We start from the raw sequence: 55,396 nt of genomic DNA on the forward strand, positions 1-55,396 counted from the left end.
CCTGAAAAGGGGGAGGGACTGATCGCGTTTGCGGCGCAATCTCGCCAACAATACCGGACGGGTTCCTCCCCCTTTTCAGGGGGAGGCTAGGTGGGGGTACTCTTACTTTTGAGGAATGCCGATGACCGCCATGATTGCCAAATGGGACATGTTCGAGGCCAGTTTTTCGGGGCCGCGTGGGGGCAATCCGTTTGTCGAGGTGACGCTGGAGGCGGTGTTTCAGCAGAAGGAACGGCGGGTAAGGGTGCCCGGGTTCTATGATGGGGACGGGGTCTACAAGGTCCGCTTCATGCCCGACAATGAAGGGGAGTGGAGCTTTGTTACCGCTTCGAACGCGGTGGAGCTCGATGGGCAGGTTGGCGGGTTGAGCGTGACGGCGGCCAGGCAGCGCAATCATGGGCCGGTGCGGGTATCGGACCGGTTTCATTTTGCCCATGCCGATGGAACGCGGTTCCTGCCATTCGGCACGACCTGCTATGCCTGGACGCATCAGCCGCTGGCGATGCAGGCGCAGACGCTGGAAACGCTGAGCCAGACGCGGTTCAACAAGGTTCGCATGGGCGTCTTTCCCAAGGACTATCCCTATAATGTCAACGATCCGCTGCATGATGTCTATCAGCGCGGGGCTGATGGCGAACTGGATTTCGACCGGCCGAACCCCGAGGCTTTCCGGCATTTCGAGAGCCAGGTGTCGGCGCTGGGCAGGCTGGGCATCCAGGCTGATGTGATCCTGTTCCATCCCTATGACCGCTGGAATTATTCGGGGATGAGCGAGGCGCAGGATTATCGCTATGTGCAATATCTGGTGGCGCGGCTGGGTGCGCATGCCAATGTGTGGTGGGCGCTGGCCAATGAATATGACTTCATGCTCGACACCAAGCCGATGGCGCGCTGGGACCGATTCTTCCACATCATCGAGGAGAACGACCCCTACCGGCACCTGACGTCGATCCACAATGGCGACCCCAAGGCCAATTATGACCATCGCCTGCCATGGGTCAGCCATGTGTGCACCCAGCATTGGGACGTGAAGCGCACGCCAGAATGGCGGCTGGCCTATGGCAAGCCGGTGGTCAATGACGAGCCCGAATATGAGGGCAATATCGTCGAGGCCTGGGGCAATATCACCGCACAGGAACTGGTGCACCGCTTCTGGACCATGGCGCTGCGCGGCGCCTATGCCGGGCATGGCGAGACCTATCGGCACCCCGAAGACCTGATCTGGTGGGCCAAGGGCGGCCAGCTGCATGGCGAGGCGTGGAAGCGGATCGGCTTTCTGCGCGATATCCTGGAAGAGAGCGCGACTACGGGGTTCGAGCCGGTGGATGGATCGGTGCGGTTTTCATCGCGCGTGTCGGCGGCGGTGGATGGCGATACGACGATCATATATCTCGGCGAGCACCAGCCGGAGATCTGGCCCTATGGCTTGCCCCAAGTGGACGGGGACTATGAGGTGGAGGTGATCGACACCTGGAACATGACGGTGACGCCGGCGGAGATCGTGCCGGCACCGGAGAACCATCCGGTGCGGCATGGGGCGGTGGTGATTGCCAAGGCGCCGTCGGCGGCGTTTGCGGTGAAGTTGCCGGTCAAGCCGGGGTTGGCGATCCGGTGGCGGCCCAAGCGATAGGGATTATATCGCGTGTGCGGGCCGTCTGGGCCATTCGGCCATAGGCCTCATGGCCTTCTTGGCTTGAAAGGCTCCACTGGAGCCTTTCATCCGCTGCGCGGAACACCCGCGAAGTTACCTAAAATCGCTCCACTGGAGCGATTTTACCCTGCGGGCCGGTTCGAAGATCTCGAGATAGGCCCCGGCTCAAGGCCGGGGTGACATCGAGGGTGTGGGGGCTTACCTGCAGGACGATAAGTTCAATGCTGCCAGATGACGAGGCCGGCGGCGGTGGCCATCATGACGCCGGCGGTCTTGTTGAGGCGGGTGAGGGCGCGCTCGCTCTTGAACATTTCGCGGGCGGCCGAGGCGAGCCAGGCATAGCCGGAGGCGACGATCAGCAGGACCACGACGACGATGAAGGTCAGCTCGGCGAAGGCGAGGGGGTTCATCTGGTCGAGCGGGATGACCGTGGGCAGGATGGCCAGGTAGAAGACGATGGTTTTCGGATTGCCCATGGTCAGCGAGAAGCCGGCGAGGAAGGTCTTCCAAGGGTCCTCGTTTTTCGGCTTCATCTGTTCGGAGCCCGGGCGGGCGGTCCAGAATTTCCAGGCGATATAGAGCAGATAGGCCGCGCCGGCCCAGCGGATGAAGACGAAGACCGGGCCGAACCAAGTGGCGATGGCGGCAAGGCCGAAGACGGCGAAGACGAAATAGACCAGGTCACCCGCCAGAATGCCCAGCACCATGGGGAAGGCGCCCTTGAAGCCGCCGCCAAGGGCGCGTGCCACCACGGCGGCAACGCCGGGGCCGGGCACGAGCACGGCGATGGCATAGGCAATGGTGAAGGTGAGGAGGGTGAAGAGGTCCATGATGCCGGCTCCAGAATGGGTGGCGGACACTAAGCTTCGGGCCTGCGTGCGGCAAGGTGCGGCTTGCTCCCCCGTGAACGGAGAGGACGCCGCGGAGAGATGCTGCTTTGATGCGCTTCGCGGCGGCCTCGGGGGCCACCTGACGTCGGGTCGTCAATCCGAAGTGCAGGTGATCCCTTTGGGCGTGACAGAGCGCCGTTCGGCCCTCTGGCGTCGCGGTGACACGCTGCGTTGCGGCTTTCGCCCCTGAAAAAAGCAATAAAGTGAAGAGGCGAGAGCCGCTTCGCACGAGCCGGCCTTTCCGGTAGCTGCATGGCGCGGCGTTGCCAAAGCGCCGGCGGTCAGCTGCCGGTGCCGGGCGACCCCGGCTTCCGGTCATCCCCGCCCGATGCTTCGTCGGCATCGCGTGTGCTGGCGGGAACGGGAGGATTATGCGGGATGGTGGGAGGGCGGGGAAAAGTATTTTTGAGATGTCGGATAAGGCATTGACAATAAAGGATAAATTTCTCTTGTCAAGCTCTGCCTCGACAGTCGACACTTCATCATCCACCAGCACCCTCATGGTGAGGTGCGAGCCGTAGGCGAGCCTCGAACCACGAGGGAGGGTGGGCATGGACGTCTTCGTCTATATGCTGCGCTGTGCGGATGGTTCCTACTACGTCGGGCTGACGAAGCAGGATCCCGAGGCGAGGCTCTGGGAGCACAACAACAAGATCTATCCGGGCTATACCTCGACGCGGACGCCGGTCGAGATGGTCTTCATGGAGCACTACGAGCGCATCATCGATGCGATCGAGCGCGAGCGGCAGATCAAGAAATGGTCGCGCCGCAAGAAGGAGGCGCTGATCCGGGGAGATTATGAAGCGCTGCCGGATCTGGCAAGTCGGCCAAAGAGATAGGCACTGTGCCACGCCCCCGTGGTTCGAGGCTCGCGAAGGGCTCGCACCTCACCATGAGGGCTACTGTGAGATGAGTGGTTGCGCTCCGTGGATGAGGGGCCTTGGTGCCGCGCGCCAGTTCGACAGGCTCACTACGGTTCGAGGCTTTGCTGCTCAAAGCGCCTCACCATGCGGGCTACTGTTGGGGTGGGAGTTTGGCTGGATGTGTGGTCGCGCAAGTGGCTCCCCCCTCCACCACGCGAAGCGTGGTTCCCCTCCCCCGTAAACGGGGGAGGATGGGCTTCGTGGGTGGGCGTTACGGCAGCCGGGCCAGTCTCTCCGTCAGCAGCTGGTAGAAGCCTTCGGCGTTGGCGGTGCGGAGGTAGTTGACGTTTCGGACGCGGCCGGTGACGTGCCAGTAGTCGGTGACGGTCATGCCCATGGTCAGTTCGCTGTCGACTTCGACGGTGACGTTGCAGTGGCGGCCGGTGAAGAGATCGGGCTGCAGCAGGTACGCGATGACGGTGGGGTCGTGCAGGGGGGCGCCGGCCCAGCCGTATTTTTGGAGGTCGAAGCTTTCCGAGAAGGTCAGCATGGCGTGGACGGCGGCGCCGGACTGGTTGCCGAGGGCTTTGATGGCGGCAAGGCGCTCTGGGGTGGACTGGACCTGGTGGGTGACGTCGAGCGGCAGCATGGTGATGGGGGCGCCGGAGCGCAGGACCACGTCGGCGGCTTCGGGATCGACATAGATGTTGAATTCGGCGGCGGGCGTGATGTTGCCGACCTCGAAATAGGCGCCGCCCATCATGACGATTTCGGCGATGCGCTCGGCAATGGCGGGCTGCTTGATCAGGGCCATGGCGATATTGGTCAGCGGGCCGAGGGTGCAGAGGGTGACGGTGCCCGGCTCGTGGGCCATCAGCGTGTCGATGATGTAGTCGACGCCGTGCTGAGCCTCGAGGGGAATGGTTGGATCGGGCAGGTCGGGGCCGTTCATGCCGGTATCGCCATGGACATGTTCGGCGGTAACGAGCGGGCGGCGGATGGGGCGAGCGCAGCCGGCATGGACGGGAATATCGCGCCGGCCGGACAGCTCGACGACTTTGCGGGCATTGTTGGCATTGTGGTGCAGGCCGATGTTGCCGGCCACTGCGACAACGCCCAGCACGTCGAGCTCTTCGGGCGAGGCGAGGGCCAGCAGAATGGCGACCGCGTCGTCCTGGCCGGGGTCGGTGTCGATGATGATTTTGCGAGACATGGGAGGGCCTTGAGGGGAGAAACCGCGGGAAGGTAATGTGCTTTGCCGGCAAAAAGAAGCTGTTGCGGCGCGCTCTCGTGGTTCGAGGCTTCGCTTCGCGAAGCACCTCACCATGAGGGGTTAACGGAACGTTTGGAAGGGGGCGGCGTTACGGCAGCGCGGTGGGTTATCAGAGACGGAAAAGACATGGCACGCTCTGTTAGCAAGCTGGCGGCGCAGGAAGACATGAGCGAAAGCCAGTTCGAGCGCGTGCTGGGCAATGCTGCCCGCATCGCGCTGGTTTTTGTCGGTTTTTTTGCCCTGCTTTTCGCCCTCAAGGAGGGCCAGGTGTTTCTCGCGCCGGTGACCCTGGCCATTGTCATCGGGCTGATGTTCGGGCCGGTGGCGGACCGGGTGGAGCGCTTTGGCGTGCCGCCGGCGCTATCGGCGGGTGTCGTCGTCCTCATGCTGATCGGCATCATTGCGGCGGGGCTTACGCTGTTTGCGGTGCCGCTTAGCGAATGGGTGGCGCGGGCGCCGATGATCTGGAACAAGCTGCAGACGCAGCTGGCGGATCTGCAGGGACCGCTCGAGGCGGTATCATCCTTCCAGGCGCAGATCACCTCGCTGCTGGGCAGCGACAGCGCCATGGCGGTGACGGTGGAAGACGGCGGGCAGGTGATCGGGGTGGCCATGCTGGCGCCGGCGATCATGGCGCAGGTGCTGATCTTCCTCGCCAGTCTCTACTTTTTCCTCGCGACGCGCGACCATATCCGGATTTCGGTGCTGTCGCTGTGCGTGAGCCGCAAGATGCGCTGGCGGACGGCGCATGTGTTCCGCGACGTGGAAGCCAAGGTGTCGCGCTTTTTGCTGTCGATCACCTTCATCAATGCCTGCGTGGGCTGCGCGGTGTCGCTGGCCATGTGGGTGATCGGCATGCCCTCGCCAATCCTCTGGGGCGCGCTGGCGGCGGTGCTGAACTATATCCCCTATGTGGGGCAGGCGATGATGGTGGTGATCCTGCTCGCGGTGGGGCTGGGGACGCAGACGGGGCTGGAGAATATCCTCTTGCCGGTGGCGTGTTACGTCGGGATCAATTTCATCGAGGGGCAGATCGTTACGCCGCATTTCATCGGGCGGACGATGACGCTCAACCCGTTCATCATTTTCCTCTCGATCACCTTCTGGCTGTGGGCCTGGGGGCCGGTGGGGGGGCTGGTGGCGGTGCCGACGCTGCTCATCGCGACCTCGATCATGGCGCATGCGCTGCCGAGCAAGCCGATGGTGCCGAGCCGGCCGGTGCGGCGCACGGCGCGGATGACGGATCGCGAGGAGCTTTTGGCCAATACGGCACGGGCGATCCGCGAGCAGGCGGAGCTGCAGAAGGAGCCGAACGAGAAGCGGAAAGAGGAGCGGCTGCAACCGCCCGAGGGGACGGCGCCGTCTGGTGTCGAGCCGGTAGCGTAGCGGCCGATATTCAGCTGAGGCTAGCCTGCAAATGGCAAGGCCGTCCGCTTCCGGTGCTCACGTACCCAAACGTACGCTCCGCTCCGGTTCTCCGTCCTCACCATTTTCGACTCAGCCTGAGCTGAATCTCGACCACTCCGTGCATCGCGCCTGCCATGCCAATGGACGGCTTGACGGGCAAGCGGCGGAGCGAAAGAGTCCCTGCCTGATTTTGGTGCGGGGTTTTACGTGGCGGGTGACGTTGTTGGGCATGCGGCCGAGGCGGCTGCGCATGGGGTGGATCTGGTGCCGATCGTGGCGCTGCTGGGAGCGGCCGTCATCGGCGTGCCGCTGTTCAAGCGGCTGGGCCTCGGATCGGTGCTGGGGTATCTGGCGGCAGGGCTGCTGCTGGGGCCATCGGGCATTGCGCTGATCAGCGACCCGGAATCCATCCTCACCATCGCCGAGCTGGGCGTGGTGATGTTCCTCTTCATCATCGGGCTCGAAATGGAGCCGAGCAAGCTGTGGGCGCTGCGCAAGCAGATTTTCGGGCTGGGCATCATCCAGGTCGGGACCTGCGGGGCGCTGCTGACGGGCGTCGGCGTGCTGCTCGGCTTTGCGCCGGTGGTGGCCTTCATTTTTGGCATGGGCTTCGTTTTGACCTCGACGGCCATTGTCATGCAGATCCTGGGCGAGCGGGGGGAGCTGTCGAGTGACAGCGGGCAGCGGATGGTTTCGATCCTGCTGCTGGAAGACCTGGCCATCGTGCCGCTGCTGGCGATTGTGGCGTTCCTGGCGCCGTCTAGCGGGGGCGAGGATGTGAGCATGGTTGCGCGCCTCGTGGGGGTGCTGATCCCGATCGGGGCGGTGCTGCTGCTGATCTTTGTCGGCCGACGGATCATGAACCCGCTGTTTGCGCTGCTGGCATCGAGCAAGCTGCGCGAGGTGATGACGGCGGCGGCGTTGCTGGTGGTGCTTGGGGCGGCGCTGCTGTTCCAGGCGAGCGGGCTTTCCATGGCGATGGGGGCGTTTCTCGCCGGTGTGCTGCTGTCGACCTCGACCTTCCGGCATCAGCTGGAGGCGGATGTCGAGCCGTTCCGCGGGATCCTGCTGGGGCTGTTTTTCCTCGCCGTCGGGATGTCGCTGGACCTGGGGATTGTCGGGCAGAACTGGCGGATCATCGCGATGAGCGTCGTGGCCTATATGCTGGTCAAGGCGACGGCGATCTACATCATTGCGCGGGTGCTCAAGTCATCGCATGCGGTGGCGCTGGAGCGGGCGGTGCTGATGGGGCAGGGCGGTGAGTTTGCCTTCGTGCTCTATACGACGGCGGTGGCGGCCGGGATCATCGACGGGCCGACCAATGCGATCTTTACCGCCACGGTAATCGTTTCCATGGTGCTGACGCCATTCTTCATCATCGGGCTGCGCTATGTCATGCCCAAGAAAGCCGAGCAGTCGATGGACGGGGTGGAGGTGGCCGATGGGTTGTCAGGGCGGATCCTGATCATCGGCTTTGGCCGCTTCGGGCAGATCGCCAGCCAGCCGCTGCTGGCGATGCGGCATTCGGTGACGATCATCGACAATGACACGGACATGATCCGGGCAGCGGCGCAGATCGGCTTCAAGGTCTATTATGGCGACGGGACGCGGCTCGATATCCTGCATGCTGCAGGCGCGAGCAATGCCGACCTGATCCTGCTCTGCACCGATGACAAGCTGCAGACGACGCGGATTGCCGAACTGCTGCGCGACGAGTTCCCGCTGACGCGGGTGATGGCGCGGGCCTTTGATCGTCCGCATGGCATCGAGCTGATCCGGGCGGGGGTCGAGGTGCAAGTGCGCGAAGTGTTCGAATCGGCGCTGGTGTTTGGTGGACGGGCAATCGAATTGCTGGGGGCCTCGGAAGAGGAAACCCAGGAGGTGGTCGAGGGCGTCAGGGATCGGGACCGGCAGCGTTTCGAGCGGCAATTGGCCGGCGAGGACTGGCGCAATCTCAATACCCTCCTGATCAGTAATGCGCAGGAGCAGGCGCGTGAGAGCGGCGTCAACGTTTCCGAGGATGCTGCTGAAGACGCAGTAGAAAAGAGCGGAAGGCCGACCCAGCCAGCGTGATCGCCAGTCTGCTTTAGGGGGCTTCCGCATGCTCAAATTAAGTGCAAGACTGGCTCTGCAAGAGGGGAATACATCGTCATGAAATCTGGATTGCGACATGCCGCAACAGCCGATCGTTTACGACGCCCCTACGCCGGAGCCACGCGCCACCACCGTTGAGGCCATCCAGGCCGAAATCCTGGAAAGGCTGATCTATTCGGTCGGCAAGGACCCCATTGTTGCGCGCCAGCACGACTGGCTCGCCGCAACCATTCTTGCCGTGCGCGACCGCGTCATGGACCGCTGGATGGAGAGTTCACGCGAGACGTGGCGGACCTCCAAGAAGCGCGTCTATTACCTGAGCCTTGAATTCCTCATCGGGCGGCTGATGCGCGATGCGATGAGCAATGTCGGGCTGATGGAGCCGGTGCGCGAAGCGCTGAAGAATCTCAATGTCGACCTGGGTGACCTGATCAACCTCGAGCCGGATGCGGCGCTGGGTAATGGTGGCCTGGGACGTCTGGCGGCGTGTTTCCTTGAGTCCATGTCCTCGGTGCAGATACCGGCCTATGGCTATGGCATCCGCTATGTGCATGGCCTGTTCCGCCAGGAAATGAGCGAGGGCTGGCAGGTCGAACTGCCGGAAGAATGGCTCGCGCATGGCAATCCATGGGAATTCGAGCGGCGCGAAAGCGCATATGAGATCGGCTTTGGCGGGCATGTCGAGCCGGTCACCGACCCCGATGGCACGGTGCGGCAGGAATGGCGGCCCAATGATCACCTGCTGGCGGTGGCCTATGATACGCCGATCGTGGGCTGGCGCGGCAGCCGGGTGAACACGCTGCGCCTCTGGAGCGCGCAGCCGATCGATCCGATCCTGCTCGACAAATTCAATTCGGGTGACCATATCGGCGCGCTGGAAGAGAGCGCCAGGGCGGAAGCCATCACCCGCGTGCTCTACCCGGCCGATTCGACGGCGGCGGGACAGGAATTGCGCCTGCGGCAGGAGTTCTTCTTCTCCTCGGCCTCGCTGCAGGACATCGTGCGGCGGCATCTGCAGCAATATGGGGACCTTGGTTCGCTGCCCGATAAGGTGGCGATCCAGCTCAACGACACGCATCCGGCGATTTCGATTGCCGAGCTGATGCGCATCCTTGTCGATGATAATGGGCTTACCTGGACCGAAGCCTGGAAACTGGTGCGGGGCACGTTCGGCTATACCAACCATACGCTGTTGCCCGAGGCGCTGGAGAGCTGGCCGGTGTCACTGATGGAGCGGCTTTTGCCGCGCCACATGCAGATCATCTACCAGATCAATGCCGAAGTTCTGACCGAAGCGCGGACGCGGGCCAAGTTCACCGACGCGCAGATCGCCAATGTATCGCTGATCGACGAGAATGCCGGTCGCCGGGTGCGCATGGGGCAGTTGGCCTTTGTCGGATCGCATTCGATCAATGGCGTGTCGGCGCTGCATACCGAGCTGATGAAGCAGACGGTGTTCGCGGACCTGCACAAGCTCTATCCCGACCGCATCAACAACAAGACCAATGGCATCACGCCGCGGCGCTGGCTGATGCAGTGCAATCCGGAGCTGACCAAGCTGATCAGCGAGCGGATCGGGCCGGAATTTCTCGACGACATCGACCTGCTCAAGGGGCTGGACGCGCATGCGGACGATCCGACGTTCCAGGGCCAGTTCGCCGAGGTGAAGCAGAACAACAAGCGCAAGCTGGCCAAGCTGATCAAGGATCGGCTGGGCATCACGGTTTCGGCCGACGCGCTGTTCGATGTGCAGATCAAGCGCATCCACGAATACAAGCGGCAGTTGCTGAATATCATTCAAGCTGTTGCCCTGTATGACGAAATTCGTGCGCATCCGGAACGGGACTACGTTCCGCGCGTTAAGATATTCGCGGGCAAGGCGGCACCGGGATATTGGAACGCCAAACTCATCATCAAATTGATCAACGACGTCGCCAAGGTCATCAACAATGACCCTGCGGTGCGCGGTCTGCTCAAGGTTGTGTTCCTGCCGAACTACAATGTGAGCCTGGCCGAAGTCATCGTGCCGGCCGCAGACCTGTCCGAGCAGATCTCAACTGCCGGCATGGAGGCGTCGGGCACGGGCAATATGAAGTTCATGGCGAATGGCGCCATCACCATCGGGACGATGGACGGCGCCAATGTCGAGATGCACAAGGAAGTGGGGGACGACAATATCGTGATTTTCGGCCTCACGACCGAAGAGGTGAACGACAAGCGCGCCAAGAGCGAGGTGCCACGTGGCGCCATCGACAGCTCGCCTCGGCTCAAGGAAGCGCTGGAGTCGATTTCCTCGGGCGTGTTCTCGCCCGATGATCCGCATCGCTATCGCGATCTGATCGGGGGGCTTTACGATCACGACTGGTTCATGGTGGCGCGCGACTTCGATGCCTATGTGACAGCACAGGCAGAGGTCGACACGCTGTGGCGCGACAAGAAGCGCTGGAATGCCATGGCCGTGCGCAATACGGCGCGGGTCGGTTTCTTCTCGTCGGATCGAACAATACGGCAATATGCCCAGGATATCTGGGGCGCCGAAGCAACGAGTAAATAGCATGAGCAGGGGGCGGATAGCGGCGGACAAGACCGGCGCCGCCCCTTCAAGTTGGTTCGGGCGGTCCTATAGTGTGGCCGCCACAGGGGGGATGTGCGTGTGAGCAAGGAAAACTGGCAAGCTGACTCGCGGGAAGTCGAAGCGGTGGTTGCCGGCCGGCATGCAAACCCCTTTGCCTTTCTCGGACTGCACGAAGTGGGCGGCCAGTGGGTGCTTCGTGCCTTTATTCCCCATGCCGAACTGGTCAGTGCCTATAGCCTGGATGGAACCGAGCTGGGCCATCTGATTCCACGCCATGCGGGCGGATTCTTTGAAGGCAAGGTGGCGATCAGCACGCGCCAGCCGATTCGCTACCGCGCCAAGAATGCCGGTGGCGAATGGGATGTGTTCGATCCCTATAGCTTCGGGCCTGTGCTGGGGCCAATGGACGATTACTATATCGGCGAAGGCAATCACCTGCGGCTGTTCGACAAACTGGGCAGCCATGAAATGGAATTCGAGGGCATTCACGGCACGCATTTTGCGGTCTGGGCGCCCAATGCGCAGCGCGTGAGCGTCGTCGGGCCTTGGAACGAGTGGGACGGCCGGCGCCACCCGATGCGCAACCGCTTCGAGAACGGCATCTGGGAAGTGTTCATCCCGGTGCTGGGGACCGGCACGATCTACAAGTATGAGATCGTCGGGTCCGATGGCGTGGTGCAGCCGCTCAAGGCAGATCCGTTTGCGCGGCAGGCCGAGATGCGGCCGCGCACGGCTTCGGTGGTGCCCGACCCGACCGAATTTGTCTGGACGGACCAGCAGTATATCGAAGAGCGGGCGGCGCGCGACTGGCGCCGGACGCCGATGTCGATCTACGAGGTACACCTGGGCAGCTGGCGGCGGCGGCCGGATGGCGGCTTTTTGAGCTATGACCAATTGGCCGAGCAGCTGGTGCCCTATGCGGCGGACATGGGCTATACCCATATCGAGCTGCTGCCGATCACCGAGCATCCGTTCGATCCGAGCTGGGGTTATCAGCCGACGGGCATGTATGCGCCGACGGCACGCTTTGGCGATCCGGCGGGCTTTGCGCGCTTCGTCAATGCGGCGCATGAGGCCGGGCTGGGCGTGATCCTTGACTGGGTGCCGGCGCATTTCCCGACCGACGCGCATGGACTATCCAATTTCGACGGTACGGCGCTCTATGAGCATGCCGATCCGCGGCAGGGCTATCACCCTGACTGGAACACGGCGATCTACAATTTCGGGCGCAAGGAAGTGGTCAGCTTCCTCGTCAACAATGCGCTCTACTGGCTGGAGAAGTTCCATCTCGACGGGTTGCGCGTCGATGCAGTGGCATCGATGCTCTACCTCGACTATTCGCGCCAGCACGGCGAGTGGGTGCCCAACAAGTTCGGCGGCAACCAGAATCTCGAAGCGGTGGAATTCCTCAAGCGGGTGAATTCGGAAGCCTATCGGCTGCATCCCGGCACGTTCATGATCGCCGAGGAGTCCACCTCGTGGCCCGGCGTCAGCGCGCCGACCAATAACGGCGGGCTGGGCTTCGGCTTCAAGTGGAACATGGGCTTCATGAACGATACCCTGCGCTACATGAGCCGCGAGGCCGTGCATCGCAAGTATCACCACAACGACATGACCTTTGGCGCGGTCTATGCCTTCAGCGAGAATTTCGTGCTGCCGCTGAGCCATGACGAAGTGGTGCATGGCAAGAAGTCGCTGCTGGAAAAGATGCCGGGCGACGACTGGCAGCAGTTTGCGAATCTGCGGGCGTTCTATGCCTTCATGTGGGGGTTTCCGGGCAAGAAGCTGCTGTTCATGGGCCAGGAATTCGCCCAGCGCGAGGAATGGGCCGAGAGCAAGTCGCTCGACTGGTATCTGCTTGAGGCGGGCATGCACGAGGGCATGCGGCGGCTGGTGGCCGACCTTAACCTCGCCTACCGGCAATTGCCGGCGCTGCATGAGCGCGACAACGAGCCGGACGGGTTCGAATGGGTGATCGGCAATGATCACGCCAATTCGGTATTTGCCTGGCTGCGCAGGGCGCCGGGCAGCGATCCGATCCTGGTCGTTTCCAATTTCACGCCAGTGCCACGCAGCGGGTACAGGATCCCCATGCCGCTGGCCGGCAAATGGGTGGAACGGATCAATACGGATGCCGGTTGGTATGCCGGGTCCAATACGGGCAATCAGGGCGCGGTGACGGCCCATGCTGTCGAGGGGCAGCACTGGCCGGCGGAGGCGGAACTCTATCTGCCGCCGCTGTCGACGCTCTATCTCAAATACGAGCCGGAATAGATGGCGCAAGATTTATGAGTCCCGGGGAACGGGCTTAGTGGAGGGTGACAATAATGGCAGACTATCGAGTACCATCGCCGCTGGCCCGAGAGGCCATGGCCTATGTGCTGGCGGGAGGACGCGGCACGCGACTGATGGAGCTGACCGACCGGCGCGCCAAGCCGGCCGTCTATTTCGGCGGCAAGTCCCGTATCATCGATTTCGCGCTATCCAATGCCATCAATTCGGGCATTCGCCGCATATCGGTGGCGACACAATATCAGGCGCATAGTCTGATCCGTCACCTGTCGCGCGGCTGGAATTTCCTGCGCCAGGAGCGTAACGAAAGCTTCGACGTGCTGCCGGCGAGCCAGCGCGTGCGCGAGGACATGTGGTATGCCGGCACGGCCGATGCCGTCTACCAGAACATGGACATCATCGAGGATTCGGGCGCGCGCTATATCGTGATCCTGGCGGGCGACCATATCTACAAGATGGACTATGAGATCATGCTGCGCCAGCATGTGGACACGGGCGCAGACGTGACCATCGGGTGCCTGGAAGTGCCGCGCATGGAGGCTGTCGGCTTTGGCGTGATGCATGTCGACGGGCGCGACCGGGTGGTCGATTTCGTCGAAAAGCCGAAGGATCCGCCGGGCATTCCGGACAAGCCGGAGATGGCGCTGGCCTCGATGGGCATCTATGTGTTCGAGACGCGGTTCCTGATGGAACAGCTGCGGCGCGATGCGGCGCTGGAAGGCTCGAGCCGCGACTTCGGCAAGGACATCATTCCCTATATCGTCAAGAACGGCACGGCCTGGGCGCATCGTTTTCCGCGCAGCTGCGTGCGGTCGAGCAATGAAGAGGTCAGCTACTGGCGCGACGTCGGGACGATCGATGCCTATTGGAAGGCCTCGATCGATCTGACCGACATCAAGCCGCAGCTCGATCTCTACGATCGCGACTGGCCGATCTGGACCTATGCAGAGATCACTCCGCCGGCCAAGTTCGTGCATGATTTCGACGGACGGCGCGGTTCGGCGGTCAATTCGCTGGTGTCGGGTGACTGCATCATTTCGGGCGGTCATCTGCAGCGCACGCTGCTGTCGACGGGATCGCGGGTGCATTCCTATTCGGTGCTGGATGAGGCGGTGGTGCTGCCCTATTGCGATATCGGGCGGAATGCGCGGCTCAAGAAAGTGGTGATCGATCGTGGCGTCAACATCCCGGAAGGGCTGGTGGTGGGCGAGGATCCCGAATTCGACGCCAAGTGGTTCCGGCGCAGTGATGACGGGGTGACGCTGATCACCCAGGCGATGGTCAACAAATATCTGGCGGGCCGATGATCGAAGTTCTCTCGGTTGCATCCGAGGTTTATCCGCTGATCAAGACGGGGGGGCTCGCCGACGTGGCGGGCGCCCTGCCGTTGGCGTTGAGTTCGCATGGGGTCAGCATGCGGACGCTGGTGCCGGGCTATCCGGCGGTGATGGGCAAGCTTAGCGGCGGGCGCGTGGTCAGGGAGCTGGACGATCTGTTCGGCGTGTCGGCCAGGTTGATTGCGGCGCGGGTCGAAGGGATCGACGTCATCGTCATCGATGCGCCCGCGCTCTACGACCGGCCGGGCAATCCCTATGTGAGCCCGGATGGCTGGGACTGGCCGGACAACTGGAAGCGCTTTGCAGCGCTCGGCTGGGTGGCGGCGGAACTGGCGATGGGGCTGGTCGAGGGCTACAATCCGCAGGTGCTGCATTGCCACGACTGGCAGGCGGGGCTGGCGCCGGCCTATATCAAATTCGGTCCAAGCGACCGGGTGAAGACGGTGATGACCATCCACAACATCGCCTTCAAGGGCTTTTTCGGGCCGGAGATATTCACCCAGCTCAGGTTGCCGCCGCATGCCTTCGGGGTGGGCGGCGTCGAGTATTATGGCGGGATTTCCTATCTGAAATCGGGCATGGAATGCGCCGATTATGTCACCACGGTCAGCCCCAATTATGCCGACGAAATCCGCACGGCGGAGTTCGGCATGGGGCTGGAGGGGCTGCTGAACGGGCGGGCCGATACGGTGGTCGGCATTCTCAACGGCATCGACACGCAGGCGTGGGACCCGGCGACGGACAAGGCGCTGGTGCAGAATTTTACCGCCAACACGATGCAGAACCGCAAGGTCAACAAGAAGGCCGTGGTGGAGAAATTCGGGCTCGATGGCATGGATGGACCGCTGTTCTGCGTGATCAGCCGGCTGACCGACCAGAAGGGGATGGACCTGCTGCTGCAGGCTACGGACGGGCTGGTGGACCTGGGCGGGCGGCTGGCGGTATTGGGTTCGGGCGAGGCCTATCTCGAGGACGGGTTCCGCCACATGACGGCGCGGCATCCGGGCAAGGTGGGCATGGCCACGGGCTATAACGAGGCACTGAGCCATCTGATGCAGGGCGGGTGCGATGCGATCGTCATTCCGTCGCGCTTCGAGCCCTGCGGGCTGACCCAGCTTTACGGGCTGCGCTATGGCTGCGTGCCGGTGGTGAGCCGGATCGGCGGGCTGGCGGATACGGTGATCGACGCCAATCCTGCCGCAATTGCCGCCGAAGTAGCAACGGGCGTGGTGTTCGATCCAAGCGATGCCCACGCCGTCTATGAGGCGATCCGCAAGACGGTCCGGCTTTATGGCGACGAAAAACTCTGGAAGAAAATCCAACGAAGGGGCATGAAATCGGACGTCTCGTGGGAGACCAGCGCAGCGCGCTATGCCGATCTCTATGCCTCCCTAACGGGGCTGAAGAGCAATGACGATCCTGACAGTTAAGACCACGCCCTATGGCGACCAGAAGCCGGGGACATCTGGCCTGCGCAAGCGGGTGACGGTCTACCAGCAGGCCAATTATGTCGAGAACTACATTCAGGCGATCTTTGACAGCCTCGAAGGCTTTGCCGGCAAGACGCTGGTGATCGGCGGGGACGGGCGCTTCTACAATGACGTCGCGATCCAGAAGGCGATCCGCATTGCGGCAGCCAATGGCTTTGGCAAGGTGCTGGTGGGGCAGGGCGGGATACTCTCCACGCCGGCCGCCAGCCATGTGATCCGCCATCATCAGGCGTTTGGCGGGCTGGTGCTGTCGGCGAGCCACAATCCAGGTGGGCCGGAGGGCGATTTCGGCATCAAGTACAATATCGGCAATGGCGGTCCGGCGCCCGAGAAGATCACTGATGCGGTCTATGAGCGGACCAAGTTGATCGACAGCTACAAGACGGTGGAGGCCGGCGATATCGATCTGGGCGCCATCGGCACGCAAAAGGTCGGCGACATGGTGGTCGAGGTCATCGATCCGGTGACCGACTATGCGGCGCTGATGGAGACGCTGTTTGATTTCGAGGCGATCCGCGGGCTGTTTGCAGGCGGCTTCAAGATGACCTTTGATGCCATGTCGGCGGTGACCGGGCCCTATGCGCATGCGATCCTCGAGGGGAAGCTGGGCGCGCCCAAGGGGACGGTGATCAATGGCACGCCATCGCCCTCGTTCAACGACGGGCATCCCGATCCGAACCTGGTCTATTGCAAGGACATGTATGACCTGCTGATGACTGCGGATGGTCCGGACTTTGGCGCCGCTTCGGATGGCGACGGCGACCGCAACCTGATCATCGGCAAGAACCGGTTCGTCACGCCCTCGGATTCGCTGGCGCTGCTGGCGGCCAATGCGCATCTGGCGCCGGGCTACAAGAAGGGCATCGCCGGCATTGCGCGGTCGATGCCGACCAGTGCGGCAGCGGACCGGGTGGCGGAAAAACTCGGCATCGAGATGCATGAGACGCCGACGGGCTGGAAGTTCTTCGGCAATCTGCTTGATGCGGGTCGCGTGACGATCTGCGGCGAGGAAAGCGCGGGCACGGGTTCGGACCATGTACGCGAGAAGGATGGACTGTGGGCCGTGCTGCTCTGGCTCAACATTCTGGCGGTGCGCAAGCAGGGGGTCGACGAGATCGTACGCGAGCACTGGGCGACCTATGGGCGCAATTATTATACGCGCCACGACTATGAAGAAGTCGATGCGGCGACTGCCGGCAAGCTGGTAGAGGACCTGCGGGCGCAATTGCCGTCGCTGCCAGGGAAGACCTTCGGGGAAGACCTGCAGGTCGCCTATGCCGATGACTTCACCTATCACGACCCGGTGGATGGCTCGACCAGCGCCAAGCAAGGGATCCGGATCGGCTTTACCGATGGATCGCGCGTGGTGCTGCGGCTCAGCGGTACGGGCACGGTCGGCGCTACGTTGCGGCTCTATCTCGAGCGCTATGAAGCGGCCGACGGTCGCCATGATCTCGAAACCCAGGCGGCGCTCGAGCCGCTGATCGCGCTGGCCGATGAGCTGGCCGGGATCAAGCAGCGTACCGGGCGGCAAGAGCCAAGCGTCATCACCTGATAATCGGACACAGAATGAACCCCACGCTGGTCCCCAATGGGGGCAGTATCGAAAAGCTCGGCGCGACTGTCACCGCCGAGGGCGTCAACTTCGCCGTCTATTCGGAGAGCGCCACCCAGATCTGGGTGTCGCTTTTTGACGAACAGGACCAGGAAACCGACCGGTTCGAACTGGATGTGCATCAGGACAATATCCGCGCCGGGCTGATTGCCGGGCTGGCGGCCGGTGCGCGCTATGGGCTGCGGGCCGACGGGCCCTATGATCCGGACCAGGGCTATTTCTTTGATCCGATGAAGCTGCTGGTCGACCCCTATGCCAAGCGGCTGGATCGGGTGTTCGTGCGCTCGCCGCGGTTACGGCTCGATCGCAGCGAGGCGGTGGATACGGCGCCGCTGATCCCCAAGGCGATCGTCACCAGCGACAGTGCCGAGAATATCCTGCCGCGCAAGAAAGCGCCCGGGCTGTTCTACGAGATGAATGTGCGCGGCTATACGATGCGCCACCCCAGCGTGCAGGGGCCGTTGCGCGGGACGATCGCGGCGCTGACGACGCAGCGCGTGATCGACCATCTGAAATATATCGGCGTCGATACGCTGCAGCTTATGCCGACGGCGGCGTGGATCGATGAGGGGCATCTGCCGGTGCTCGGGCTGACCAATGCCTGGGGCTATAATCCGGTGGCCTATTCGGCGGTGGATCCGCGACTGGCGCCGCGTGGGCCGCAGGAATTGCGGAACATGACCGATCTCTATCGCAAGAACGGCATCTCGGTGATCCTTGACGTGGTCTATAACCACACCGGGGAAAGCGATGCCAATGGGCCGATGCTGAGCCTGATGGGGCTGGACGCCAAGACCTACTACCGCTTCGTCGAGGTGGATGGAAAACAGCACCTGGTCAATGACACCGGGACGGGCAACACGCTGCGCTGCGACCATCCGGCAACGCAAAGGCTGGTGATCGACTCGCTGCGCTATTGGGTCGAGGAAATGGGCGTATCGGGCTTCCGCTTCGATCTCGCGACAATCCTTGGCCGTGAGCCGGGGTTCAATCCCAATGCGGTGATGCTGCAAAAGATCAAGGACGATCCGGTGCTGAGCCAGTGTATCCTTGTGGCGGAGCCGTGGGATCCGGGTCCGGGTGGCTATGCGCTGGGGCAGTTCGGCAAGGAATTCCGCGAGCACAACGACACGTTCCGCGACGAGATCCGCGAATTCTGGCGCGGCGAGAATGGCAAGATCGGAGCCCTCGCTGGCAAGGTGGCCGGTTCGGCGGAGATCTTCGACAATTCGGGCCGCAAGCCCAGCCATGGCGTCAACATGCTGGCCGTGCATGACGGCTTCACCCTGCGCGACCTCGTCAGCTACCAGGACAAGCATAACGAGGCCAATGGCGAGAACAATAACGACGGCCATAACCACAATGCCTCATGGAATTGCGGCGCCGAGGGCGAGACCGAGGACGAGGGCATCATTGCCGCGCGCAAACGGGATGTGCGGGCGCTGCTGGCAACGCTATTCCTGGCGCGCGGCGTGCCGCTGCTGCAGCAGGGCGACGAAATGTTCCGCACCCAGCAGGGCAATAACAATGCCTATGCGCAGGACAATGAAATCACCTGGCTGGACTGGGAAGCGGCGGATGGCGATCTCGTCGATTTCGTCGCCGCGATCAACAAGTTCCGCAAGGAGCATGTGACGCTGACGCACGATCATTTCCTCACGGGGCAGGAGAAGAACGGCGTGCGCGACGTGGTGTGGCTGCATCCGGACGGGCGCGAAATGAGTGAGGGCGACTGGGGCGATTCATCGGCTTCGGTGCTGGGCATGCACCTGCGTCACAAGGAGGACGAGGTGCTGGTCTGGTACAATCGGCGGACCGAACCCGTGGTGGCACGGCTGCCGGAGGGTGACTGGGCCGTGGGCATACTGTCGGACAATATCGCCAGCGTTGCGGTGGCCGACGGGACGGCAACGCTGGTGCCGCGGTCGGTGGTGGCGCTGGTCAGACCGGTGCCGGCGCCATGATCATCGCGCAGGTCAGCGACATCCATGCGAATGGCAGTGAGGAGGCGCTGGACCGGTTCGATCGCGTGGTGGCCTGGCTGAGGCCGATGCGGCCGGATGTGGTGATTGTCAGCGGCGACCTCGTGGAGGACGACACCGAACAGAGCTATCGCGCGGTGCGGCAGCGGCTCGAGGCGATCGGCGCGCCGTTTTTCGTGGTGCCGGGCAATGCCGATGACGTGCCAACCATGCGGAGGGCGTTTGCCGATCTCTACGGATGGGCGGGCGAGGACCGGCTCAACGTTGTTGGGGCAATCGGCGGACTTCGGGTGATCGGGCTCGATGTCACGGTGCCGATGCGGGGTCATGGCGATGCCGGGCCGGTGCTGGACTGGCTGAGCGCAGAGCTCAATTCGAGCGGTGACCCGGCGCTGATCTTCCTGCACCAGCATCCGTTCATGACGGGGATCGACGGAGCGGATCGCAATCACTGCTACAATCAGGAAGCGCTATCGCTGGTGATCGGGAAGGCCTCGGACACGGTGCTGGGCGTGACCTGTGGGCATGTGCATCGGCCGATGTTCACGCGCTTTGCCGGGCTGCCGGCGTCGATGGCGCCGTCGGTGACGCGGCCGAACACGCTGGGTCTCGATGGGAGGAGCAGCGGCCTGCTCGATCAGCCGGGATTGTTGCTGCATCATGTCAGCGAAGGCCGGATGGTGAGCCATGTGGTGAGCGTGGGCTAGGGCGCGACTTCCACCATGCCCAGACGCGCGTAGAGGCGGCGGGCGGCCGGGTCGTCGTCGAGGCTGGTCTTGAGATCGACGTGGCTGGCACCGCGCTCCGCAAAGAGGGTGAATGCGTGTTGCAGGAGGGCGGTGCCGAGGCCCTTGCCGCGATGGGCGGGGGCGACGGCGAGGTCTTTCACAAAATCCGAGGTCCAGCACTGGATGAAGCCGGCGAGGCCGCCGGCTTCGGTGAGTGCTGGGACGCAGAGCGCGGGGTCGAATTCCTCGTCCTGGGTGAGATTGCCGTACCAGTCGTCACAGGGGGCGATCCGGCCGGGGAAGGCGGTTTCGAGCAGGGCGTGGAGCTTTCGGGGATCGACGGCATGGAAGGGTGCAGGCTCGATGCCGGCGGGCCAGATGGGCGCGGGGACCGGGCCGGCGAGGGGCTTGCGGAGGCGGAGCATGGCGCTCATGGGCGGACCTTACCAAGGTTACGGATCGGACATGATTTGAAGCTTTCCACAATCCACCGGAAAGCCGAAATCATGCCCTCACAATACCCCAGATCGCTCCAAAATCCGCCGTGGGCGGAGCGCGATATGGGGGCGTCGACGCGATGTCACGCCGATGACCGCTCGCAGAACCCTGCGGCCTAATCTCGTAATCGTTGGAGCTCAAAATGAAACCGATGCATGGTGTATCGGCGGCAGTGCTGCTCGCTGCCCTTCTCTCGGTATCCGGCGCGCCCGCCTTTGCGGCCACCATGGACCACGCCAAGGTCACTATTGGCACCAAGACGGATCTGGTCCCCGTCAGCAGGCTGGTCGAGATGATCGGCACCGGCGCGGCCGGCGACCTCGCGGCCCTCGACAAGGCGGGTGAGATCAAGACCTACGATACCAAGACGCTCTATCCCGCCGCCGACCAGGCCAAGATTGCCAGCGCGGAAACCACCAAGGCCAGCCAGCTGGGCAAGCTGCGGGATTCGATCCGCGGCGATGCGGCGCTGAAGGCGTGGTTCGAGACCAATCATATCGACGTCAACCGCGTGGTGGCGGTGGGCAATCCGAGCGGTCATGCGGAGGTGTTTCTGTATTAGGGCGCTGAAACAAGGGGCCTTGCCAGCCCCGCGTCCCCACGGGTCAGTGTTGTCCCCGAGCTGACCCCAGAAAGCGCCGAGCCTCAAAGGGCCCGGCGTTTTTCGTTTGAGCCTATTCGGCCGCCTGGGCCTCGACAAAGCCGCCGGAGCGTTCGATCCAGGCGATGATCTGGTCGAGGTTTTCGCGGCGCAGCATGTCGGTGAAAATATAGGGGCGACCGTCGCGGACCTTTTGCGTGTCGCTTTCCATGACCTCGAGGCTGGCGCCGACATAGGGGGCGAGGTCGGTGTGGGTGATGACCAGCAGGTCGGAACGCGAGATGGCAGGGCCGCCCTTGCGCGGGATCTTTTCGCCCTGGGCGACGGAGATGACATAGATGGTGATATCGGCGAGGTCGGGCGAGAAGGTCGCCGCGAGATTATCGCCGCCGCTTTCGATCAGGATGATGTCGAGATCGGGGAATTTGCGGTTGAGATCGTCGATGGCGGCGAGATTGAGCGAGGCGTCTTCGCGGATGGCGGTATGGGGGCAGCCGCCAGTTTCGACGCCGACGATGCGGTCTTCGGAAATGGCCTGGACGCGGCTGAGGATCAGCGCATCTTCGCGCGTATAGATGTCATTGGTGACGACGGCCATGGAATAGCGGTCGCGCATGGCTTTGAGCAGCATTTCGCAGAGGGTGGTTTTTCCGGACCCGACGGGGCCGCCAATGCCGATCCTCAAAGGTCCATTGAGCGATTTCATTTTACATCCTCATCAGATCGAGTGCGACAAAGCCTGCGCCGAGGAACAGGCAGATGGGCGAATAGACGCGGGCGTCATTGAGCCGGAAATTGGGCTCGGGGAAGTTGCGGGCCCACCAGGGCGTGTAGCCGGCAATGCCGCGGGCGAGGAAGACAAGCGCGAAGCCCCAGCCGATGATGGAGAGGAGCGGGCCGCCGCTTTCGGGCGAGCCCATGGCCACGGCAACCACCAGAGCGATGGCGAGGACGACGGCAACGCCGAAGGAGGCGAGGCGGGGCGGCATGCGCTCGACGCCGGCAGTGCCGACGACGGTCTGGGCGAGGAGCTTTTCGTTGCGGATCGGCCAGGAAAAGCCGAAGGCCCAGGCGAAATGCGCCACGCTGATGGCCAGCAGGATGATGAACATCAGGGAGATGATGGCAGTGCTCATGAGCGGAATATTCGTGTGGTCTGGGTTTCGTGGGCCATCTGGGCGATGTCGGCGGCATAGGCAACCGAGCCGATATCGTCGACGGTAGCATGCTGGCACAGCGTAGCCATGGATTCTATCGCAGATTCAAGCGCGGCCATGATGGCGAGGCCGTCGGACTGGCCGATGGGGATGAGGCGGACGGCGACCGAGACCTGGGCGTGGACCGTGGCGGTGAGCCAGGCGGTGAGGGCGGAGGCGAGGTCGATGTCGTGGCCGGCGGCAATGGCGCCGACGGCGATGGGATAGGGGCAGGGCGCGGGCAGGTTGGCAAGGACCGGCGTGGGCCAGGCTTTGGCTGCGGTGGTGAAGGCGGCGCCGGTGATGGTGGTTTCGTCGTGGCGCTCGCGGGCGGGCGAGAGGGCAAGGCTCAGGTCGGCGAGGTCGGCCAGCGCTGCGGGGTCACGGGCGGCGCGGTGGGCGTGGGCGAGGATGATGGCGTCGGTGCGCATGCCGCCGTGGGCGAGGGTGGTGGCCACCCAATCCTGCGTGGTCTGGCGATCCTGTACCGTGCCGGTGGTGATGGCGGTTTCGAGGCCGGCCGACCAAGCGAAGGCGCCGACGGGGAAGGCGGGGGAAAGCCAGGTCAGCAGACGTTGTAGCGCGCGGTGGTCACTCATCGGGCGAGGAGCGCGTGACCTGTGTCGGCGTGGGCGTGGCTGTGATAGGCGCCGTGCTCGGCGTTGAAAGGCTCGGTGACATTGGTGACCGTGGCGCCGAGGCCTTCGAGCATGGTTTTGAGCACATGGTCGCGCTTGATGAGGATGCGGTTTCCGTCGAGCTGGGCCGAGGTGTGGCGATTGCCGATATGCCAGGCGAGGCGGACGAGATGGGCGGTATCGCGGGCGCGGATTTCGTAGAGCAATTCGTCGGCGGCGATGATGCCAGCGAGGCGGCCATCCTCGAGCTCGAGGGCGCTGCCATGCTCGAGCGTCAGGGTCTGGGGGAAATCGACCAGGACCTCGTCGCCGCCTTTCAAGCGCAGCAGTTTGCGGCGCAGGCGGCGCTCGGCGTGTTCGAGGGTGATGGTGTCATAGGGCAGGCCGCGGCCATGATCGGGGGGCAGAATGGTCAGGGCACGGAGCATGGGCGTCTCGAATGGTCTATGTCGTTCGAGACTAACCAGTTTGCGGCCATTGTGACAGGGTAGAGTGGCCGGAATAGCCCAAGAAAATCAGGGCGTGTTGACGGCTTCCGAACAGGTCAGCACGGGTTCGGCGTCCTCGCCGAGCGTGGTGTCGAAGAGGCTGGCTTCGGAGCCTTGGGTCCACCACTGCCATTTGCCGGAAGCATAGCGGGCGCCCGAGGCCGAGAGGATGGAGGAAAACAGCAGTTCTTCGGGCTCATCGGCGAGGGGGACCAGGGCCAGGAAGTTGGGCGCGGCGTTGATATAGGTGACGGTCAGCGGGGTTTCGGCGCCGCAGTCATAGGTCATGACGTGGCGCTGGAAATCGCTGCCAGCGGCCAGTGTGATCTGTACCGAGGTCTGGGCGGCGCTGGCGGCGGAGGCGAGCAGCAGGCTGGCGGCGACGGCGAGAAGGATGCGACTCAATTTCATGTCCCCAAATTGATCGACAGCCAGTTGCGGCAGCAAAGATGGTGATGTTGCGGCGGAAGGGCTCACGGATGCTCGATCTCTGTTCCGATGGAATAGAGAGGTTGCGTAACGGATGAACGAAGGCGACAGCGGGCCGGCCCGCTGCCGGGGGATCAGGCCAGGTAGACGACGAGGAAGGCGAGGATTATGGCGAGCGCGTCCTCGATCAGCGCTGCCGGGCGATCCTGGCCGAAGTTTTTGGCAAGCCTGCCGCGCAGTTCCGCGCCGAGGTAGGTGCCGATAACGGCGCCGATGGCACCCAGGATCAGGCCGATGATCCAGCTGGAGGGGATGAGCAGGGCGCCGGTGAGGGCGCCGAGGACAATGCGGGTGCCAAATTGCACCGGGACCTTGCGGCTGGGTGTCGAGGGCAGCTGGTCGGTGATGAGCTCGCCGATGGCGATGAGGGTAATGATGATGACGGCGATGATATTGCCGAGAAAAGCCAGTGGTGTGGCGCTGAGATCAATCCAGCCCAGGTAGGCGCCCCAGGACACGGCCGCCAGCGGCGTCATGGCACGCAGGCCGGCGGTGAAGCCGATGAGGATCGCTAGAATATAAATCATGACGAAGGCCCCTATGTTACGGCACAGTGCCGTAAGCCAGTATTGGCGCTTTCGTGATCGGCCAACAAGAGGGCGTCAGGGGCGTCGAAGCAGGTAAAGCGTGCCCAAAACGGGCTGGTTACGCTCCTCGCGCAGGGTCATCTGCTGCTGTTCGAGCAGAAGAAATCCATGAGCCTCCGCCAGATAGGCAATGTATTGCGGGCTATGCGCAAAGCGGCCGCTGGTGCGTAGGGTGAAGTTCTCGCTGTCGGCAGTTTCAACCGAAAAAACGAAGAGTCCTTCGGGAGCGAGGACTTTCGCCGTGGCGGCGAAGATCGGGGCGAGATCGCCGAGGTAGACGAAGACGTCGCCGGCCGCGACCAGATCATAGGGGCCGGCGAGATCGGGGTCGGTGGCGAGCAGCGCGACGGCTTCACCAGTGCGAAGATGGCGGTAGATGTCGCGCTCGCGGGCCTTGCGGATCATCTGGGCTGAAATATCCACGCCATCCATGGTGGCGATGCGATCGCCGAGGGCGGCGCCGACGAGGCCGGTGCCGCAGCCGAGGTCGAGCAGGCTGGTTGGCGCATAGTGTGCGAGGAGGTCGCGGATATAGGCGGGGGTGCGATAGCGGAGGGTGCCGGTCAGGTGGCTGTCGAAACTTTCGGCATAGGTGTCGAAGAGGTCAGCGATATAGCTGGCAGAGGCCGAGGGATTGTCGCCGGAAAGGGCGGCGACCATGTGGGCGGCGTATTTGTCATAGGGCAGGATGGCCAGGGCAGCCTGGAAGGCGGCGAGGGCTTCGGCAGGGTTGCCGAGCAGCTGGTGGCTCTGGGCGAGGCCGCGCAGGGCGGTGGCGTCACGCGGGCGCTGGTCGAGGGCGCGGCGGAAGCTGGCGAGGGCGGTCGACGGGTCGCCACTGGCCAGCTGAGCGGCGCCGAGTTCGGTCAGCAGATCTGCGGCCGGGTCGGGTTGCTGGACGGCAAGCGCCAGGTGTTCGACAGCGGTCGACGGATCACCGGCCTGCATGGCCAGGGCGGCGAGCAGGCGCAGGGCGCCCAGATTGGCGGGATCGCGCTGGGCAATGGTGGTGGCGAGGGCGCGGGCAGCTTCGAGCTGGCCGTCGCGGCGGAGTTGCCAGGCGTCGGCCAGCGTTGGGAGATCGGTCATGCGGCGTATTTAGAACAGGAAGTAGCGCTGCGCCATGGGGAGGGTGGTGGCGGGCTCGCAGGTGAGGAGTTCGCCGTCGGCGCGGACTTCATAGGTTTCCGGATCGACGAGAATGTCGGGCGTGGCCGAGTTGTGGATCATGGAATGCTTGCCGATGCCGCCGCGGGTATTGGTGACGGGCAGAAGCTGCTTGGCGACGCCGAGCTTGTCGCGCAAGCCATCATCATAGGCAGCCTGGGAGACGAAAGTGACCGAGGAATTGGTCAGCAGCTTGCCGAAGCTGGCGAACATGGGCCGGTAGTGCATGGGCTGGGGCGTGGGGATGGACGCGTTGGGATCGCCCATGGGGGCGGCGGCGATGGAGCCGCCGAGCAGGATCATTTCCGGCTTCACACCGAAGAAGGCGGGGGACCAGAGGACGAGGTCAGCGCGCTTGCCGACTTCGATGGAGCCGATGTGCTGGCTCATGCCGTGGGCGATGGCGGGGTTGATGGTGTATTTGGCGATGTAGCGCTTGACGCGGAAGTTGTCGTTTTCGCCGGTCTCCTGGGCGAGGCGACCGCGCTGGCGCTTCATCTTGTCGGCGGTCTGCCAGCAGCGGATCAGCACTTCGCCGACGCGGCCCATGGCCTGGCTGTCCGAGGAAATGACCGAGAGGGCGCCCATGTCGTGGAGGATGTCTTCTGCCGCGATGGTTTCCTTGCGGATGCGGCTTTCGGCGAAGGCGACGTCTTCGGGGATGGAGGGCGAGAGGTGGTGACACACCATGAGCATGTCGAGATGCTCGGCAATGGTGTTGACCGTGTAGGGCCGGGTCGGATTGGTCGAGGAGGGGATGACATTGGGCAGGCCCGCGACGCGCAGAATGTCGGGGGCGTGACCACCGCCGGCGCCTTCGGTGTGGAAGGCGTGGATGGTGCGGCCCTTGAAGGCGCCGATCGTGTCTTCGACGAAACCGCTCTCGTTGAGCGTATCGGTGTGGATCATCACCTGGACGTCATAGTCGTCGGCGACGGAGAGGCAGTTGTCGATGGCGGCAGGCGTGGTGCCCCAGTCTTCGTGGAGCTTGAGGCAGCTAGCGCCGGCCAGGATCATTTCGGCCAGCGGATCGGGGCGGGAGGCATTGCCCTTGCCGGCGAGCGCCAGGTTCATCGGGAAAGCGTCGAAGCTTTCGATCATGCGCTGGATGTGCCAGGCGCCGGTGCAGGTGGTGGCGAGCGTGCCATGGGCCGGACCGGAGCCACCGCCGAGCATGGTGGTGACGCCGCTCATCAGGGCTTCCTCGATCTGCTGGGGGGCAATGAAGTGGATATGGGCATCCATGCCGCCGGCGGTAAGGATGCGGCCTTCGCCGGCAATGGCTTCGGTGGAGGGGCCGATGATGATGTCGACGCCCGACTGGGTATCGGGATTGCCGGCCTTGCCGATGCCGGCAATGCGGCCGTCCTTGAGGCCCACGTCGGCTTTGTAGATGCCGGTGACGTCGACGATCAGCGCATTGGTGATGACGGTATCGACGGCGCCTTCGGCCCGGGTGCGCTGGGACTGGCCCATGCCGTCGCGGATGACCTTGCCGCCGCCGAATTTGACCTCTTCGCCATAGGTGGTGAAGTCCTTCTCGACCTCGATGAAGAGTTCGGTATCGGCCAGGCGCACCTTGTCGCCAGTGGTGGGGCCGTACATGTCGGCATAGGTGGCGCGGGAGATGCGTGCGGGCATGAGCAAACCGGGAGAGGAGGACGCGTTTGGTCCGACACTGTCCCGGTTCAGAGTGTCATGCAAGCAAAAGCGATGGCTGGCGGCAGGGCTTGTTCTGCCTGCTCAACCCTTGGGCAGGGTGGCGAGAATCTGGGCTTATTTGCGCTTGGGCGTGAGCTTGCGGAAGCGCGCTTCGGCGGCGTTGATGATGGTGTCGAGCAGCGGCTCGCCCGCGGCAATATCCTTGTCGGCGCGCAGGGTGCTGGCGATCAGCGACATGGTCAGGGCCTGGATGGCATAGGCCTGTTTGGCGCGGCCTTCGCGGTGATGCAGATTGCCCTGGTCGGTGAAGGTCCGCAGCGCGTTGTTCCGGGTCTCGGGCGTCATTGCATTCTTGGCGGTGACCCAATTGCGGGCCTTGAGGTCATCGGCCAGACCGGCAGCGAGGCTGCCGAGCAGGAACATGGCTTCGCCGTCAGCGGCGCCATCGTCGTGCAGGTCTTTCAGCACAGCGGCGAGGCGGATCTTGAAGTCTTCTTCCTTGGTCATGCTGCCAGTCCGATCTGAGTTTCGGACCGGCCTTAGCGCATTTGCCGCCGCTGTGTCACGGCTAAAGAGAACCCATCACCTGCTGGCGGAAGCCATAGACCTTGCGGTCGCCGCCCAGCGGGATGAGACGGACTTCGCGGGCCTGACCGGGCTCGAAGCGAACGGCGGTGCCGGCGGCAATGTCGAGGCGCATGCCGCGGGCTTTGTCGCGATCGAAGGCGAGGCCGGCATTGGCTTCGAAGAAGTGGTAGTGCGAGCCGACCTGGATGGGGCGGTCGCCGGTGTTGGAGACTTCCAGCACGACCTGCTCGGCATCGGCATTGAGGAGGATTTCACCGGGTTGGGTGATGACTTCGCCTGGGATCATGATGTTCACGCGGCTTGCGGTGCACAGCCTTGCGGCTTGAACACGCGGGTGGTGGAGGGTGGGTTGTTGGCCAGCTTGCCGGCCGGGCGAATGGGGCGCGGGGCGAAATTGCCGCCGCAATTGGGGCATTTGCCGCCAAGCTTTTCGTCGGCGCAGCTGGCGCAGAAGGTGCATTCGAAGCTGCAGATCATGGCGTTGGTCGCCTCGGGCGGCAGATCCTTGTCGCAGCATTCGCAGGAGGGGCGCAGTTCGAGCATGGGCTTAGCGGATCGGCTGGTGGACGGTGACGAGCTTGGTGCCATCGGGGAAGGTGGCTTCGACCTGGATGTCGTGGATCATCTCGGGGATGCCTTCCATGACCTGGGCGCGGCTGACGACATGGGCGCCGGCTTCCATCAGCTCGGCGACGGGGCGACCGTCGCGGGCGCCTTCAACGACGAAATCGGTGATCAGCGCGATGGCCTCGGGATGGTTGAGCTTGACGCCGCGCTCGAGGCGCTTGCGGGCCACGACGGCCGCCATGGAAATGAGGAGCTTGTCTTTTTCGCGCGGGGTCAGGTTCACAATGATAATCCTAGAGGTGCCACATGCGGGGCAGTGTGCCGGTGACGGATAGTTCGGACAGAATAGGGACGATCAGGCGGCGCAAGGCAAGCCCGGTTTGCGCCAAAGCACGAATGACAAGACGCTCGCCATTGGCGCTGGCGGCAATGCGCGGATCGGCGGGAAGCAGGGCACGGATGCGGTCGAGAGCGGCACGCGCCTGATCGGCATCGGGGGCGATATGAAGAATGGTGCCGAAGGCGCGCTTGCCGGCGAGCAGCGACAGGCCGTTGCGCTCGGACAGGGTGCCATCGAGGCGGGTGGCTTCGGCATGGATCAGCCGGCCGTTACGGCGGATGCGCCAGTTGTCGCGGATTTTGGCGTCGAGGGCGGCTTCGCCCATGGCGTCGCGGCCGAGGAGGATGGCTTCGACGGCGGTGAGGCTGGCGCCGGTGGCGAGGTCGATGTCGAGGCGGCGGTCGAGCTCGCTGGCGGCAAAGAGGATGGTTTCCTGGGGCAGCCAGTCGAGATGGGCGTTTTCGCCGATCTGCATGCGGGTCTCGACGCGGGCGGGGCCGCCGAGGGAGCGATAGATGCGTTCGCAGGCCTGGGTGGTCAGCACCATGCGACCTTCTGGCGCGAGGTCGGCGGACCATTGCATGAGGTCGCCGCCCGTCAGGCCGCCCGCAGTGTTGATGAGCACGGCTTCGAGGGTTTGCGAGTGGGTGTTGGGCAGGCGAATCTTGGCGCAGCCCTCCTGGTAGAGGGTGGAAAGATGAGTGCCGCCCGTACGTTGATAAGTCGATAGTCCGCCTTTGCCAAAAGCGCGTTGCATGCGTGGTTGAGGGGCAAAGTTTTCACCATGCGCATTTTTATCGGCAACGATTGTCAATTGTCGGCGTTTCCTAAGCGAGCAGGTGCTCTTCCATTGAGAACTTAAAGAAGGCAAATAAAATGCACATGAAATCCCTCGTTTCCGCTGGTGCCCTTGCAATCGCACTTGGCCTGGGTGCCCCGGCCGTGATGGCCCAGGACGCTATGGCCGCTCCGACCATGATCGGCAACCAGACCCTGACCGAAGCCGACGCCACCCGCGTCCAGACCTATTGCGACGATCTGCTGACGGCGTCGGAACAGACAGATACCGCAACCACCGGTTCTGAAGATGCCGGCACGACCGAATCCGATACCAGCGAGAATGACGCCGACCAGGCCGCTGTTGGTGGTGTTGATCTCGACCAGGTGACCATCGAAAACTGTGCTGAAGCCGGTTTCGTCGAAGGTCCGGTTACGCCCACTCCCTAATATCGCATTATACTGATCATAGCGCCCGGCCTTGTGCCGGGCGCTTTTGTTTGTGTGGTCAGACCATCAGGTGACGGCGCACCTCGGGCAGGTCCAAGTCACTCGCGGGACCGGCGTGCTGGATCTCGCCGCGGTCCATGACATAGATATCGTCGGCGATCTCGCGGCAGAAATCGAGGAACTGCTCCACGAGCAGGATGGTCATGCCCTTTTCGTCGCGCAGGAATTGCAGGGCGCGGCCGATGTCCTTGATGATCGAGGGCTGGATGCCTTCGGTCGGCTCATCGAGCACCAGGACCCTGGGTCGGGTGACCAGCGCACGCCCGATCGCGAGCTGCTGCTGCTGACCACCCGAGAGGTCACCGCCGCGCCGGCCCAGCATGGACTTGAGCACGGGGAAGAGCTCGAAGATGTAGGAGGGGATATGTTTTTCGCCGCGTGGCAGGCCGGCATAGCCGGTCTCGAGGTTTTCCTTGACCGTGAGCAGGGGGAAGATTTCGCGGCCCTGCGGCACATAGCCGATTCCCATGCGGGCGCGCTTGTAGGGCGGGGATTTGCGCAGGACTTCGTCGCCAAAGCGGATGTCGCCGGCGGTGATGTTGTTGACGCCGGTGATGGCGCGCAGGGTGGAGGATTTGCCGACGCCATTGCGGCCGAGGACCGCGGTGATGCGGCCGGGCTGGCAGGTGATGGAGACCGATTTCAGCGCCTGGGCGGCGCCATAGTGCAGGTCGATGGCGTTGATCGAGAGGGCGGTGCTCATCGTCCAAGATACCTTTCAATGACGACCGGATTGGCGCTGACCTGGTCGAGCGTGCCCTCGGCGAGGACGGAGCCCTCTGCGAGGCAGGTGACGCGGGAACCCAGTTCGCGCACGAAGCTCATGTCGTGTTCGACGACGACGACGGAGCGGGTTTTGGCGATGTCGCGCAGCAGCTTGGCGGTTTCCACGGTTTCGCTGTCGGTCATGCCGGCGACGGGTTCGTCGACGAGCAGGAGTTTGGGATCCTGCGCCAGCAGCATGCCCACTTCGAGCCATTGTTTCTGGCCGTGGCTGAGATTGGCGGCATAGTCATCGCGGCGGCCGATCAGGCGGACGGTTTCGAGGATTTCCTCGATGCGGGCGATATCGGTCGCGTCGGCGGAATAAAACAGCGTGGCGAAGACGCCGCGCGGCTTTTTCAGCGCCATTTCGATATTGTCCCAGACGGTATGGCTCTCGAAAACCGTGGGCTTCTGGAACTTGCGGCCGATGCCGAGATTGGCGATGGCGGCTTCGTCAAGCCTGGTCAGATCGGTGCGGCCGTCGAACAGGACCTGTCCGTCGTCGGGACGGGTCTTGCCGGTGATGATGTCCATCATGGTGGTCTTGCCGGCGCCATTGGGGCCGATGATGGCCAGCATTTCGGCGGGATGGACGATGATCGAGAGATTGTTGATGGCTTTGAAGCCGTCGAAGGCGACGGAAACGCCATCGAGATAGAGCATGGTGCCGGTCTTGTCGGTCGTCATGGCCTACTCCGCCGGATTGGGTTGGGGATCGACGCCGGCCTCGACCTGCTTGGGGGTCGGCTCGCCGCGATCATGCTGTTCGCGCCTGGTGGTGGCGGCGCGATACTGGCCGATCAGGCCGACGATGCCCTTGGGCAGAAAGAGCGTGGTGACGACGAAGAGGGCGCCGAGGGCGAAGAGCCAGTACTCGGGGAAGGCGCCGGTGAAGTAGGACTTGCCCACATTGACGAGGATGCCGCCGATGATGGGGCCGACGATGGTGCCGCGGCCGCCGACGGCGGTCCAGATGACGACCTCGATGGAATTGGCGGGGTCGAATTCGGACGGGTTGATGATGCCGACCTGGGGGACGTAGAGCGCCCCGGCGATGCCGGCGATGATGGCCGAGACGACGAAGGCGAAGAGTTTTACATATTCGACGCGGTAGCCGAGGAAGCGGGTGCGGCTTTCGGCGTCGCGCACGGCGACCATGACCTTGCCGAGCTTGGAATTGACCACCATGGAACAGGCCAGAACCGCCAGCGCCAAGGCAATGGCGGAGGCCGAAAATAGCGCGGCGCGGGTGCCGGGGGCGGAGATGGACTGGCCCAGGATATCCTTGAAGTCGGTCAGGCCGTTATTGCCGCCGAAGCCCATGTCATTGCGGAAGAAGGCGAGCAGCAGGGCATAGGTCATGGCCTGGGTGATGATGGAGAGATAGACGCCGGTGACGCGGCTGCGGAAGGCGAGGAAGCCGAAGACGAAGGCGAGAAGGCCCGGGACGACAACCACGGCCACCATGGCGATCCAGAAATTGTCCATGCCCTGCCAATACCAGGGCAGCTCCTTCCAGTTCAGGAAGACCATGAAGTCGGGCAGGGTCGGATCCGCGTAGACGCCGCGGGTGCCGATCTGGCGCATGAGATACATGCCCATGGCATAGCCACCGATGGCGAAGAAGGCGCCGTGGCCGAGCGAGAGAATGCCGCAATAGCCCCAGACGAGGTCGAGGGCCAAAGCGAGCATGGCATAGGTGAGGTATTTGCCGAAGAGCGGCACGACATAGTTGGGCAGGCGCAGCGGGTGGCCGATTGGCAGGAGCAGGTTGGAGGCGGGGACGGCGATGGCCACGACAAGGAGGATGGCGACGAGCCAGATGGCCTTTTTGTCGAGGGCGCGGAAGAGGGCTTGCGTAATCATGCTTCGATCGAGCGTCCCTTGAGCGCGAAGAGGCCGCGGGGACGGCGCTGGATGAAGAGGATGATGAGGACGAGGATGATGATCTTGCCGAGCACGGCGCCGGCATAGGGCTCGATGAACTTGTTGGCGATGCCCAGGGTCAGGGCGCCGACCAGCGTGCCCCAGAGATTGCCGACGCCGCCAAAGACCACGACCATGAAGCTGTCGATGATATAGCCCTGACCGAGGTTGGGCGAGACGTTGCCGATCTGGCTGAGGGCGACGCCAGCGAGACCGGCAATGCCCGAGCCGAGGCCGAAGGTCATGGCATCGACGAGAGGGGTGCGGATGCCCATGGCGGAGGCCATGCGGCGATTCTGCGTGACGGCGCGCATGTGGAGGCCAATGGCGGTGTATTTCAGCAGGCCCAGCAGGGCGACGAAGACCACAGCGGCGAAGATGACGATGTAGAAGCGGTTCCAGGTGATGGCGAGACCGCCGAGCTCGAAGGAGCCGGACATCCAGCTCGGATTACCGACCTCGCGGATATTGGCGGTGAAGATGCGCTGCACGGCCTGCTGGATGATCAGCGACAGACCCCAGGTGGCGAGGAGGGTTTCGAGCGGCCGGCCGTAGAGGAAGCGGATGACGCCGCGCTCGATGGCAATGCCGATGAGGCCGGTGACGAGGAAGGCGAGGGGCAGGGCGATGGTCAGGGACCAATCGAAGAGGCCGGGATAGTTCTGGCGGATGACTTCCTGGACGACGAAAGTGGTGTAGGCGCCCAGCATGACCATTTCGCCATGGGCCATGTTGATGACGCCCATGACGCCAAAGGTGATGGCAAGGCCGATGGCGGCGAGCAGGAGCACCGAGCCGAGCGAGACGCCGAACCAGACGTTCTGCGCCACATCCCAGACGGCGCGGTCGCGCGCCAGGCCATCGATGGCGGTCTGGATGGCGGGCTTGAGGGTGTCGGGCGCATTGCCGAGAGCCGTGCTGAGAGTGTTGAGCGCGTCGCGGCCACCGATGGCCTGGACCACGGGAACGGCAGCGGTCTTGTCCTCGATGCTGGCCTCGGGGGACTTCAGCATGATAACGGCGCGGGCCTGTTCCATGACGCGTTTGATGCCGGCATCGGTTTCGGTGGCGATGGCGCTATCGAGCAGTTCGAGCTGCGCAGGATCGGCGTCGCGCAGGATGGACTGGGCGGCAGAGCGGCGGGTGCCAGCGTCTTCGCTGAGCAGGGTCATCTGGCCGATGGCGGTGCGCAGCACGCGGCGGAGGCCATTGTTGACCTTGACCTTTTCGAGGCCATCTTCGGTAAGGGTCGGCAGCTCGGCGTCGCTCAGCGGATCGGTGATGGTGCCCTTGCCGCCGGAGGCGGAGGTGAAGACGACCTTGCCGCTGGCTTCATCGAAATAGAGTTCGCCATTGATCAGGGTCTGCAGCACCGGCACGACGCGCTGGTCGCCGGTGCCGACGAGGACGCCGATGGCGGCTTCGCGATCCTTGAAATTGCCCGGGGCGAGCGCATCGACGAGCGGCGCGAGGTCGGCGTCTGCGAGCTGGGCTTGAGCGGGTGCGGCAGACATGAGCGCCGCGCCAAGAACCATCATCAGCATAATGACTTTGCGGAGTGATTTCATGGGGCCCCGATCTGATCATAAAACTCGATGTCATCCCGACTTTGAGCCGGGGTGACACCGCGTGTGTTGGACGTTTGTGGGCAAGGGCGGCGATGCCGCCCTCACCGGGTCAGCGAGATTATTGCGCCAGCGCTACGTCGGAGCCGCCGCAGGTCTTGGTTTCGGTATTGTAGTTGCCGCAGTTGATCGGGGCGGTCCAATCGGCCTCGATCATGGCGGATTCGGGCAGGAAGTCGGACCAGGCGTCGCCCGGGACAAGGTCGGATTCCGACACGACTTCGAACTGGCCGTCGGCCTGGATTTCACCGATCAGCACCGGCTTGGTGATGTGGTGGTTGGGCAGCATGGTGGCGACACCGCCGGTCAGGTTCGGCGTTTCGAGGCCGATGATGGCATCGAGCACGGCATCGGTATCGGTGGTGCCGGCCTTTTCGACAGCCTGAACCCAGAGGTTGAAGCCGATGACGGTGGCTTCCATGGGGTCGTTGGTGACCTTTTCAGGATCGTTCATGAAGGTCTGCCAAGCGGAGATGAACTCCTCGTTGGCGGGGACATCGACGGACTGGAAGTAGTTCCAGGCAGCGAGGTGACCGACCAGCGGGGTGGTGTCAAAGCCGGCGAGTTCTTCTTCACCGACCGAGAAGGCGACGACGGGAATGTCTTCGGCCTTGATGCCCTGGTTGGCGAGTTCCTTATAGAAGGGCACGTTGGCATCGCCGTTGATGGTCGAGACCACGGCAGTCTTCTTGCCAGTCGAGCCGAAAGTCTTGATGTCGGAGACGATGGTCTGCCAGTCGGAATGACCGAAAGGCGTGTAGTTGATCATGATGTCTTCCTTGGCGACACCATGGTCGAGCAAGTATTGCTCGAGGATCTTGTTGGTCGTTTGGGGATAGACATAGTCGGTGCCGGCAAGAACCCAGCGCTCGACGCCTTCATTTTCCATCAGATAGTCGACGGCGGGAATGGCCTGCTGGTTCGGCGCAGCGCCAGTGTAGAAGACGTTGCGCTGGCTTTCCTCGCCCTCGTACTGCACGGGGTAGAAGAGGATCGAGTTCAGTTCTTCAAAAACCGGCAGAACGGATTTGCGCGAGGACGAGGTCCAGCAGCCGAAGACGGCGGCGACGCCGTTGACTTCGATCAGTTCGCGGGCCTTTTCGGCAAACAGCGGCCAGTCGGAGGCCGGATCCACGACGACGGCCTCAAGCTGCTTGCCCAGAAGGCCGCCCTTCTTGTTCTGCTCGTCGATCAGGAACAGCATCGTGTCCTTGAGCGTGGTTTCGGAAATCGCCATCGTGCCCGACAGCGAATGCAGAACGCCGACCTTGATGGTCTCGTCCTGAGCGAATGCCGGAACAGCAATCGCGCCCATAGTCATCGTGACGCCCAGTCCCAGACCCGCAATCATGCGGTTTATCACTGTCATGTTTTCCTCCGACAGATGTGTGTTGCCACCACGGAGGAAATTGCAAAGCCCGTGCCAGTACTTGGCCGGGTAGACTAAGGCGTTGATTCAATTTGGGTCTGTCGAGCGTTTCTGTTGACGATGTATCGAAAGCGCATCGCTGCAAGCGTCACGGGTGATGATTTTTTAATCGGCGCGCAGAGGGTCTGTATAAAATTTGGGCGCGCCCAGTGTCCCGTAGATCGCGGCGGTGTTGTGAAGGCTGGGTTTTGCCGATCACAGATTCTCAAGAGGGGAACCGTTGTGCCTTGGCTCCGTTTACCGAGCGAACCGGACTGGCAAGCTGCAAAGATCCGGACAGATTTTTGGCACCTGTTCCTCCCGGGGTGCCAAACGATCGGTGGACTGCCGCAGAGGCTGACGCTCCTTTGTGGTGTCTCCCGTGGGGCGCGAAACTTCGGTTTCGCGCCCTTTTTGTTTGTAATCACGCAAATATATGTGGAAGTACGTAGCCGATTATCGCGGTTATTCCAAGTAATTGTGTGGCGTTAATGTGGCGAGAACCTAGAATCACGGAGTCACTTGGATTCTTTTTTGGTGTTTGAGAAGATCTTGCATCGTGTTTTGTCGGCCAGAACGGACCGAATAGAGGAGAGTGCGATGCGTAATTCCAAGTCAGTTTTTGCAATGGGCTTTGTTTTATTGACTACGTGTATTCCCGTACATGCACAAGGCTTGCTTGGACTTGGCTCTGGTTCGGCCGGCAATGACAACTTGATCGACATTGGCATTGGTGGTGATGACGGCAATGTTCTCGACGTGAATGTCGGTGGCGGTAGTCTGTTTGGCGGTGGCGGCAGCGATTCATCTTCGATCGCCAGTGTGAGCGTCGGCAGCGGCAGTAGCGGCGGCGGTGGGGGCCTCGGTGTCAATGCCAATGTGCTTGGCGGCACGGCGACGGCCGATGTAAACTTGGGTGGCGGCGGGCTGGGCGCCAATGTCAACGTGCTGGGTGGTGGCACGGGTGGCGGGCTCGACATCAACATCAACGTCCGCAATCCTGACATCAATATTCCGGGAATCCCTGGCGTGCCTGGCGTACCGGGTGTGCCGCAGCCAGGCGTGCTCAATGCTGCCGTGAATGGGCAGGCGGGATTTGCAGTGGGTGGCTTCACCGGAACACCTGCGCCCGGCTGTGGCGCCGATGTCTCCAATCAGGTTTCTGGCCTGATTGACGGCACTTCGGTGGACTCGTCCTGGCAGAGTGCTTCTGGTGTGCAGGTGCAGCGCGTCGAAATGTGTTCGGCGATGCGGGAGTGGGTGAGCAATCATCTGCGTGAGCATGGTCATGCCAGCATCCTGCGTCCGGCGGTGCAGGCTGACTCGCTGATCAGTGCATCGCTGGCGCGTTCGCCCTATGGCTCCGAGCATGTGTTTGCGGTCAAGAAGCAGGGCAGCAAGCTAATCGTTTACGTATACTGAGCTCGTTTCCTCCGCGAGCGAATGTCCAGATCGCCCGGTGCTTCTCGCCGGGCGATTTGCTTTGTGTCATTTTCTGAGCAAGTTGCACATTTTATGTGCGACGATGATTTGGTGGCGACAAAAGGGGCGAAATTACTTGCAAGGCGGGATTTGCTGCGCTTGTCTTCCCGAATTAGACAATGGGGACAAGGTTCATGCTCAACCGCAGGCTGTTTTCTGCTTCCACGCTCGCCGCATTGGCGCTGGCTGGTTTTTCCGCCGCGCCGGCTTTCGCGCAGACCGCCGTCAAGCTGACGCTGGACTGGCGCTTCGAGGGCCCGGCCGCGGGCTTCCTGCTGGCGCAGGACAAGGGTTATTTTGCCGAGGAAGGCCTCGACGTCACCATCGACACCGGCAATGGCTCGGTGGAAGCCATTCCGCGCGTGGCGACGGGGGCCTATCAGTTCGGCTTCGGCGACATCAACTCGCTGATCAAGTTTCTCGACGAGGACCCGGCCCAGCCGGTCAAGTCGATCATGATGGTCTATGACAAGCCGGTGTTTTCCATCGTCGGCCGCAAGTCGCTGGGGATTACCGACGATCCGAAATCGCTGGAAGGCAAGAAGCTCGGCGCGCCGCCGCCGGATGGCGCCTTTGCGCAGTGGCAGGCATTCATTCCGGCCGCGGGCCTCGATGAATCCAGCATCACCATCGAGAATATCGGCTTTCCGGTGCGCGAGCCGATGCTGGCGTCCGGCGACGTGGATGGCGTGTTCGGATTTGCCTTTTCGGTGATCCTGAACCTGATCGCCAATGGCGTGCCGGAAGACGATATTTCCACCATCCTCTTCGCTGACCATGGGCTGAACCTTTACGGCAATGCGATCCTGGTGAATGAGGTTTTTGCCGAAGAGAATCCGGACGTGGTCAAGGGCTTCCTGCGGGCGCTGAGCAAGGGCTTTGCCGATGCCGTGGCCGATCCGGCAGCGGGTGCGGCGGCGGTGCTGGCGCGTAACGAGACGCTCAACCTCGATACCGAAATTGCGCGCCTGACCATGGCCAACGAGATGAATATCAAGACGCCCTATGTGGTTGAGAATGGCTTTGGCGGGATCGACGAGGCGCGGCTGACGGCGTCGCTGGAGACGCTGAAACTGTCGATGGGCCTCAAGGGTGCGGTGACGGCGGCGGATGTGTTCGACGCACAATATCTGCCGCCAGCTGAAGAGCGCATGCTGCCGTAAGCAACAGTACTCCGCACCTAACCTCCCCCAGAAAAGGGGGAGGGACCGTCCGGGGGATCGAACCAGATTCCCCTCAACAAGAGAGACCGCCATGGCATTGGTTTCCATCGAGAATGTCGACATGCGCTATGGCGGGCCGAGCGGCACGCTGGCGGTCAGCGGGCTCAACCTGCGGATCGAGCGCGGCGAATTCGTCGCAGTGGTGGGGCCGTCGGGCTGTGGCAAGTCCACGCTGATGAAGCTCACCACCGGGCTGCATATTCCGCAGAGTGGCACGGTGATCGTGGCCAACCAGGAAGTGACCAAGCCGGTGTCGATCGTGGGCATGGCGTTCCAGAACCCGACCATGCTGCCGTGGCGAACGACGCTGGAAAATATCCTGTTGCCGCTGGAGATCGTCGAGCGGCATCGGCACAGGCTGCGGGCCAACAAGGCGGACTATGTGGCCAAGGCAGAAAAGCTTCTGGAGACGGTCGGGCTCAAGGGCTTTGGCGACAAGTTTCCCTGGCAATTGTCGGGCGGGATGCAGCAGCGGGCGAACCTTTGCCGGGCGCTGATCCACGAGCCGGAGCTGTTGATGCTGGACGAGCCCTTCGGCGCGCTGGATGCCTTTACCCGCGAAGAGCTGTGGTGCGTGATCCGCGACCTGCATGCCAGCCAGGATGTGACTATCGTGCTGGTAACGCATGACCTGCGGGAATCGGTGTTCCTCGCCGACAAGGTGGTGGTGATGAGTGCGCGGCCGGGCAAGGTGATTTCCGAACATGTGGTGCCCTTCGAGCGGCCGCGGCAGCTCGACATTTTGTACAAGCCGGAATTCAACGACATGGTGCAGGCGCTGCATGGCGAGATCGCAACGGCGAGGGCGGCAGCATGACCAATGTCGAAAGCGTCATCGCCGATTCCACGCTGCCGCCGCCCCGGGACAGCTTCAAGATCAACTGGCTGCGGCTGGCGCCGCTGCTCTATACGATCGGGCTGTTCGTGATCTGGGAGATTGGCGTCCGGATTTCGGGCCTGCCGCATACGATCCTGCCGACGCCAAGCCGGATCTTCGAGGCGATCGTGCAATATTGGTCGCCGATCTGGAAGAATTCGCTGCAGACGCTCTACACGACCGTGTTGGGCTTCATCATCGCGGTGGTGGCGGGGTTGGGGATTGGCCTTTTCATCGGCTGGTCGAAAACCATCTATGCCGGGCTCTATCCGATCATGATCGGCTTCAATGCCATTCCCAAGGTAGCGCTGGTGCCAATCCTCGTCATCTGGTTCGGCATTGGTACGGTGCCGGCGGTTTTGACGGCGTTCCTGATCTCGTTCTTTCCCATCGTGGTCAATGTGGCGACGGGGCTGGCGACGATCGAGCCGGAGACTGAGGACGTGTTGCGGGCGCTTGGCGCCAAGAAGCTCGACATCATGCTCAAAGTCGGCATTCCGCGTTCGATGCCCTATTTCTTCGGCTCGCTGAAGGTGGCGATCACGCTGGCTTTTGTCGGCTCGGTGGTGAGCGAGACGGTGGCGTCCAATAACGGGCTGGGCAATATGATGGCCTCGGCGCAGAGCCAGTTCAATGTGCCGCTGGTGTTTGCCGGGCTGCTGATGCTGGCGATTGAGGGCATCGCCATGTATGCGCTGATGGCCTGGATCGAGAAGCGGATGACCGGCTGGGCGCACCGCTCGACGATGAGCAATTGAGAGGAAGGCTCGCAGAAGACTTCCGCGGACCCTCGTTCTGACCGTCAGGCGGCACGCTTGCGCGTGAAGACCAGCCACAGGGCCGAGGCAAGAAAATAGATTGCGCCGAAGGCGGCATAGCCGGCGACGATCGGGATCACCGCAGCGACCGGCTGCTGCGACTGGAGAATAAAGAAGCTACCGGCCAAGGCCGATTGGGCGCCGCTGAGGACCATGGCCCATTGTGCACCCGATGACGCCCAGCGGCGCAATGCGGTGCCGAGCTGCAGCAGGCCCGAGAGCACAGCCCAGGCGCCGAACACGGCAAGCACGGCATTAAGGCCCATGGGCAGTGCCAGGATGACGGCGATGGTCGTGATGAGGCTGACGACGATGTTGAGGGCTTGGGTGCGGTTGCGGGCGAGGCCGCCGCTACGGGTGGCGTCCAGATAATTGGCTGCAGCGTCCCAGAGCGGGTAGATCACCAGAAGCGCCGACCCAAGGGCCGGAATCTGCAGGCCGAGGGCGAAGGCGGTGAGGACCCAGGCGACGGAAACGGCAGCGCGGGTGAAATAATATATGGTCAGCCAGCTGTTGGCGGCGGGGCGAGGGGCGTCAATCTGAATGCTTGTCATTTGGCTATCTACTAGTTGGTAGGGTGTTGGGGGAAGTTTGGTGACGTGATTGTATGGATCAGGCGGTGAGGCGTTGCAGGGTAAGATTGGTGATGGCGGTGAAGAGCGTCGGATCGCCATAGGCGCGGGCTGAAACCATGCCGCCATGCACGGTGGCCATGAAGGCCTCAGCCTCGATATGGGGTGAGGCTGACAGGCGCATGCTGCCCTGCTCGGCGCCCCGTTCGAAGACGGCGAGCAGCCAAGTGGATAATGACTTGAAGTGGAGACGCACCTCTGCTGCAACGGGCTCGGGCAGGGCCGGCAGTTCGGCGGCCAGCAGCGCGCAGATGCAGAAGTCTGCCTTTTCATCGGCCACGCAGGCCTGCCAGTAACGGATATAGGCAGAGAGCTGGACGTGCGGGTCGGACGACACCTTGTCGAGGCTGTCCAGGCCGGAAGCCGCATCCGCGCGATAGCGGGAGACCAGCGTCCGAACCAGGTCGACCTTGCTGGGAAAGTGATGATGGATGCTCGCCTTGCGAATGCCCACCACTTCAGCGATGTCGGCATAACTGAAGCCCTCGTAGCCGCGCTTGACGATGAGGGCGCGGGCGCAGGCCAGGATGTCGTCGGCGGTGGACGAGAGATTGCTCATGGCATTATCTACCTACCAATAGGTAGGGACGTCAAGTGGCTGTTGACGTCCGGTGAGCTGACGCTATTCCTCGGTAGCGGGTAGCGGGTAGCGGGTAGCGGGTAGCGGGTAGCGGGTAGCGGGTAGCGGGTAGCGGGTAGCGGGTAGCGGGTAGCGGGTAGCGGGTAGCGGGTAGCGGGTAGCGGGTAGCGGGTAGCGGGTAGCGGGTAGCGGGTAGCGGGTAGCGGGTAGCGGGTAGCGGGTAGCGGGTAGCAAGGTGCGGCGCGTTGGTCGTTGGTTGGATTCCGGCGGGCGGCAGTTTGAAGGCTTGGGCTCCTAGAGCCCGTTCGTCAGGTTGAGGCGATCGAGCGTTGCCCTGTCCGACGGCTCGACCATGCCGACGAGGAACCTTGTGACGATGCGGCGGGAATCGGCGGGCAGGGCGGCGATGGCGGCGTTGATGCGGCTGGCTTGCGTGACGGAGAGGGCGGCGAAGAACTGGCGGCCCTTGTCGGTGGCATGCAGCAGGCGCTGGCGCCGGTCGGCGTGGCCGGTCTTTTGCTCGATATAGCCATTGTCGATAAGCTGGCGCAGCACGCGGGCGAGGCTCTGCTTGGTGATCTTCAAAATATCGAGAAGATCGGCGACCGGCATGCCGGGGCGCAGGTTGACGAAATAGAGCACACGATGGTGCGCGCGACCGAAATCCTGGCGCTCGAGCTGGGCGTCGGCGTCACCGGTGAAATCGCGATAAGCGAAGAAAAACAAGCCCATGATGTCGAGGGGGAGCGAGTCCCCGCCCGGTGGCAGAGAATTTATGTCAGCAATGTTGACATTTTTTAGGGTAACTGCCATTGTCTTCCTATCAGGACGCCGTTCAATCTTATCCCCCAGCCTTTGTGGTTTGCCAAGGCCTTGGGCCTGGGGCATGATCGGCGCCAAATCGGGCGACCGTCAAAGACGGCGCCCACAATATTGGCGGGAGAGAACTATGTCAGGCGTGCCGATGGACCAGCGTGATGGCTGGATCTGGTTTGATGGCGAATTCAAACCGTGGAAGGACGCAAAGATTCACGTGCTGACGCACGGGCTGCACTATGCGAGCTCGGTATTTGAGGGCGAGCGCGCCTATGGCGGCGAAATCTTCAAGTCGCGCGAACATACCGAGCGGCTGATCCGTTCGGGCAAGACGCTGGATTTCACGATTCCCTGGTCGGTCGAGCAGATCGAGGAAGCCAAGCGCGCGGTGCTGGAAAAGAACGGCCTGGTCGATGCCTATGTGCGTCCCGTGGCCTGGCGCGGTTCGGAAGAACTGAGCGTGCCGGCGCGCAACAATACGGTGCATCTGGCGATCGCCGCCTGGGTGTGGCCGAGCTATTTCTCGGTCGAGGAAAAGCTCAAGGGCATTCGTCTCGAGTGGAGCAAGTGGAAGCGTCCGAGCCCGGAGACCATTCCGTCTTCGGCCAAGGCTGCGGGTCTTTACATGATCTGCACGCTGTCCAAGGACGCGGCCATGGCCAATGGCTATGCCGATGCGCTGATGCTGGACTATCGCGGCTATGTTGCGGAAGCCACCGGCGCCAACGTGTTCTTCATCAAGGGCAAGGAAATCACCACGCCGACGCCGGATTGCTTCCTCAACGGCATCACAAGGCAGACGCTGATCGATCTGGCCAAGCGCAATGGCTACACGGTGACCGAGCGCCACATCATGCCCGAAGAGCTGAGCCAGTTCGACGAGTGCTTCCTCACCGGCACGGCCGCAGAGGTGACCCCGGTCAGCGAGATCGGCGAGTATCGTTTCACGCCGAGCGAAGGTTGCCGGACGCTGATCGATGCGTATAGCGCCGAAGTACAGCCCAAGCGTGCTGCGGCTGAATAAGGCTGAATCAAATGATGAAAAAGCCGGGCCAAGTGCCCGGCTTTTTTGTTGAACATCGTGCCACGCGCTCGTGGTTCGAGGCTTTGCTGCGCAAAGCACCTCACCATGAGGGCTGTTGGAACATTCGGCTCTCAGTAGCCCTCATGGTGAGGTGCGAGCTCTCGCGAGCCTCGAACCACGAGGGCGTGACACTATTCCCAGCGCGCCCTGGCGATATCGTCCGCCTCTTTCGCTTCCACCCAATGGGTGCCCGCGGCATCGGTTTCCTGTTTCCAGAAGGGGGCGTCGGTCTTGAGGTAGTCCATCAGGAATTGGGCGCCCTTGAAGGCAGCGTCGCGATGGGGGGAGAGGGTCATGACCTGGACGATGGGCTCGCCCGGACCGAGCGTGCCATAGCGGTGGATGACCGTGGCGGCGAGCAGACCGAAGCGGGTGGCCGCCTGTTCCACGATAGCGGTAAGCTGGTTGATGGCGAGGTCCGGATAGCATTCGAGCGTCAGCGAGACGATCGGTGCATCGGGCTGGCTGCGGACCACGCCAGTGAAGGTGACGGCGGCGCCAGCGCCCTTGCCTGCAGCGAGGAAGGCATTGGTTTCGGCACCGGGGTCGAAGGGGGCGGTGGTGACCCGGACGCTCATGCTCAACCGCCGGTCATCGGGGGGAAGAGGGCGACGGTCTGGGCGCCGATGATCGAGGTTTCCGGCCGGGCCAGTTTCGCGTCGACGGCGGCGCGGATCAGCGCACGCTTTTCGGCGGCATGGGCAAAGGCCTCGTCACGGCTAGCGAGATAGTCGATGAGGTCGGCGACGGTCACCACTTCGGGCGGCAGGGTGAGTTCTTCCTCACCGCGGTTGAGGCGTTCGCGCAGCCAGGCAAAATAGAGGATTTTCACGGCTGGTCAGCAACGAGATGCGGCCAGCTGGCGCGCAGGTATTGAAAGCCGGTCCATAGCGTCAACAGGCCGGCGGCCCAGAGCAGGATGTCGCTCGGGATGGCCAGCGCGGGCACGACGCCTTCGAGCAGGATCACGGCGAGAGCCACCAGCTGCAGCGTGGTCTTCCACTTGGCCAGCCAGCTGACCGGGAGGACGACCTTGGTATTGCCGAGGAATTCGCGCAGGCCGGAGATGAAGAATTCGCGGAAGAGGATGGCGCAGACCGGGATCATGTCCCAGCCGGAAAGGCTGCCCTGCCAGGCCAGCGCGGTGATCAGAATGCCGACGAGGAGCTTGTCGGCGATGGGGTCGAGCATGCGGCCTAGGGGCGAATACTGGTTCCAGGCGCGGGCGAGATAGCCATCGAGCCAGTCGCTGGCGGCGGCGAGGATGTAGATCACCAGCGCGATGATGCGCAGGGTCGGGTCGCCCTGCATGACGAGCCAGACGACCGGGAAGATCGCTAGGATCCGGGCGATGGTGATGATGTTGGGGACGAGGAAAAGCGGGTTTCTGGCCATGGGGGGAGAGAACAGGAATGGCGGGGAGGGGTCAAGAGAGACGGCGAAGATGAGTCCTCGTTGGGATACCCCCTCCTAGCCTCCCCCTGATAAGGAGAGGGACAGATCGGGTGCTGCGCAACATCTTGCCCCACTCACCGTGCCGTTCCTCCCCTTTTCAGGGGGAGGTTAGGTGGGGGTATTCTTTCTTATGCCACAGCCTGGTTGGTGGCAGCGCGGCGTGCGGTGACGGATTGAGCCAAGGCTTCAAGCGCCGTGACCGTTGTTTCCCAGTCGATGCAGCCGTCGGTGATGGACTGGCCGTAGGTCAGCGGCTGGCCTTCGACGAGGTCCTGACGGCCGGCGACCAAGTTGGATTCGACCATGACGCCGATGATGCGCTTGTCGCCGGCGGCGAGCTGATTGCCAATATCGGCAAGGACCAGTGGCTGGTTTTCCGGGTTTTTCGACGAGTTGGCGTGGCTGGCATCGACCATGATGGTGGGGGCGATACCGGCTTTTTCGGCAGCCTTGGCCGCAGCGTCGACGCTTGCTGCGTCATAATTGGTGGCCTTGCTGCCGCCGCGCAGGATGATGTGGCAGTCTTCGTTGCCGGTGGTGGCGGCGATGGCCGAGCGGCCGTCCTTGGTGACGGCGAGGAAATGGTGCGGCTGGCTGGCAGAGCTCACCGCATCAAGCGCGATCTTGACATTGCCGTCGGTGCCGTTCTTGAAGCCAACCGGGCAGGAGAGGCCGGAGGCCAGTTCGCGATGGATCTGGCTCTCGGTGGTGCGGGCACCGATCGCAGCCCAGGAGACGAGGTCGGCAATGTATTGCGGCGTCGTCATGTCGAGGAATTCGCAGGCGGCGGGCAGGCCGAGATTGTTGATCTCGAGCAGCAGGGCGCGCGCGGTGTGGAGGCCCGTGTCGATCTGGAAGCTGCCATCAAGATTGGGATCGTTGATCAGGCCCTTCCAGCCGACCGTGGTGCGCGGCTTTTCGAAGTAGACGCGCATGATGATTTCGAGGCGATCGCCGAGGGTTTCGCGCAGGGCGACGAGACGCTTGGCATAATCGATGGCGGCGACGGGGTCGTGGATGGAGCAGGGGCCAACCACGACGGCAAGGCGGTCGTCACCGCCCGTCAGGATGTTATGGAAATCGTGGCGGGCAGAGAGGACCGTCCTGGTGGCGGCATCGGTGCGCGGATGCTGTCGCATCACCTCGATAGGCGTGGTCAGCGGTTTGATTTCGGTGATGCGAAGGTCGTCGGTGGATTTGAGCATTTTCGGTGTCCTCGGAGGTTTTCTGGGGTTCGAGGGGCACAAAAAAACCGCCTCGAAAGTTCGGGCGGTGGGCTTCGGGTTTGGTCGTATCTTGTCAGGATCAGATCAAGCGCGCGTCAGCCTCCGCCGGGAGCGGATAGCTAAAGTACCAAAACGAAAAGGTGGCGGCGGAGCGGATCATGGGGAATGTGTAACCGAGAGTTCGGGGATTTGTCGAGTCCGACTTTTGGGGGGAGTATTAAAGTCTGCCAGGGCTTCCTCCCCCGCGGGCGGGGGAGGTTTCACGACTGAGAGTGTGGTGCTCAGGCTCACATGTGAAACGGATGCAGTTGCTGGATGGTGATTTCGCCTTCCCAGACGGGCCAGTGTTCGCGGTGGAGATTGGCGAAGCGTTCGGTCCAGGCGATCATTTCGGCTTCGCTGGGCAGGTCGTAGATGGCGTAGCCGCCGATCAGTTCCTTGCTTTCGGCAAAGGGACCGTCGGTGACGAGGTGATTGCTGCGGACGCGGACCACGGCCGAGTCCGACATGCCACCGGTTTCGAGCATGCGGGCGCCCGCTTCCATGCCCAGCTTGACGATGGCGTCCATCAGGGCCTGGGGCGGGGCGCCGGCCTGGGCGGGATTGGTGGTGCTGACGAAGGTGATGAACTTCATGGCAGTTCTCCTGTGTTCGGTATCACGACGAGCAGGATGGGCTGAGTTCGACATTATCCACGGTTGAAGTGGTCGTATACCAGTTGAGCCATGGCTTTCGAGATGGTGGGCACGGATTCGAGATCGGTGAGGCTGGCGCGGCCGACGGCTTTTGCCGAACCGAAGTGATTGAGCAGGGCCCGCTTGCGGGTGGGGCCGATGCCGCCGATCTCGTCGAGCGGATTGCTGATCTGTTCCTTCTTGCGCTTTGCACGGTGGGTGCCGATGGCGAAGCGGTGGACCTCGTCGCGCAGGCGCTGGACGTAGTAGAGGACCGGGTCGCGATGGGGCAGCATGAAGGCCTCGCGGCCTTCCATAAAGAATTTCTCGCGCCCGGCGTCGCGTTCCTCGCCCTTGGCGATGCCGATGAAGGTGACTTCCTTGGGCAGGTTGAGCTCGGCGATAACGCCGCGCACGGCGCTCATCTGGCCGGCGCCACCGTCGATGAAGACGACGTCGGGCCAGTCGGGCATGCCGGTGCTCTCGTCCTCGGCGTCGTTTTCGCTGTCGTTGACGAGGCGGGTGAAGCGGCGCGTCAGCACTTCGCGCATCATGCCGAAGTCGTCGCCGGCGGCGATGTCGGATTTGATGTTGAAGGTGCGGTAGTGCTTTTTGGAAAAGCCTTCCTCGCCGGCCACGACCATGGCGCCGACCATGTTGGTGCCCGAGATGTGGGAGTTGTCATAGGCCTCGATGCGGCGCGGCACTTCTTCGAGGCCAAAGGTTTCGGCGACGCCCTCCAGCAGCGTGCGGTTGCTGGCGCCTTCGGCGAGCTGACGGCCGAGGGCTTCGCGGGCATTGTTGAGGGCGTGGTTGACGAGATCGCGCTTTTCGCCGCGTTTGGGCTGTTCGATATAGACCTTGCGGCCGGCGCGGGTGGACAGGGCTTCTTCCATCACATCATGCTCGGCCAGTTCGTGGCTGATGAGGACGAGGCGGGCGGGGGTGCGGTTTTCGTAGAACTGGCCGATGAAGGCTTCGAGCACTTCGGCATCGGAAAGGCTGGCGTCGGCGCGCGGGCGATAGGGGTAATTGCCCCAGTTCTGGAAGGCGCGGAAGAAGAAGACCTGGACGCAGAACTGGCCGCCTTCGTGGTGGATGGCGAAGACGTCGGCCTCTTCCACGGTCTTGGCGGTGGCGTCGCCCTGCGACTGGACCAGGGCGAGGGCGGAAAGGCGGTCGCGGATCAGCGCGGCGCGTTCGAAATCAAGCTGTTCGGCAGCCTGGTTCATGTCCTTTTGCAGATGATCGCGTACGCCCTGCGACTTGCCCGAGAGGAACTGGCGCGCGTCTTCGACCAGCTCGCCATAGGCTCCCAATGTCACTTCGCGGGTGCAGGGGCCGGCGCAGCGCTTGATCTGGTGCTGCAGGCAGGGGCGGGTGCGGGCGGCGTAGAAACTGTCCGAGCAATTGCGGAGGAGGAAGGCCTTCTGCAGGCTCGCGATGGTGCGGCCGACGGCGGTGGCCGAGGCGAAGGGGCCGAAATAGTGGCCGGGGCGACGACGGGTGCCGCGATGCTTGGTCAGCTCGGGCGCTTCATGGTCGGTGGCGATCAGGATATAGGGGAAGCTCTTGTCGTCGCGCAGCAGCACGTTGAAGCGGGGCTTCAGCCGCTTGATCATATTGGCTTCGAGCAGCAGCGCTTCGGACTCGGTCTCGGTGCGCACGAATTCCATGCTGACCGTCGAAGCGATCATGCGCTGCAGGCGGATTTCGAGCCCGTCGGGGCGGGTGTAGTTGGTGACGCGGGCCTTGAGGTTGCGTGCCTTGCCGACATACATGACCTCGCCTTCCGCATCGAGCATGCGGTAGACGCCCGGCGCGGCGGGCAGGGTGCGGACGAAGCTCCGGATGACTTCGTGACCGCTCGGTTTTGGCTTGTCGTCTTCGGTCATGATCGTGGCGTTGGCCCGCGGCGGGCGGGATATTCGAGGTGCTCACCGCCGTCGAGCGCGAGCATCTGGCCGGTCATGGACGGGGTTTGGAGCAAAACCATGACGCCATCGGCAATGGCCTCGGGACCGGCATGGCGCTGCAGGGGCAGGGCGTCGACGGACTTCTGGAATTCGGCCTGGCTCTGGCGGGAGTGCGGCAGGACGGGACCGGGGCCGATGGCATTGACGCGGATGGTGGGGGCCAGCGACTGGGCCAGGGTGCGGGTCGCCGTCCAGAGCACGGATTTGGAGAGGGTATAACTGAAATAGGCTGGGCTGGTGTGGAGCACGCGTTCGTCGACGATGTTGACGATATTGCCCTGCGTGTCCTGTGGCAGCTGATTGGCGAAGTCGCGGGCGAGGAAGACCGGGGCTTCCGCATGGATAGCGAAATGCTGGTCCCAATGCGCCTCGTCGAGATCGCGTGCGCTGTCGGGATCAAAGAGGGAAGCGTTGTTGACGAGGATATTCAGTGGGCCAAAGCAGGCGGCGGCTTTCTCGATCAGGGCAGCCCGCTGCTTGCGATCGGCAAGGTCCGCCTTGACGATCTCGGCCTGGCCGTCATTGGCGCGGATGTCGTTGCACACGGCTTCGGCACCCTCCGCATTGGAGCGGTAGTGAATGACCACGGCATGGCCGGCGCGCGCCAGACGTCTGGCGATGGCGGCGCCGATGCGGTCGCTGGCGCCGGTGACCAGGGCTATGGATGAGGGGAAACGATTCTGCATCGGTGATTTCTATACCATTTGGCCGGACCATAGGCCGCTTCGGTTTGTCTCTTCAATGCTGCAGCATGCTGACATGTTGCGGCAGCAGGCTTGCCGGGCGGGAAGGCTTGCGCTAGCGCTGGAGCGTCTCCAGCCGAACGCGGTTTTCATGTCCCCACCCGCCTTTACCCGAACCGACAATGTCGGGCGGGCGATCTTCCTGACCGTTTTCACCATCCTGGTGTTTGGCGTGCAGGACGCCATGTCCAAAACGCTGGTGCAGACCTATTCGCCCTTCCAGGTCACCATGATGCGCTACTGGGGCTTTGCCCTGTTTTCGCTGGTACTGGTGATGCGACAGGCGCCGCTGCGGCAGGCGCTTCATTCCAAGGTGCCGGTCTGGCAGGTGTTGCGCGGCTCGTTGCTGATCATCGAGATATGGTGCTTCGCCCGCGCCTTGCAAAGTGTGCCGCTGGGCGAACTGCAGGCGATCTCGCTGGTCTATCCGCTGCTGGTGACACTGTTTGCCATTCCCATCCTGGGAGAAAAGGTGGGCGTGTTTCGTCTCGTGGCGGTGGCGGTCGGCTTTGCCGGTGCGCTGATCATCGTGCGGCCGGGCGGGCTGACGCTGGATTGGGGCGTCGGGTTTGCCATGCTGTCGGCGGTGCTCTATGCGAGCTATATCGTCATCACCCGCAAGGTCAGCGGCAAGGACAGTGCGGCGACAAGCATGGCCTATACCGGGCTGATGGGGCTGTTGCTGTCGAGCGCTGTCGGGATTTTTCACTGGCAGGCGATGGCCTGGAGCGATGTGCTGATCATCCTGGCGATTTCGGTGACGACATGCCTCGGGCATGGGCTGATGATCTATGCGCTGTCGATGGCGCCGGCCAGCACGCTGCAGCCGTTCAACTATTTCTCGCTGCCCTGGGCGATCCTGCTCAGCGCCATGGTGTTTAACGAGTGGATCGATCCGATCTCGCTGGTGGGCGCCGGGATCATTGTCGCGGCCGGGTTGGTGGTGATGGCGCGCGAACGGATGCGCAAGGTGCCGGTGCCCAATGAGGCCACGGCAATGGCGCGGGACTAGGCGAAAAACTTCGAGACCCAGACGGCGCCGGCTGAGGTGAGGGCGGTCAAGGCGGTGCCCCAGGCCATGTCGACCACGGCGACGGCAGGGGTGAAGCCGTTGACGGTCGAGAGATTGGTCAGGTCATAGGTGCCATAGGCGACGAAGCCGAGCAGGGCGCCCATGAGCAGAGCCTTGCCCACATCGCCATTGGCGGGCGCCGCGACCAGCGCGACGACGCCGACGAGATAGGCGAGATAAAACAGACCGGCGACGACGAGATTGGGATTGGGCAGCAGCAGGCTGCCAAGCTCCTTCTGGTAGAAGGTCTTGCCCATGGTCGAGAGCCAGATGAAATCGAGCGGGAAGAAAATCAGCGCGCAGGCTGCGTAGAGGATCAGGTATTTGGTCATCGTGCAGTCTCCGGGGTGCTGGCGTTTATACGCAGCACCCCGTTGAAAGGATCACAAGAGTGACCTTTGGGATCACAAGGTCACTTTGGCGTTTTCGCCGATCTTGGGCGCGCGGCCGGTGACAGCGGCGGCCAGCATGGAAATTGTCGTCACGATGCGTCCAGGGCTGTCCCAGAGCTCGGCATCGGATGGCACCAGCTTGATGACGCGGATGGCCGGATCTTCCGGGCTGTCCCACCAGGCCTTGGCGAAGGGTGACCAGAGCTCCTTGATGCGGGCGCGATCGTTGGAAACGGTCGCCTTGCCGGAGAGCGCTACATATTTGGAATGCTTGTGGTCAGCAAAGCTGACGCTGACATGGGGGAATTCGGCGATCTGGTCATCCTTCTGGCCATTGATGTCGATCAGGAAATAGACGGCACCTTCATCCTTTTCGACCGTAGCGGCCAACGGGCGGGCACGCTGCTCGGTGCCGTCCCATGTGACGAACATCGCGATGCCGATACGCTTGGCGAGGTCCCAGATGCGCTCGACGTGATCGTCGTGTTCCTTGCCGGTCATCGAGGAGTCATGGGACTGCTTGTTGCCCGGCTTGGTGGCGCGCTTGGCCACCTTGGTCGCCGAGGCCTTGGGCGCAGCGGGCTTGGTCGCCGTTTTCGCCTTGGGGGTCTCGGCAGCGCCAGTATTGGCAGCAGGCTTTGGGGCTGCGGCGCTCTTGGCGACGGTCCTGGCGGTGGCGGTTTTCGCTGCCGGCTTGGCGGTCGCGGATTTGGCGGTCGCAGACTTGCTGGCAGCCGATTTGGACGCGGCAGGTTTGGCGGTGCGGGCGGGCTTCTTGTCTTCACTCGTGGTGGCGGCAGTAGCCATGGGGCAACTCCTTTGCTGGTTGTTTGAGTAACGAACCAAATCCGCTGGGGTTGCCTGATGTTGAAAAGCAGAACGCCGCCCTGAGGGGCGGCGTTCGATTTGTGTTAGTTGCCGGCGCAGAAGTAACCGTTCGGGCCGTTGAAGCAGACGCTGCTGCTGTCATCGAACGGACGCGGCGGGCGCGGGTCGCCCCAGACGGGCGGACGGGGCGGGCGCGGGTTGTTCCAGACGGGCGGCGGCGGTGGGTTGCCCCAGACCGGCGGGCGCGGCGGACGCGGGTTCCAGACCGGCGGCGGGGGCGGAGCGGGCTGGTAGTAGTCGTCATTCCAGCCGGGGCGGCCACCGCGTTCCAGATAATTGGCCGAGACCCAGCCATCGGGACCGCGCTTCTCGACATAGCACCAGCTGCCGCGGCATTGCTGAACATCGACCTGCTCACCACGACGCAGCGCGTCGACGATGGCATAGCCGGTGCCCGGACCGGAGCGGACGTTGACATTGCTGGTCACGTAGGCTGGGGCGGCGAAGGCGGATCCGGCCGTAGCCAGAAGCGCTACGGCGGCCAGCCCACCTGCCAAGAGTTTCTTGCTCAAAGCCATTGTTGATCTCCTTGTTTCGTCGGCACTTGCGGCCTGTGAGACGGAGATAACCATCCGGCGGATGAACCGGACCTGAATAGTGTCTTCAGGTTTCCATCACAGGCGCAACAGATCTACGAAACGCCTGAGACGGTCGCCGAGTTTCTTGCGTTGTTTGGGTTTGAGCTCGCCCATCAAGGCATCTTCGAGCTGGGTCCAGTGATCGGAAAGGCTGTTGCGGATGCGTACGCCGCGCTCGGTCAGCGCCACGCCGGATGCCAGCTCGGGGCCGACGGCCTGGCGGGTGACCAGTTCACGATCGAGCAGGCGGGAGAGGCGGGTGGCGAGTGCCACTTCGCTCAGGCCCAGTTCGGCCGCCAGTTCCATTTCGGTGGTGCCGGCCCGGCCGAGTTCGAACAGGATGGCGTCGTCGCCTGGTTCGAGTCCGCGTTCCAACAGGGGTTGCAGCAGGGCCTTGTGGGCGAGCTGCCCGGCTTCGATCAGCCGATAAAGCGTTGAACGGGATGAAGGTCTGGACATGGGCGGGAAAATAGTCCGAACTCCTCTGGCGCGTCGATTGGCGATCCCATCCTATCGTTAATCGTGGAGGGACCAAGGCCCGTTATTGTTCACTTCACGCAGATGAGTTATGCGTGGATTACGATGATCTCGTGAACGGAACGCCCATGACGCAAGACCTTGCCCGGATACGCGCCTTCGTTCAAGTGTTTGATGCAGGCGGATTTTCTGCTGCCGCTCGACAGCATGGCCGGTCCAAGGCGCTGCTCAGCAAATATGTCACCGACCTCGAGGACTATCTTGGCGTGCGCCTGATGAACCGCACGACGAGAAAGCTCAGCCTGACCGAGGCAGGCGAGGCCTATTACCGGGAATCCAGCTCGCTGCTGCAGCAGCTCGACGATCTCGACGCGACGATCACCGACCAGACGGCGGAGCCGCGTGGCATGCTGCGGGTGTCGGCGCCGCGCAATTTCGGCGAATCCACGCTTGCGCCAGCTATCTACGACTACCTGCGCAAGTTTCCAAAGGTGACTTTGGATCTGCGGCTGGAGGATCGCTATGTCGATCTGGTCGACGAGGGCGTGGACGTGGCTTTGCGCATTTCGACGCTAGCGGATTCCTCGCTGATCGCGCGCAAGATTGCCGATATGCATGTCGTGGTCGGCGCGGCGCCCGAACTGCTCAAGAGCCTGGGCACGCCCAAGCATCCCGAAGACCTGCGGCATCTGCCCTGTATCATCGACGTCAACCTGCAGGGGCAGTCCAACTGGCGCTTCGTTGAAGACGGCAAGACGATTTCGGTGCCAATCAACGGGCCGTTGCGGGTCAATTCTCCGCTGGCGGCGCGGACGGCGGCGATCATGGGCCTCGGATTTGTCGTATTGCCGTCCTATCTCGCCGAGCCGGCCATTGCGCGGAACGAGCTCGTTCCCGTGCTGGCCGACTATCTGCCAACGGGCCAGACGCTGCAGGCGGTCTATCCGCATCGCCGCCATCTGGCCGGGAAGGTGCGGGCACTGATCGATCACCTGGTCGAGTGGTTCCAGAAGCACCCGATCCACTAGACGACGCTGGGGCGAGACGTGACGATACGCGGCATGGGATGGCGATTGGCTGCCGGTGTATTCGGTTTGCTCGCTTTGACGGCGCCCGCCATGGCGCATCCGCATATTCTTATCGATGCCAAGGCCACGGTGGTGTTCGACGCCAGTGGCGCGGTGTCGGGCCTGCGCCATAGCTGGAGTTTCGACACGCCGTTTTCGTCCTGGATGATCCAGGGCCTCGACACCAATGGCGATGGCACTACCAGTCCCGAGGAAATGCAGGCACTGGCCGACGAGAATATGGTCGGGTTGGCCGAATATGGCTTTTATACCTATGCGGGCGAGGGCGATGCGCTGATGCATTTCACGCCCGCCGGCGACCAGCGCATGGTCTATGCAGACGGCCATGTGGTGCTGACCTATTCGCTCGATGCGACCTCGCCCTTGCCGGTCGGCGGGCGCTTCGAGCTGGCGGTCTATGACCCCGAATATTATGTGGCGATCAGCTTTGCCGAGCAGGACAGCGTGGTGCTGGAAAATGCGCCGGCGAGCTGCAGCGCTCATGTCGAGCCGCCCCGGCCGATGGCGCCCGATGTCGAGGAAAGGCTCTATGCGCTGGGGCCGGAAGTGCTGGAACTGCCGCCCGATCTCGCGGCAGCGATGCGTGGCACGCAAGGGCTGATTGCTGTCACGTGCGGCGATAGTCCTGTGCCCGCGGCAGCACCGGCCAGCACAGCACTCGATGCGGTCAATCAGATTGCCGAGGCGCGGCCGAGCATGCCTTTTGGCGGCCCGCCGCCCGAGCCGGGGCTCAACCTGCCACGGACCGGGGTGTTTGGCTGGGTGCATGATCAGCAGCGCAATTTCTATACGGCGATGACGCAGTCGCTGGATGCCTTGCGCACGGACTGGACCGCCTTCTGGGTGCTGGGCGGACTGAGCTTTCTCTATGGCATTTTCCACGCCGCGGGGCCCGGGCACGGCAAGGTGGTGATTTCGTCCTATATGCTGGCCAATGAAACGCAGTTGCGGCGCGGCGTGACGCTGAGCGTGATTTCGGCGCTGTTGCAGTCGCTCGTGGCGATTGGCTTCGTCCTGGTGGCGGCGGGCCTGCTGGGGCTGGGCAGCGTTGCGCTGACGGATGCGGCCAATTGGATCGGGATTGCCTCCTATGGCATGATCGTGCTGCTTGGACTGTGGCTGGTGGCGCGCAAGATCTTTGGCTGGGGCCATCATCACCACGGCCATGACGACATGGCGGAAAAGGCGCATGCGCATCTGCATGGGCATGAACACCATGGCCATCACGATCACGACCATGGGCATGATCACCACGGACATGACCATGATGAGCATGGGCATGGGCA

At 63.0% G+C, this 55,396-nt stretch carries 56 protein-coding genes (1 of these 56 running past the window's edge); 21 read left to right on the top strand and 35 right to left on the bottom strand.

The features are described from left to right. The first annotated feature begins 115 nt into the window (after positions 1 to 115). A complete protein-coding gene (locus P0Y65_03350; GenBank protein WEK05309.1) occupies positions 116 to 1,630 on the top strand; it encodes a DUF5060 domain-containing protein in 1,515 nt (504 codons plus the stop codon). A gap of 239 nt (positions 1,631 to 1,869) precedes the next feature. Here P0Y65_03350 and P0Y65_03355 read toward each other — a convergent pair whose 3' ends face one another. Continuing rightward, entirely contained in the window at positions 1,870 to 2,481 is a 612-nt protein-coding gene (locus P0Y65_03355) for a LysE family translocator (GenBank protein WEK05310.1), read from the bottom strand. Positions 2,482 to 3,092: 611 nt separating this feature from the next. On the opposite strand from P0Y65_03355, the gene P0Y65_03360 reads away from it, so the two are divergent. Beyond that, a complete protein-coding gene (locus P0Y65_03360; GenBank protein WEK05311.1) occupies positions 3,093 to 3,380 on the top strand; it encodes a GIY-YIG nuclease family protein in 288 nt (95 codons plus the stop codon). Positions 3,381 to 3,675: 295 nt separating this feature from the next. Here the strand turns inward: P0Y65_03360 and P0Y65_03365 are convergent, their stop codons facing one another. Further along, a complete protein-coding gene (locus tag P0Y65_03365; protein ID WEK05312.1) occupies positions 3,676 to 4,617 on the bottom strand; it encodes a nucleoside hydrolase in 942 nt (313 codons plus the stop codon). Between the two features lie 186 nt (positions 4,618 to 4,803). Between P0Y65_03365 and P0Y65_03370 the strand changes: the two genes are divergently transcribed. The 9 genes from P0Y65_03370 (at position 4,804) to P0Y65_03410 (ending at position 20,176) form a co-directional block, all read left to right on the top strand. Next, complete coding sequence (locus P0Y65_03370) at positions 4,804 to 6,063, top strand: AI-2E family transporter (protein WEK05313.1); 1,260 nt, start codon at positions 4,804 to 4,806, stop codon at positions 6,061 to 6,063. A 228-nt stretch (positions 6,064 to 6,291) separates the two neighbouring features. Further along, positions 6,292 to 8,157 (top strand): monovalent cation:proton antiporter-2 (CPA2) family protein, encoded by a 1,866-nt coding sequence (locus P0Y65_03375; GenBank protein ID WEK05314.1) that lies wholly within the window; start codon positions 6,292 to 6,294, stop codon positions 8,155 to 8,157. A 97-nt stretch (positions 8,158 to 8,254) separates the two neighbouring features. Beyond that, a complete protein-coding gene (locus P0Y65_03380) occupies positions 8,255 to 10,732 on the top strand; it encodes a glycogen/starch/alpha-glucan phosphorylase (protein ID WEK05315.1) in 2,478 nt (825 codons plus the stop codon). Positions 10,733 to 10,825: 93 nt separating this feature from the next. Then, a complete protein-coding gene (gene glgB, locus P0Y65_03385; protein ID WEK05316.1) occupies positions 10,826 to 13,027 on the top strand; it encodes a 1,4-alpha-glucan branching protein GlgB in 2,202 nt (733 codons plus the stop codon). A gap of 53 nt (positions 13,028 to 13,080) precedes the next feature. Continuing rightward, positions 13,081 to 14,352 carry a glucose-1-phosphate adenylyltransferase gene (gene glgC, locus P0Y65_03390; GenBank protein ID WEK05317.1) on the top strand — a complete coding sequence of 424 codons (1,272 nt, stop codon included), beginning with the start codon at positions 13,081 to 13,083 and terminating at the stop codon, positions 14,350 to 14,352. Then, positions 14,352 to 15,812, top strand: coding sequence for a glycogen synthase GlgA (gene glgA / locus P0Y65_03395; GenBank protein WEK06717.1), 1,461 nt, complete (start codon positions 14,352 to 14,354; stop codon positions 15,810 to 15,812). The genes glgC and glgA overlap by 1 nt, the downstream gene beginning before the upstream one ends. Next, positions 15,793 to 17,427, top strand: coding sequence for an alpha-D-glucose phosphate-specific phosphoglucomutase (locus tag P0Y65_03400; protein WEK05318.1), 1,635 nt, complete (start codon positions 15,793 to 15,795; stop codon positions 17,425 to 17,427). Before glgA ends, P0Y65_03400 begins: the two co-directional genes overlap by 20 nt. Before the next feature lie 14 nt (positions 17,428 to 17,441). Next, a complete protein-coding gene (gene glgX, locus P0Y65_03405; protein ID WEK05319.1) occupies positions 17,442 to 19,451 on the top strand; it encodes a glycogen debranching protein GlgX in 2,010 nt (669 codons plus the stop codon). Continuing rightward, positions 19,448 to 20,176 carry a metallophosphoesterase gene (locus tag P0Y65_03410; protein WEK05320.1) on the top strand — a complete coding sequence of 243 codons (729 nt, stop codon included), beginning with the start codon at positions 19,448 to 19,450 and terminating at the stop codon, positions 20,174 to 20,176. Before glgX ends, P0Y65_03410 begins: the two co-directional genes overlap by 4 nt. Here the strand turns inward: P0Y65_03410 and P0Y65_03415 are convergent. Further along, positions 20,173 to 20,631, bottom strand: a complete 459-nt coding sequence (locus P0Y65_03415) for a GNAT family N-acetyltransferase (protein ID WEK05321.1) — start codon at positions 20,629 to 20,631, stop codon at positions 20,173 to 20,175. The genes P0Y65_03410 and P0Y65_03415 overlap by 4 nt on opposite strands. A gap of 206 nt (positions 20,632 to 20,837) precedes the next feature. On the opposite strand from P0Y65_03415, the gene P0Y65_03420 reads away from it, so the two are divergent. Beyond that, positions 20,838 to 21,257, top strand: coding sequence for a hypothetical protein (locus P0Y65_03420; protein ID WEK05322.1), 420 nt, complete (start codon positions 20,838 to 20,840; stop codon positions 21,255 to 21,257). 112 nt (positions 21,258 to 21,369) lie between these two features. Here the strand turns inward: P0Y65_03420 and ureG are convergent, their stop codons facing one another. The 13 genes from ureG to P0Y65_03485 form a co-directional block, all read right to left on the bottom strand. Continuing rightward, positions 21,370 to 22,002 carry an urease accessory protein UreG gene (gene ureG / locus P0Y65_03425; GenBank protein ID WEK05323.1) on the bottom strand — a complete coding sequence of 211 codons (633 nt, stop codon included), beginning with the start codon at positions 22,000 to 22,002 and terminating at the stop codon, positions 21,370 to 21,372. 1 nt (position 22,003) lies between these two features. Continuing rightward, positions 22,004 to 22,432 carry a DUF3995 domain-containing protein gene (locus P0Y65_03430; GenBank protein ID WEK05324.1) on the bottom strand — a complete coding sequence of 143 codons (429 nt, stop codon included), beginning with the start codon at positions 22,430 to 22,432 and terminating at the stop codon, positions 22,004 to 22,006. Further along, positions 22,429 to 23,091, bottom strand: a complete 663-nt coding sequence (locus P0Y65_03435) for an urease accessory protein UreF (GenBank protein ID WEK05325.1) — start codon at positions 23,089 to 23,091, stop codon at positions 22,429 to 22,431. The genes P0Y65_03430 and P0Y65_03435 overlap by 4 nt, the downstream gene beginning before the upstream one ends. Further along, positions 23,088 to 23,558 (bottom strand): urease accessory protein UreE, encoded by a 471-nt coding sequence (locus tag P0Y65_03440; GenBank protein ID WEK05326.1) that lies wholly within the window; start codon positions 23,556 to 23,558, stop codon positions 23,088 to 23,090. The genes P0Y65_03435 and P0Y65_03440 overlap by 4 nt, the downstream gene beginning before the upstream one ends. 87 nt (positions 23,559 to 23,645) lie before the next feature. Next, positions 23,646 to 24,023 carry an MliC family protein gene (locus tag P0Y65_03445; protein ID WEK05327.1) on the bottom strand — a complete coding sequence of 126 codons (378 nt, stop codon included), beginning with the start codon at positions 24,021 to 24,023 and terminating at the stop codon, positions 23,646 to 23,648. Between the two features lie 158 nt (positions 24,024 to 24,181). Then, positions 24,182 to 24,634, bottom strand: a complete 453-nt coding sequence (locus P0Y65_03450; protein ID WEK05328.1) for a DUF4126 family protein — start codon at positions 24,632 to 24,634, stop codon at positions 24,182 to 24,184. A 75-nt stretch (positions 24,635 to 24,709) separates the two neighbouring features. Continuing rightward, positions 24,710 to 25,783, bottom strand: a complete 1,074-nt coding sequence (locus P0Y65_03455) for a methyltransferase (GenBank protein ID WEK05329.1) — start codon at positions 25,781 to 25,783, stop codon at positions 24,710 to 24,712. Positions 25,784 to 25,792: 9 nt separating this feature from the next. Next, the gene (ureC, locus tag P0Y65_03460; protein ID WEK05330.1) at positions 25,793 to 27,502 is read right to left on the bottom strand and encodes an urease subunit alpha; all 1,710 of its coding nucleotides are present in this window, start codon (positions 27,500 to 27,502) and stop codon (positions 25,793 to 25,795) included. A gap of 135 nt (positions 27,503 to 27,637) precedes the next feature. After that, the gene (locus tag P0Y65_03465) at positions 27,638 to 28,030 is read right to left on the bottom strand and encodes a hypothetical protein (GenBank protein WEK05331.1); all 393 of its coding nucleotides are present in this window, start codon (positions 28,028 to 28,030) and stop codon (positions 27,638 to 27,640) included. Positions 28,031 to 28,091: 61 nt separating this feature from the next. After that, entirely contained in the window at positions 28,092 to 28,397 is a 306-nt protein-coding gene (locus P0Y65_03470; GenBank protein WEK06718.1) for an urease subunit beta, read from the bottom strand. A 5-nt stretch (positions 28,398 to 28,402) separates the two neighbouring features. After that, entirely contained in the window at positions 28,403 to 28,654 is a 252-nt protein-coding gene (locus P0Y65_03475; protein ID WEK05332.1) for a DUF1272 domain-containing protein, read from the bottom strand. A gap of 4 nt (positions 28,655 to 28,658) precedes the next feature. Then, positions 28,659 to 28,961: an urease subunit gamma gene (locus P0Y65_03480; protein ID WEK05333.1), complete on the bottom strand. Its 303-nt coding sequence runs from the start codon at positions 28,959 to 28,961 to the stop codon at positions 28,659 to 28,661. A gap of 10 nt (positions 28,962 to 28,971) precedes the next feature. Continuing rightward, positions 28,972 to 29,775: an urease accessory protein UreD gene (locus P0Y65_03485; GenBank protein ID WEK05334.1), complete on the bottom strand. Its 804-nt coding sequence runs from the start codon at positions 29,773 to 29,775 to the stop codon at positions 28,972 to 28,974. 119 nt (positions 29,776 to 29,894) lie between these two features. Here P0Y65_03485 and P0Y65_03490 point away from each other — a divergent pair, with 119 nt between their 5' ends. Next, positions 29,895 to 30,245 (top strand): hypothetical protein, encoded by a 351-nt coding sequence (locus P0Y65_03490; GenBank protein ID WEK05335.1) that lies wholly within the window; start codon positions 29,895 to 29,897, stop codon positions 30,243 to 30,245. A 58-nt stretch (positions 30,246 to 30,303) separates the two neighbouring features. Here P0Y65_03490 and urtE read toward each other — a convergent pair whose 3' ends face one another. The 5 genes from urtE to urtA all read right to left on the bottom strand — a co-directional run bounded on the left by urtE (position 30,304) and on the right by urtA (position 35,972). Next, on the bottom strand, positions 30,304 to 31,008 hold the full coding sequence (gene urtE / locus P0Y65_03495) for an urea ABC transporter ATP-binding subunit UrtE (GenBank protein WEK05336.1): 705 nt from the start codon (positions 31,006 to 31,008) through the stop codon (positions 30,304 to 30,306). Next, positions 31,005 to 31,757: an urea ABC transporter ATP-binding protein UrtD gene (gene urtD, locus P0Y65_03500; GenBank protein WEK05337.1), complete on the bottom strand. Its 753-nt coding sequence runs from the start codon at positions 31,755 to 31,757 to the stop codon at positions 31,005 to 31,007. Before urtD ends, urtE begins: the two co-directional genes overlap by 4 nt. Positions 31,758 to 31,760: 3 nt before the next feature. Further along, positions 31,761 to 32,936 (bottom strand): urea ABC transporter permease subunit UrtC, encoded by a 1,176-nt coding sequence (gene urtC, locus P0Y65_03505; protein ID WEK05338.1) that lies wholly within the window; start codon positions 32,934 to 32,936, stop codon positions 31,761 to 31,763. Continuing rightward, positions 32,933 to 34,531, bottom strand: coding sequence for an urea ABC transporter permease subunit UrtB (gene urtB, locus P0Y65_03510; GenBank protein ID WEK06719.1), 1,599 nt, complete (start codon positions 34,529 to 34,531; stop codon positions 32,933 to 32,935). Before urtB ends, urtC begins: the two co-directional genes overlap by 4 nt. A 151-nt stretch (positions 34,532 to 34,682) precedes the next feature. Further along, positions 34,683 to 35,972: an urea ABC transporter substrate-binding protein gene (gene urtA / locus P0Y65_03515; protein WEK06720.1), complete on the bottom strand. Its 1,290-nt coding sequence runs from the start codon at positions 35,970 to 35,972 to the stop codon at positions 34,683 to 34,685. A 579-nt stretch (positions 35,973 to 36,551) separates the two neighbouring features. Here urtA and P0Y65_03520 point away from each other — a divergent pair. From P0Y65_03520 to P0Y65_03535, 4 genes are all read left to right on the top strand, one after another. Beyond that, positions 36,552 to 37,451 carry a hypothetical protein gene (locus tag P0Y65_03520; protein WEK05339.1) on the top strand — a complete coding sequence of 300 codons (900 nt, stop codon included), beginning with the start codon at positions 36,552 to 36,554 and terminating at the stop codon, positions 37,449 to 37,451. Positions 37,452 to 37,645: 194 nt separating this feature from the next. Beyond that, positions 37,646 to 38,674: an ABC transporter substrate-binding protein gene (locus tag P0Y65_03525; GenBank protein WEK05340.1), complete on the top strand. Its 1,029-nt coding sequence runs from the start codon at positions 37,646 to 37,648 to the stop codon at positions 38,672 to 38,674. A 121-nt stretch (positions 38,675 to 38,795) separates the two neighbouring features. Continuing rightward, on the top strand, positions 38,796 to 39,551 hold the full coding sequence (locus P0Y65_03530) for an ABC transporter ATP-binding protein (GenBank protein WEK06721.1): 756 nt from the start codon (positions 38,796 to 38,798) through the stop codon (positions 39,549 to 39,551). Continuing rightward, positions 39,548 to 40,369, top strand: coding sequence for an ABC transporter permease (locus P0Y65_03535; GenBank protein WEK05341.1), 822 nt, complete (start codon positions 39,548 to 39,550; stop codon positions 40,367 to 40,369). The genes P0Y65_03530 and P0Y65_03535 overlap by 4 nt, the downstream gene beginning before the upstream one ends. Before the next feature lie 44 nt (positions 40,370 to 40,413). Here P0Y65_03535 and P0Y65_03540 read toward each other — a convergent pair whose 3' ends face one another. From P0Y65_03540 to P0Y65_03550, 3 genes are all read right to left on the bottom strand, one after another. After that, entirely contained in the window at positions 40,414 to 40,983 is a 570-nt protein-coding gene (locus P0Y65_03540; GenBank protein WEK05342.1) for a DUF308 domain-containing protein, read from the bottom strand. Positions 40,984 to 41,041: 58 nt separating this feature from the next. After that, the gene (locus P0Y65_03545) at positions 41,042 to 41,620 is read right to left on the bottom strand and encodes a TetR/AcrR family transcriptional regulator (GenBank protein WEK05343.1); all 579 of its coding nucleotides are present in this window, start codon (positions 41,618 to 41,620) and stop codon (positions 41,042 to 41,044) included. 315 nt (positions 41,621 to 41,935) lie between these two features. Then, positions 41,936 to 42,373 (bottom strand): MarR family transcriptional regulator, encoded by a 438-nt coding sequence (locus P0Y65_03550; protein ID WEK05344.1) that lies wholly within the window; start codon positions 42,371 to 42,373, stop codon positions 41,936 to 41,938. 217 nt (positions 42,374 to 42,590) lie between these two features. Between P0Y65_03550 and P0Y65_03555 the strand changes: the two genes are divergently transcribed. Then, on the top strand, positions 42,591 to 43,481 hold the full coding sequence (locus tag P0Y65_03555) for a branched-chain amino acid aminotransferase (GenBank protein ID WEK05345.1): 891 nt from the start codon (positions 42,591 to 42,593) through the stop codon (positions 43,479 to 43,481). Between the two features lie 191 nt (positions 43,482 to 43,672). Here P0Y65_03555 and P0Y65_03560 read toward each other — a convergent pair whose 3' ends face one another. From P0Y65_03560 to P0Y65_03590, 7 genes are all read right to left on the bottom strand, one after another. Beyond that, on the bottom strand, positions 43,673 to 44,119 hold the full coding sequence (locus P0Y65_03560; GenBank protein WEK05346.1) for a molybdenum cofactor biosynthesis protein MoaE: 447 nt from the start codon (positions 44,117 to 44,119) through the stop codon (positions 43,673 to 43,675). 2 nt (positions 44,120 to 44,121) lie between these two features. After that, complete coding sequence (gene moaD, locus P0Y65_03565; protein WEK05347.1) at positions 44,122 to 44,373, bottom strand: molybdopterin converting factor subunit 1; 252 nt, start codon at positions 44,371 to 44,373, stop codon at positions 44,122 to 44,124. Further along, entirely contained in the window at positions 44,370 to 44,936 is a 567-nt protein-coding gene (gene pgsA, locus P0Y65_03570) for a CDP-diacylglycerol--glycerol-3-phosphate 3-phosphatidyltransferase (GenBank protein ID WEK05348.1), read from the bottom strand. Before pgsA ends, moaD begins: the two co-directional genes overlap by 4 nt. A 188-nt stretch (positions 44,937 to 45,124) precedes the next feature. Beyond that, complete coding sequence (locus P0Y65_03575) at positions 45,125 to 46,201, bottom strand: 3-deoxy-7-phosphoheptulonate synthase (protein ID WEK05349.1); 1,077 nt, start codon at positions 46,199 to 46,201, stop codon at positions 45,125 to 45,127. A gap of 308 nt (positions 46,202 to 46,509) precedes the next feature. Next, positions 46,510 to 46,857 (bottom strand): YciI family protein, encoded by a 348-nt coding sequence (locus tag P0Y65_03580; GenBank protein ID WEK05350.1) that lies wholly within the window; start codon positions 46,855 to 46,857, stop codon positions 46,510 to 46,512. 53 nt (positions 46,858 to 46,910) lie between these two features. Continuing rightward, complete coding sequence (uvrC, locus tag P0Y65_03585) at positions 46,911 to 48,791, bottom strand: excinuclease ABC subunit UvrC (protein ID WEK05351.1); 1,881 nt, start codon at positions 48,789 to 48,791, stop codon at positions 46,911 to 46,913. Next, positions 48,788 to 49,558 carry an SDR family oxidoreductase gene (locus tag P0Y65_03590; protein WEK05352.1) on the bottom strand — a complete coding sequence of 257 codons (771 nt, stop codon included), beginning with the start codon at positions 49,556 to 49,558 and terminating at the stop codon, positions 48,788 to 48,790. The genes uvrC and P0Y65_03590 overlap by 4 nt, the downstream gene beginning before the upstream one ends. Before the next feature lie 148 nt (positions 49,559 to 49,706). Between P0Y65_03590 and P0Y65_03595 the strand changes: the two genes are divergently transcribed. Continuing rightward, positions 49,707 to 50,627 (top strand): DMT family transporter, encoded by a 921-nt coding sequence (locus P0Y65_03595; protein WEK05353.1) that lies wholly within the window; start codon positions 49,707 to 49,709, stop codon positions 50,625 to 50,627. Here the strand turns inward: P0Y65_03595 and P0Y65_03600 are convergent. The 4 genes from P0Y65_03600 to P0Y65_03615 all read right to left on the bottom strand — a co-directional run bounded on the left by P0Y65_03600 (position 50,624) and on the right by P0Y65_03615 (position 53,004). Continuing rightward, positions 50,624 to 51,019 carry a DUF2177 family protein gene (locus P0Y65_03600; protein WEK05354.1) on the bottom strand — a complete coding sequence of 132 codons (396 nt, stop codon included), beginning with the start codon at positions 51,017 to 51,019 and terminating at the stop codon, positions 50,624 to 50,626. The genes P0Y65_03595 and P0Y65_03600 overlap by 4 nt on opposite strands. Before the next feature lie 72 nt (positions 51,020 to 51,091). Continuing rightward, the gene (locus P0Y65_03605; protein ID WEK06722.1) at positions 51,092 to 51,580 is read right to left on the bottom strand and encodes a pyridoxamine 5'-phosphate oxidase family protein; all 489 of its coding nucleotides are present in this window, start codon (positions 51,578 to 51,580) and stop codon (positions 51,092 to 51,094) included. 410 nt (positions 51,581 to 51,990) lie between these two features. Further along, positions 51,991 to 52,485 (bottom strand): SH3 domain-containing protein, encoded by a 495-nt coding sequence (locus P0Y65_03610; protein WEK05355.1) that lies wholly within the window; start codon positions 52,483 to 52,485, stop codon positions 51,991 to 51,993. A gap of 96 nt (positions 52,486 to 52,581) precedes the next feature. Further along, a complete protein-coding gene (locus P0Y65_03615; protein ID WEK05356.1) occupies positions 52,582 to 53,004 on the bottom strand; it encodes a hypothetical protein in 423 nt (140 codons plus the stop codon). Positions 53,005 to 53,150: 146 nt separating this feature from the next. Between P0Y65_03615 and P0Y65_03620 the strand changes: the two genes are divergently transcribed. Both P0Y65_03620 and P0Y65_03625 read left to right on the top strand, forming a co-directional pair. Beyond that, positions 53,151 to 54,050 carry a LysR family transcriptional regulator gene (locus P0Y65_03620; GenBank protein ID WEK05357.1) on the top strand — a complete coding sequence of 300 codons (900 nt, stop codon included), beginning with the start codon at positions 53,151 to 53,153 and terminating at the stop codon, positions 54,048 to 54,050. A 33-nt stretch (positions 54,051 to 54,083) separates the two neighbouring features. Further along, positions 54,084 to 55,396: the 5' portion of a DUF1007 family protein gene (locus tag P0Y65_03625; GenBank protein ID WEK05358.1), read on the top strand. The gene runs 346 nt beyond the window's last position; 1,313 of the gene's 1,659 nt are visible here — the first part of the coding sequence; the start codon lies at positions 54,084 to 54,086; the stop codon falls past the right edge of the window.

Origin of the sequence: Candidatus Devosia phytovorans, from assembly GCA_029202405.1 — a bacterium.
Taxonomy (GTDB): domain Bacteria; phylum Pseudomonadota; class Alphaproteobacteria; order Rhizobiales; family Devosiaceae; genus Devosia; species Devosia phytovorans.

What these genes read in the sequence shown, in the direction of transcription:
- P0Y65_03350 (WEK05309.1), top strand. Translation starts at nt 116, where the DNA reads ATGCCGATGACCGCCATGATTGCCAAATGGGACATGTTCGAGGCCAGT.
- P0Y65_03355 (WEK05310.1), bottom strand. Translation starts at nt 2,481, where the DNA reads ATGGACCTCTTCACCCTCCTCACCTTCACCATTGCCTATGCCATCGCC.
- P0Y65_03360 (WEK05311.1), top strand. Translation starts at nt 3,093, where the DNA reads ATGGACGTCTTCGTCTATATGCTGCGCTGTGCGGATGGTTCCTACTAC.
- P0Y65_03365 (WEK05312.1), bottom strand. Translation starts at nt 4,617, where the DNA reads ATGTCTCGCAAAATCATCATCGACACCGACCCCGGCCAGGACGACGCG.
- P0Y65_03370 (WEK05313.1), top strand. Translation starts at nt 4,804, where the DNA reads ATGGCACGCTCTGTTAGCAAGCTGGCGGCGCAGGAAGACATGAGCGAA.
- P0Y65_03380 (WEK05315.1), top strand. Translation starts at nt 8,255, where the DNA reads ATGCCGCAACAGCCGATCGTTTACGACGCCCCTACGCCGGAGCCACGC.
- glgC (WEK05317.1), top strand. Translation starts at nt 13,081, where the DNA reads ATGGCAGACTATCGAGTACCATCGCCGCTGGCCCGAGAGGCCATGGCC.
- P0Y65_03400 (WEK05318.1), top strand. Translation starts at nt 15,793, where the DNA reads ATGACGATCCTGACAGTTAAGACCACGCCCTATGGCGACCAGAAGCCG.
- glgX (WEK05319.1), top strand. Translation starts at nt 17,442, where the DNA reads ATGAACCCCACGCTGGTCCCCAATGGGGGCAGTATCGAAAAGCTCGGC.
- P0Y65_03410 (WEK05320.1), top strand. Translation starts at nt 19,448, where the DNA reads ATGATCATCGCGCAGGTCAGCGACATCCATGCGAATGGCAGTGAGGAG.
- P0Y65_03415 (WEK05321.1), bottom strand. Translation starts at nt 20,631, where the DNA reads ATGAGCGCCATGCTCCGCCTCCGCAAGCCCCTCGCCGGCCCGGTCCCC.
- P0Y65_03420 (WEK05322.1), top strand. Translation starts at nt 20,838, where the DNA reads ATGAAACCGATGCATGGTGTATCGGCGGCAGTGCTGCTCGCTGCCCTT.
- ureG (WEK05323.1), bottom strand. Translation starts at nt 22,002, where the DNA reads ATGAAATCGCTCAATGGACCTTTGAGGATCGGCATTGGCGGCCCCGTC.
- P0Y65_03430 (WEK05324.1), bottom strand. Translation starts at nt 22,432, where the DNA reads ATGAGCACTGCCATCATCTCCCTGATGTTCATCATCCTGCTGGCCATC.
- P0Y65_03435 (WEK05325.1), bottom strand. Translation starts at nt 23,091, where the DNA reads ATGAGTGACCACCGCGCGCTACAACGTCTGCTGACCTGGCTTTCCCCC.
- P0Y65_03440 (WEK05326.1), bottom strand. Translation starts at nt 23,558, where the DNA reads ATGCTCCGTGCCCTGACCATTCTGCCCCCCGATCATGGCCGCGGCCTG.
- P0Y65_03450 (WEK05328.1), bottom strand. Translation starts at nt 24,634, where the DNA reads ATGATTTATATTCTAGCGATCCTCATCGGCTTCACCGCCGGCCTGCGT.
- P0Y65_03455 (WEK05329.1), bottom strand. Translation starts at nt 25,783, where the DNA reads ATGACCGATCTCCCAACGCTGGCCGACGCCTGGCAACTCCGCCGCGAC.
- ureC (WEK05330.1), bottom strand. Translation starts at nt 27,502, where the DNA reads ATGCCCGCACGCATCTCCCGCGCCACCTATGCCGACATGTACGGCCCC.
- P0Y65_03465 (WEK05331.1), bottom strand. Translation starts at nt 28,030, where the DNA reads ATGACCAAGGAAGAAGACTTCAAGATCCGCCTCGCCGCTGTGCTGAAA.
- P0Y65_03470 (WEK06718.1), bottom strand. Translation starts at nt 28,397, where the DNA reads ATGATCCCAGGCGAAGTCATCACCCAACCCGGTGAAATCCTCCTCAAT.
- P0Y65_03475 (WEK05332.1), bottom strand. Translation starts at nt 28,654, where the DNA reads ATGCTCGAACTGCGCCCCTCCTGCGAATGCTGCGACAAGGATCTGCCG.
- P0Y65_03485 (WEK05334.1), bottom strand. Translation starts at nt 29,775, where the DNA reads ATGCAACGCGCTTTTGGCAAAGGCGGACTATCGACTTATCAACGTACG.
- P0Y65_03490 (WEK05335.1), top strand. Translation starts at nt 29,895, where the DNA reads ATGCACATGAAATCCCTCGTTTCCGCTGGTGCCCTTGCAATCGCACTT.
- urtE (WEK05336.1), bottom strand. Translation starts at nt 31,008, where the DNA reads ATGAGCACCGCCCTCTCGATCAACGCCATCGACCTGCACTATGGCGCC.
- urtD (WEK05337.1), bottom strand. Translation starts at nt 31,757, where the DNA reads ATGACGACCGACAAGACCGGCACCATGCTCTATCTCGATGGCGTTTCC.
- urtC (WEK05338.1), bottom strand. Translation starts at nt 32,936, where the DNA reads ATGATTACGCAAGCCCTCTTCCGCGCCCTCGACAAAAAGGCCATCTGG.
- urtB (WEK06719.1), bottom strand. Translation starts at nt 34,531, where the DNA reads ATGGTTCTTGGCGCGGCGCTCATGTCTGCCGCACCCGCTCAAGCCCAG.
- urtA (WEK06720.1), bottom strand. Translation starts at nt 35,972, where the DNA reads ATGATTGCGGGTCTGGGACTGGGCGTCACGATGACTATGGGCGCGATT.
- P0Y65_03525 (WEK05340.1), top strand. Translation starts at nt 37,646, where the DNA reads ATGCTCAACCGCAGGCTGTTTTCTGCTTCCACGCTCGCCGCATTGGCG.
- P0Y65_03530 (WEK06721.1), top strand. Translation starts at nt 38,796, where the DNA reads ATGCGCTATGGCGGGCCGAGCGGCACGCTGGCGGTCAGCGGGCTCAAC.
- P0Y65_03535 (WEK05341.1), top strand. Translation starts at nt 39,548, where the DNA reads ATGACCAATGTCGAAAGCGTCATCGCCGATTCCACGCTGCCGCCGCCC.
- P0Y65_03540 (WEK05342.1), bottom strand. Translation starts at nt 40,983, where the DNA reads ATGACAAGCATTCAGATTGACGCCCCTCGCCCCGCCGCCAACAGCTGG.
- P0Y65_03545 (WEK05343.1), bottom strand. Translation starts at nt 41,620, where the DNA reads ATGAGCAATCTCTCGTCCACCGCCGACGACATCCTGGCCTGCGCCCGC.
- P0Y65_03550 (WEK05344.1), bottom strand. Translation starts at nt 42,373, where the DNA reads ATGGGCTTGTTTTTCTTCGCTTATCGCGATTTCACCGGTGACGCCGAC.
- P0Y65_03555 (WEK05345.1), top strand. Translation starts at nt 42,591, where the DNA reads ATGTCAGGCGTGCCGATGGACCAGCGTGATGGCTGGATCTGGTTTGAT.
- P0Y65_03560 (WEK05346.1), bottom strand. Translation starts at nt 44,119, where the DNA reads ATGAGCGTCCGGGTCACCACCGCCCCCTTCGACCCCGGTGCCGAAACC.
- pgsA (WEK05348.1), bottom strand. Translation starts at nt 44,936, where the DNA reads ATGGCCAGAAACCCGCTTTTCCTCGTCCCCAACATCATCACCATCGCC.
- P0Y65_03575 (WEK05349.1), bottom strand. Translation starts at nt 46,201, where the DNA reads ATGCTCAAATCCACCGACGACCTTCGCATCACCGAAATCAAACCGCTG.
- P0Y65_03580 (WEK05350.1), bottom strand. Translation starts at nt 46,857, where the DNA reads ATGAAGTTCATCACCTTCGTCAGCACCACCAATCCCGCCCAGGCCGGC.
- uvrC (WEK05351.1), bottom strand. Translation starts at nt 48,791, where the DNA reads ATGACCGAAGACGACAAGCCAAAACCGAGCGGTCACGAAGTCATCCGG.
- P0Y65_03590 (WEK05352.1), bottom strand. Translation starts at nt 49,558, where the DNA reads ATGCAGAATCGTTTCCCCTCATCCATAGCCCTGGTCACCGGCGCCAGC.
- P0Y65_03595 (WEK05353.1), top strand. Translation starts at nt 49,707, where the DNA reads ATGTCCCCACCCGCCTTTACCCGAACCGACAATGTCGGGCGGGCGATC.
- P0Y65_03600 (WEK05354.1), bottom strand. Translation starts at nt 51,019, where the DNA reads ATGACCAAATACCTGATCCTCTACGCAGCCTGCGCGCTGATTTTCTTC.
- P0Y65_03605 (WEK06722.1), bottom strand. Translation starts at nt 51,580, where the DNA reads ATGACCGGCAAGGAACACGACGATCACGTCGAGCGCATCTGGGACCTC.
- P0Y65_03610 (WEK05355.1), bottom strand. Translation starts at nt 52,485, where the DNA reads ATGGCTTTGAGCAAGAAACTCTTGGCAGGTGGGCTGGCCGCCGTAGCG.
- P0Y65_03615 (WEK05356.1), bottom strand. Translation starts at nt 53,004, where the DNA reads ATGTCCAGACCTTCATCCCGTTCAACGCTTTATCGGCTGATCGAAGCC.
- P0Y65_03620 (WEK05357.1), top strand. Translation starts at nt 53,151, where the DNA reads ATGACGCAAGACCTTGCCCGGATACGCGCCTTCGTTCAAGTGTTTGAT.